This is a genomic window from Pantoea sp. RCC30.1 (assembly GCF_058148845.1).
On record NZ_JBXUHX010000008.1, the window covers coordinates 115,344 to 172,627 of the forward strand.

The 57,284-nt window shown below is 55.6% G+C and carries 53 protein-coding genes and 1 pseudogene (2 of these 54 cut by a window edge); 35 read left to right on the top strand and 19 right to left on the bottom strand.

Annotated features, from left to right (window positions below; translation table 11 throughout):
* The 5 genes from AC2LB6_RS09660 to AC2LB6_RS09680 all read left to right on the top strand — a co-directional run.
* Positions 1 to 321 carry the 3' portion of a YfgM family protein gene (locus AC2LB6_RS09660; protein ID WP_490093328.1) on the top strand. The gene continues 297 nt to the left of window position 1, outside the view, so the window shows 321 of its 618 coding nt (coding positions 298–618); its start codon lies off the left edge, out of view; it ends in the stop codon at positions 319 to 321.
* Between the two features lie 19 nt (positions 322 to 340).
* Positions 341 to 1,522 (top strand): outer membrane protein assembly factor BamB, encoded by a 1,182-nt coding sequence (bamB, locus tag AC2LB6_RS09665; RefSeq protein ID WP_090958677.1) that lies wholly within the window; start codon positions 341 to 343, stop codon positions 1,520 to 1,522.
* 174 nt (positions 1,523 to 1,696) lie between these two features.
* The gene (der, locus tag AC2LB6_RS09670; RefSeq protein ID WP_090958680.1) at positions 1,697 to 3,187 is read left to right on the top strand and encodes a ribosome biogenesis GTPase Der; all 1,491 of its coding nucleotides are present in this window, start codon (positions 1,697 to 1,699) and stop codon (positions 3,185 to 3,187) included.
* 62 nt (positions 3,188 to 3,249) lie between these two features.
* A complete protein-coding gene (locus AC2LB6_RS09675) occupies positions 3,250 to 3,471 on the top strand; it encodes a zinc ribbon domain-containing protein (protein WP_490093329.1) in 222 nt (73 codons plus the stop codon).
* A 312-nt stretch (positions 3,472 to 3,783) separates the two neighbouring features.
* Positions 3,784 to 6,225: a glucose/quinate/shikimate family membrane-bound PQQ-dependent dehydrogenase gene (locus AC2LB6_RS09680; RefSeq protein ID WP_490093330.1), complete on the top strand. Its 2,442-nt coding sequence runs from the start codon at positions 3,784 to 3,786 to the stop codon at positions 6,223 to 6,225.
* Positions 6,226 to 6,269: 44 nt separating this feature from the next.
* On the opposite strand, the gene AC2LB6_RS09685 is transcribed toward AC2LB6_RS09680, so the two are convergent.
* From AC2LB6_RS09685 to xseA, 3 genes are all read right to left on the bottom strand, one after another.
* On the bottom strand, positions 6,270 to 6,602 hold the full coding sequence (locus AC2LB6_RS09685; protein WP_490093331.1) for a protealysin inhibitor emfourin: 333 nt from the start codon (positions 6,600 to 6,602) through the stop codon (positions 6,270 to 6,272).
* The gene (locus AC2LB6_RS09690) at positions 6,599 to 7,612 is read right to left on the bottom strand and encodes a M4 family metallopeptidase (protein WP_490093332.1); all 1,014 of its coding nucleotides are present in this window, start codon (positions 7,610 to 7,612) and stop codon (positions 6,599 to 6,601) included. The genes AC2LB6_RS09685 and AC2LB6_RS09690 overlap by 4 nt, the downstream gene beginning before the upstream one ends.
* Before the next feature lie 118 nt (positions 7,613 to 7,730).
* On the bottom strand, positions 7,731 to 9,104 hold the full coding sequence (gene xseA / locus AC2LB6_RS09695; RefSeq protein WP_490093371.1) for an exodeoxyribonuclease VII large subunit: 1,374 nt from the start codon (positions 9,102 to 9,104) through the stop codon (positions 7,731 to 7,733).
* A gap of 168 nt (positions 9,105 to 9,272) precedes the next feature.
* On the opposite strand from xseA, the gene guaB reads away from it, so the two are divergent.
* From guaB to AC2LB6_RS09725, 6 genes and pseudogenes are all read left to right on the top strand, one after another.
* A complete protein-coding gene (gene guaB, locus AC2LB6_RS09700) occupies positions 9,273 to 10,739 on the top strand; it encodes an IMP dehydrogenase (protein ID WP_003848714.1) in 1,467 nt (488 codons plus the stop codon).
* A gap of 68 nt (positions 10,740 to 10,807) precedes the next feature.
* Entirely contained in the window at positions 10,808 to 12,388 is a 1,581-nt protein-coding gene (guaA, locus tag AC2LB6_RS09705; protein ID WP_090958702.1) for a glutamine-hydrolyzing GMP synthase, read from the top strand.
* Between the two features lie 88 nt (positions 12,389 to 12,476).
* Positions 12,477 to 12,656 (top strand): annotated as a pseudogene (locus AC2LB6_RS09710) (tyrosine-type recombinase/integrase); the annotation flags it as partial.
* A 419-nt stretch (positions 12,657 to 13,075) separates the two neighbouring features.
* The gene (locus AC2LB6_RS09715; RefSeq protein WP_490093372.1) at positions 13,076 to 14,515 is read left to right on the top strand and encodes an MFS transporter; all 1,440 of its coding nucleotides are present in this window, start codon (positions 13,076 to 13,078) and stop codon (positions 14,513 to 14,515) included.
* 59 nt (positions 14,516 to 14,574) lie between these two features.
* Positions 14,575 to 16,254, top strand: a complete 1,680-nt coding sequence (locus AC2LB6_RS09720; protein WP_490093333.1) for a glycoside hydrolase family 43 protein — start codon at positions 14,575 to 14,577, stop codon at positions 16,252 to 16,254.
* Positions 16,255 to 16,800: 546 nt separating this feature from the next.
* Entirely contained in the window at positions 16,801 to 17,574 is a 774-nt protein-coding gene (locus tag AC2LB6_RS09725) for a DUF3750 domain-containing protein (protein WP_490093334.1), read from the top strand.
* 32 nt (positions 17,575 to 17,606) lie between these two features.
* Here the strand turns inward: AC2LB6_RS09725 and AC2LB6_RS09730 are convergent, their stop codons facing one another.
* A complete protein-coding gene (locus AC2LB6_RS09730; RefSeq protein WP_022624131.1) occupies positions 17,607 to 17,786 on the bottom strand; it encodes a hypothetical protein in 180 nt (59 codons plus the stop codon).
* A 193-nt stretch (positions 17,787 to 17,979) separates the two neighbouring features.
* On the opposite strand from AC2LB6_RS09730, the gene AC2LB6_RS09735 reads away from it, so the two are divergent.
* The gene (locus tag AC2LB6_RS09735; protein WP_490093335.1) at positions 17,980 to 18,225 is read left to right on the top strand and encodes a hypothetical protein; all 246 of its coding nucleotides are present in this window, start codon (positions 17,980 to 17,982) and stop codon (positions 18,223 to 18,225) included.
* A 20-nt stretch (positions 18,226 to 18,245) separates the two neighbouring features.
* The gene (locus AC2LB6_RS09740) at positions 18,246 to 18,743 is read left to right on the top strand and encodes a helix-turn-helix transcriptional regulator (RefSeq protein WP_090958719.1); all 498 of its coding nucleotides are present in this window, start codon (positions 18,246 to 18,248) and stop codon (positions 18,741 to 18,743) included.
* A gap of 3 nt (positions 18,744 to 18,746) precedes the next feature.
* Here the strand turns inward: AC2LB6_RS09740 and mgtE are convergent, their stop codons facing one another.
* From mgtE to ppk1, 5 genes are all read right to left on the bottom strand, one after another.
* Positions 18,747 to 20,180, bottom strand: a complete 1,434-nt coding sequence (mgtE, locus tag AC2LB6_RS09745) for a magnesium transporter (RefSeq protein ID WP_490093336.1) — start codon at positions 20,178 to 20,180, stop codon at positions 18,747 to 18,749.
* A 131-nt stretch (positions 20,181 to 20,311) separates the two neighbouring features.
* Positions 20,312 to 20,497 carry a YfgG family protein gene (locus tag AC2LB6_RS09750; protein ID WP_490093337.1) on the bottom strand — a complete coding sequence of 62 codons (186 nt, stop codon included), beginning with the start codon at positions 20,495 to 20,497 and terminating at the stop codon, positions 20,312 to 20,314.
* 101 nt (positions 20,498 to 20,598) lie between these two features.
* Positions 20,599 to 21,213 (bottom strand): tellurite resistance methyltransferase TehB, encoded by a 615-nt coding sequence (tehB, locus tag AC2LB6_RS09755; protein ID WP_490093338.1) that lies wholly within the window; start codon positions 21,211 to 21,213, stop codon positions 20,599 to 20,601.
* A gap of 41 nt (positions 21,214 to 21,254) precedes the next feature.
* A complete protein-coding gene (gene ppx, locus AC2LB6_RS09760) occupies positions 21,255 to 22,781 on the bottom strand; it encodes an exopolyphosphatase (protein WP_490093339.1) in 1,527 nt (508 codons plus the stop codon).
* A 5-nt stretch (positions 22,782 to 22,786) separates the two neighbouring features.
* A complete protein-coding gene (ppk1, locus tag AC2LB6_RS09765) occupies positions 22,787 to 24,847 on the bottom strand; it encodes a polyphosphate kinase 1 (protein WP_490093340.1) in 2,061 nt (686 codons plus the stop codon).
* 150 nt (positions 24,848 to 24,997) lie between these two features.
* On the opposite strand from ppk1, the gene AC2LB6_RS09770 reads away from it, so the two are divergent.
* Genes AC2LB6_RS09770 through pstB form a run of 3 tightly spaced genes read left to right on the top strand, consistent with a single transcriptional unit; the run spans position 24,998 to position 29,496 of the window.
* Complete coding sequence (locus AC2LB6_RS09770; protein ID WP_490093341.1) at positions 24,998 to 27,085, top strand: ABC transporter permease subunit; 2,088 nt, start codon at positions 24,998 to 25,000, stop codon at positions 27,083 to 27,085.
* The gene (pstA, locus tag AC2LB6_RS09775; protein WP_490093342.1) at positions 27,082 to 28,716 is read left to right on the top strand and encodes a phosphate ABC transporter permease PstA; all 1,635 of its coding nucleotides are present in this window, start codon (positions 27,082 to 27,084) and stop codon (positions 28,714 to 28,716) included. The genes AC2LB6_RS09770 and pstA overlap by 4 nt, the downstream gene beginning before the upstream one ends.
* Before the next feature lie 12 nt (positions 28,717 to 28,728).
* Positions 28,729 to 29,496, top strand: coding sequence for a phosphate ABC transporter ATP-binding protein PstB (gene pstB / locus AC2LB6_RS09780; RefSeq protein ID WP_090958737.1), 768 nt, complete (start codon positions 28,729 to 28,731; stop codon positions 29,494 to 29,496).
* 113 nt (positions 29,497 to 29,609) lie between these two features.
* Here the strand turns inward: pstB and purN are convergent, their stop codons facing one another.
* Together purN and purM are read right to left on the bottom strand one after the other, a co-directional pair.
* Positions 29,610 to 30,248 carry a phosphoribosylglycinamide formyltransferase gene (gene purN, locus AC2LB6_RS09785; protein ID WP_490093343.1) on the bottom strand — a complete coding sequence of 213 codons (639 nt, stop codon included), beginning with the start codon at positions 30,246 to 30,248 and terminating at the stop codon, positions 29,610 to 29,612.
* The gene (gene purM, locus AC2LB6_RS09790; RefSeq protein ID WP_490093344.1) at positions 30,245 to 31,285 is read right to left on the bottom strand and encodes a phosphoribosylformylglycinamidine cyclo-ligase; all 1,041 of its coding nucleotides are present in this window, start codon (positions 31,283 to 31,285) and stop codon (positions 30,245 to 30,247) included. The genes purN and purM overlap by 4 nt, the downstream gene beginning before the upstream one ends.
* A gap of 229 nt (positions 31,286 to 31,514) precedes the next feature.
* On the opposite strand from purM, the gene upp reads away from it, so the two are divergent.
* The 3 genes from upp to hda all read left to right on the top strand — a co-directional run bounded on the left by upp (position 31,515) and on the right by hda (position 34,379).
* Positions 31,515 to 32,141, top strand: coding sequence for a uracil phosphoribosyltransferase (upp, locus tag AC2LB6_RS09795; RefSeq protein ID WP_009088774.1), 627 nt, complete (start codon positions 31,515 to 31,517; stop codon positions 32,139 to 32,141).
* A gap of 144 nt (positions 32,142 to 32,285) precedes the next feature.
* Positions 32,286 to 33,569, top strand: coding sequence for a uracil permease (gene uraA, locus AC2LB6_RS09800; protein WP_490093373.1), 1,284 nt, complete (start codon positions 32,286 to 32,288; stop codon positions 33,567 to 33,569).
* Between the two features lie 108 nt (positions 33,570 to 33,677).
* Complete coding sequence (gene hda, locus AC2LB6_RS09805) at positions 33,678 to 34,379, top strand: DnaA inactivator Hda (RefSeq protein ID WP_195719715.1); 702 nt, start codon at positions 33,678 to 33,680, stop codon at positions 34,377 to 34,379.
* On the opposite strand, the gene arsC is transcribed toward hda, so the two are convergent.
* Together arsC and bepA are read right to left on the bottom strand one after the other, a co-directional pair.
* Positions 34,376 to 34,717 (bottom strand): arsenate reductase (glutaredoxin), encoded by a 342-nt coding sequence (arsC, locus tag AC2LB6_RS09810; RefSeq protein ID WP_490093345.1) that lies wholly within the window; start codon positions 34,715 to 34,717, stop codon positions 34,376 to 34,378. The genes hda and arsC overlap by 4 nt on opposite strands.
* A gap of 50 nt (positions 34,718 to 34,767) precedes the next feature.
* Entirely contained in the window at positions 34,768 to 36,231 is a 1,464-nt protein-coding gene (gene bepA / locus AC2LB6_RS09815; RefSeq protein ID WP_490093346.1) for a beta-barrel assembly-enhancing protease, read from the bottom strand.
* Positions 36,232 to 36,986: 755 nt separating this feature from the next.
* Between bepA and AC2LB6_RS09820 the strand changes: the two genes are divergently transcribed.
* The 9 genes from AC2LB6_RS09820 (at position 36,987) to AC2LB6_RS09860 (ending at position 45,620) form a co-directional block, all read left to right on the top strand.
* Positions 36,987 to 37,592: a DsrE family protein gene (locus AC2LB6_RS09820; protein WP_490093347.1), complete on the top strand. Its 606-nt coding sequence runs from the start codon at positions 36,987 to 36,989 to the stop codon at positions 37,590 to 37,592.
* Between the two features lie 31 nt (positions 37,593 to 37,623).
* Positions 37,624 to 38,232, top strand: coding sequence for a DsrE family protein (locus AC2LB6_RS09825; protein ID WP_033733500.1), 609 nt, complete (start codon positions 37,624 to 37,626; stop codon positions 38,230 to 38,232).
* A 125-nt stretch (positions 38,233 to 38,357) separates the two neighbouring features.
* A complete protein-coding gene (locus AC2LB6_RS09830; protein ID WP_490093348.1) occupies positions 38,358 to 39,380 on the top strand; it encodes a LacI family DNA-binding transcriptional regulator in 1,023 nt (340 codons plus the stop codon).
* A complete protein-coding gene (locus tag AC2LB6_RS09835) occupies positions 39,364 to 40,386 on the top strand; it encodes an ABC transporter substrate-binding protein (RefSeq protein WP_490093349.1) in 1,023 nt (340 codons plus the stop codon). Before AC2LB6_RS09830 ends, AC2LB6_RS09835 begins: the two co-directional genes overlap by 17 nt.
* Positions 40,386 to 41,261 carry an ABC transporter permease gene (locus AC2LB6_RS09840; protein ID WP_490093350.1) on the top strand — a complete coding sequence of 292 codons (876 nt, stop codon included), beginning with the start codon at positions 40,386 to 40,388 and terminating at the stop codon, positions 41,259 to 41,261. Before AC2LB6_RS09835 ends, AC2LB6_RS09840 begins: the two co-directional genes overlap by 1 nt.
* Complete coding sequence (locus tag AC2LB6_RS09845; protein WP_490093351.1) at positions 41,258 to 42,073, top strand: ABC transporter permease; 816 nt, start codon at positions 41,258 to 41,260, stop codon at positions 42,071 to 42,073. The genes AC2LB6_RS09840 and AC2LB6_RS09845 overlap by 4 nt, the downstream gene beginning before the upstream one ends.
* Positions 42,070 to 43,053: an ABC transporter ATP-binding protein gene (locus AC2LB6_RS09850; protein ID WP_490093352.1), complete on the top strand. Its 984-nt coding sequence runs from the start codon at positions 42,070 to 42,072 to the stop codon at positions 43,051 to 43,053. Before AC2LB6_RS09845 ends, AC2LB6_RS09850 begins: the two co-directional genes overlap by 4 nt.
* A 10-nt stretch (positions 43,054 to 43,063) precedes the next feature.
* Complete coding sequence (locus tag AC2LB6_RS09855; RefSeq protein WP_490093353.1) at positions 43,064 to 43,894, top strand: phosphodiesterase; 831 nt, start codon at positions 43,064 to 43,066, stop codon at positions 43,892 to 43,894.
* A 160-nt stretch (positions 43,895 to 44,054) separates the two neighbouring features.
* Positions 44,055 to 45,620 (top strand): sensor domain-containing diguanylate cyclase, encoded by a 1,566-nt coding sequence (locus AC2LB6_RS09860; RefSeq protein ID WP_490093354.1) that lies wholly within the window; start codon positions 44,055 to 44,057, stop codon positions 45,618 to 45,620.
* Between the two features lie 98 nt (positions 45,621 to 45,718).
* Here the strand turns inward: AC2LB6_RS09860 and bcp are convergent, their stop codons facing one another.
* Both bcp and AC2LB6_RS09870 read right to left on the bottom strand, forming a co-directional pair.
* Entirely contained in the window at positions 45,719 to 46,186 is a 468-nt protein-coding gene (gene bcp / locus AC2LB6_RS09865; protein ID WP_090958780.1) for a thioredoxin-dependent thiol peroxidase, read from the bottom strand.
* A gap of 150 nt (positions 46,187 to 46,336) precedes the next feature.
* Positions 46,337 to 46,918: a glycine cleavage system transcriptional repressor gene (locus tag AC2LB6_RS09870; RefSeq protein ID WP_490093355.1), complete on the bottom strand. Its 582-nt coding sequence runs from the start codon at positions 46,916 to 46,918 to the stop codon at positions 46,337 to 46,339.
* Between the two features lie 143 nt (positions 46,919 to 47,061).
* Between AC2LB6_RS09870 and dapA the strand changes: the two genes are divergently transcribed.
* From dapA to ypfH, 6 genes are all read left to right on the top strand, one after another.
* A complete protein-coding gene (gene dapA / locus AC2LB6_RS09875; protein WP_490093356.1) occupies positions 47,062 to 47,940 on the top strand; it encodes a 4-hydroxy-tetrahydrodipicolinate synthase in 879 nt (292 codons plus the stop codon).
* A 14-nt stretch (positions 47,941 to 47,954) separates the two neighbouring features.
* Positions 47,955 to 48,986, top strand: a complete 1,032-nt coding sequence (bamC, locus tag AC2LB6_RS09880; RefSeq protein WP_090958786.1) for an outer membrane protein assembly factor BamC — start codon at positions 47,955 to 47,957, stop codon at positions 48,984 to 48,986.
* Positions 48,987 to 49,131: 145 nt separating this feature from the next.
* Positions 49,132 to 49,845, top strand: coding sequence for a phosphoribosylaminoimidazolesuccinocarboxamide synthase (gene purC / locus AC2LB6_RS09885; RefSeq protein ID WP_010260002.1), 714 nt, complete (start codon positions 49,132 to 49,134; stop codon positions 49,843 to 49,845).
* 140 nt (positions 49,846 to 49,985) lie between these two features.
* Entirely contained in the window at positions 49,986 to 50,852 is an 867-nt protein-coding gene (gene ypfJ, locus AC2LB6_RS09890; RefSeq protein ID WP_090958789.1) for a KPN_02809 family neutral zinc metallopeptidase, read from the top strand.
* Positions 50,852 to 52,822 (top strand): tRNA(Met) cytidine acetyltransferase TmcA, encoded by a 1,971-nt coding sequence (locus tag AC2LB6_RS09895; RefSeq protein ID WP_490093374.1) that lies wholly within the window; start codon positions 50,852 to 50,854, stop codon positions 52,820 to 52,822. The genes ypfJ and AC2LB6_RS09895 overlap by 1 nt, the downstream gene beginning before the upstream one ends.
* Positions 52,823 to 52,895: 73 nt before the next feature.
* The gene (gene ypfH, locus AC2LB6_RS09900) at positions 52,896 to 53,576 is read left to right on the top strand and encodes an esterase (protein ID WP_490093357.1); all 681 of its coding nucleotides are present in this window, start codon (positions 52,896 to 52,898) and stop codon (positions 53,574 to 53,576) included.
* Between the two features lie 31 nt (positions 53,577 to 53,607).
* Here the strand turns inward: ypfH and AC2LB6_RS09905 are convergent, their stop codons facing one another.
* The 3 genes from AC2LB6_RS09905 to AC2LB6_RS09915 are packed head-to-tail and all read right to left on the bottom strand — an operon-like array spanning position 53,608 to position 55,316.
* On the bottom strand, positions 53,608 to 53,796 hold the full coding sequence (locus AC2LB6_RS09905) for a YpfN family protein (protein ID WP_003848800.1): 189 nt from the start codon (positions 53,794 to 53,796) through the stop codon (positions 53,608 to 53,610).
* A 22-nt stretch (positions 53,797 to 53,818) separates the two neighbouring features.
* Complete coding sequence (dapE, locus tag AC2LB6_RS09910; RefSeq protein ID WP_490093358.1) at positions 53,819 to 54,946, bottom strand: succinyl-diaminopimelate desuccinylase; 1,128 nt, start codon at positions 54,944 to 54,946, stop codon at positions 53,819 to 53,821.
* A 1-nt stretch (position 54,947) separates the two neighbouring features.
* Entirely contained in the window at positions 54,948 to 55,316 is a 369-nt protein-coding gene (locus AC2LB6_RS09915; protein ID WP_490093359.1) for an ArsC family reductase, read from the bottom strand.
* A gap of 412 nt (positions 55,317 to 55,728) precedes the next feature.
* On the opposite strand from AC2LB6_RS09915, the gene ypfM reads away from it, so the two are divergent.
* Entirely contained in the window at positions 55,729 to 55,791 is a 63-nt protein-coding gene (gene ypfM, locus AC2LB6_RS09920; RefSeq protein ID WP_376747919.1) for a protein YpfM, read from the top strand.
* A gap of 99 nt (positions 55,792 to 55,890) precedes the next feature.
* On the opposite strand, the gene acrD is transcribed toward ypfM, so the two are convergent.
* Positions 55,891 to 57,284, bottom strand: partial view of a multidrug efflux RND transporter permease AcrD gene (acrD, locus tag AC2LB6_RS09925; RefSeq protein ID WP_490093360.1) — the 3' portion only. The gene runs 1,723 nt beyond the window's last position; only the last 1,394 of its 3,117 coding nucleotides appear in the window; its start codon lies off the right edge, out of view — the gene reads right to left on this strand; its stop codon occupies positions 55,891 to 55,893.

Genomic DNA, 57,284 nt, shown 5'->3' on the forward strand with positions numbered 1-57,284 from the left:
GATGCTGGCCAGCTCGATAAGGCTGCGGCGCTGCTGCAAAACGGACTGAAAGATACCAAAGATGCCAATCTGCAGGCGGTCATTAACCTGCGCCTGGCACGCATTCAACTGCAACAGAATCAAGCGGATGCGGCGCTTAATACCCTTGACGGTGTGAAGGGTGATGGCTGGACAGCCATTGTGGCCGATATTCGCGGCGAAGCGCTGCTGACCAAAGGCGACAAGCAGGGCGCGCGCGATGCCTGGAGTAAAGGGGTTGAATCTGACGCCTCACCGGCATTGAAGCAAATGATGCAGATGAAGATGAATAACTTAAGCTAAGCCAGTCAAGAGAGAGCGCATGGAATTACGTAAATACCTGCTGCCGGGACTGATTTCAGTCACTTTGCTCAGCGGTTGTTCGCTGTTTAGCGGCGAAGAAGATGTAGTAAAAATGGCCCCGTTGCCGAAGGTGGAAAATCAGTTCACGCCACAGAAAGTGTGGAGCACCTCAGTTGGCGATGGCGTCGGTGATTTCTACTCAAATCTGCATCCTGCCTGGCAGGATAATACGGTTTACGCTGCCGACCGCTTTGGTATTGTCAAAGCGCTGGATGCCGCAGACGGTAAAGAAAAATGGAAAGTCGATCTCTCTGAGAAAACCGGCTTCTTCTCGAAAAACATCTCAGCCCTGTTATCAGGCGGCCTGACGGCGGATGGCGATCGCATTTATGTTGGCAGCGAACGCGGCCAGGTTTATGCCCTGAACAGCAGTGATGGTAGCCTGGCCTGGCAGACGAAAGTCGCTGGTGAAGCGCTGTCACGGCCGGTGGTCAGCGATGGTCTGGTGCTGATTCATACCAGCAACGGCATGTTGCAGGGACTGGATCAGAGCAGCGGTGCGGTGAAGTGGAGCGTCAACCTGGATATGCCAGCGTTGTCACTGCGCGGTGAATCTGCTCCGGCTGTAGCCTTTGGCGGCGCGATTGTCGGCGGCGATAACGGCCGTGTCAGTGCCGTGGTGATGAACCAGGGACAGCTGATCTGGCAGCAGCGTATTTCTCAGGTCAGCGGTGCCACTGAGATCGATCGTCTTAACGATGTCGATACCACACCGGTTATCGTTAACGGCGTCGTTTACGCACTGGCCTACAACGGCAATCTGTCTGCGCTGGATCTGCGTTCAGGTCAGATTTTGTGGAAGCGCGAAATCGGCGGTGTGAAGGATCTGATTGTTGATGCCGGCCATATCTATCTGGTCGATCAGGACGATCGTGTGATTGCGCTGAACGCTGACGGTGGTGTTGCCATCTGGCGTCAGAGCGATCTGCTGCATCGCAACCTGACGTCACCGGTGCTCTACAACGGCTATCTGGTGGTCGGCGATAGCGAAGGTTATCTGCACTGGCTGAACACCACTGATGGTCGTTTTGTCGCGCAGCAGGAACTGGATAGCTCAGGCTTCCAGACCGAGCCGGTGGTCGCCAGCGATAAGCTGCTGATCCAGTCGAAAGATGGTGAGGTTTATGCGATTACCCGTTAACGGGTAAACGTCTGGCAGGTGAAATCCTCCGTTCCGACGGCTCCTGATTTAATCAGGGGCCGTTTCGTTTTTAGTCAGGCATGGTATTCTTTGCGCCTTAAGCCTGAACTTAACGGCCAGAGCCGTTATAATCACGCCATTCGGGCGATTAATTATTTATTGAGGCATTTTGTTATGGTACCTGTGGTCGCGCTGGTTGGGCGTCCCAATGTGGGAAAATCTACGCTATTCAACCGTTTAACACGCACACGTGATGCGCTGGTAGCGGATTTTCCTGGACTGACTCGCGATCGCAAATATGGTCGCGCCGAAGTGGAAGGGCGCGAATTTATTGTTATTGATACCGGTGGTATCGACGGCTCCGAAGAGGGTGTCGAAACGCGGATGGCCGAGCAGTCACTGCTGGCGATTGAAGAAGCCGATGTTGTGCTGTTTATGGTCGATGCACGTGCAGGCCTGATGGCCGCCGATCTGCAAATCGCTAAGCATCTCCGTTCCCGTCAGAAAGCGACCTTCCTGGTGGCTAACAAAACTGACGGGATGGATCCGGATCAGGCGGTTGTCGACTTCTATTCACTGGGTCTGGGCGAGATCCACGCCATTGCGGCATCGCATGGCCGTGGCGTGAGCAGCCTGATAGAAGAGGCACTGCTGCCGTGGATGGACAAAGTTGAGGCGGTCGAGCTCACTGAAGAAGAAGAGAACCAGGCTTACTGGGCTGCGCTTGAAGCTGACGAGATTGCTGAGCAGGAAGCCGCAGAGGAAGAAGAAAACTTCGACCCGACAGGCTTGCCAATCAAACTGGCGATCGTCGGCCGTCCTAACGTAGGTAAGTCAACGCTTACCAACCGCATTCTCGGTGAAGACCGCGTGGTGGTCTACGATATGCCGGGTACCACCCGCGACAGCATCTATATTCCGATGGAGCGTGATGGACGTGAATACGTTCTGATCGACACCGCCGGTGTGCGTAAGCGTGCCAAAATCTCTGACACCGTTGAGAAATTCTCGGTGATCAAGACACTGCAGGCGATTGAAGATGCCAACGTGGTGATGCTGGTGATTGATGCTCACGCCGGTATTTCCGATCAGGATCTCTCGCTGCTTGGCTTCATTCTCAACAGTGGTCGTTCGCTGGTGATTGTGGTTAACAAGTGGGATGGCCTGTCGCAGGAAGTGCGTGATGAAGTGAAAGAGACACTGGACTACCGTCTGGGCTTTATCGATTTCGCCCGCATCCACTTTATCTCTGCGCTGCACGGCAGCGGCGTCGGTAACCTGTTTGAATCAATCACTGAAGCCTATGACTGTTCGACGAAGCGCGTAAACACTTCGCTGCTGACCCGCATCATGAACATGGCCGCAGACGATCACCAGCCACCGCTGGTGCGCAGTCGTCGCGTTAAACTTAAATACGCGCATGCCGGTGGTTATAACCCACCGATCGTGGTGATCCACGGTAATCAGGTTAAGGATCTGCCCGATTCTTACAAACGCTACCTGATGAACTATTTCCGTAAATCACTCAACGTGATGGGAACGCCAATCCGCATTCAGTTCAAAGAGGGTGATAACCCTTATGAAGGCAAACGTAACCTGCTGACGCCAACGCAGCAGCGTAAACGTAAGCGTCTGCTGGCGCATATGAAAAAGAATAAGCGTTAAGAAAATGAGGGCCATCTGGCCCTCTTTTTTTGCTCTGAATTCATCAGGGCAGGGAGAGAATCATGCGTGTGATGTGTGAAAAATGTCAGCAACCGCTGTCGCTCAGCGACGGTGAATTTATCTGCAGTGCCTGTGGTGCGCATTACCCCGCGCAACACTGCTGCCCCGAGTGTCACCAGCCGCTTGAGGTGCTAAAAGCCTGCGGTGCAGTGGACTATTTTTGCCGGAACGGACACGGCCTGATCTCTCGCAAGCGCGTCCTTTTCCAGCCGCCAGATCACTGACGGCGCTTTCAGCTACGCTTAATCTGTCTGAGAATCCATAGCGACGCCTGGCTCTTTTTGTAGCAAAAATGCTATTGCGCCGTAACAAACCGGTTGGATATGTTCACTCTGTAACGTACCAGGTGGTACAATCCTGCCGCGTCGTGGGAGGGGGCAGCCACATCCATGCTCTTCCGGCCTACAGATTCTCACGGACGCGGGTTTGTTTATATTCGATTTGAAACCGAGCGATGCTCTGCGCGCACCTTTTATCGCGCCGGAGTCCCGATGGCACCTGTCCGGGCGCTCTGTTTATTCAGGAGAGTAAGTGTTATGGCTGAAACATCCTCCCGTTCCGGAAAGGGGCTGGGAATAGCATCCGTGCTGCTCGGACTGGTGCTGCTTGCCACCGGTCTGTTTTTTGCAATTGGCGGCGGTAAACTGGTAGCCTTGGGCGGCAGTTGGTACTTTTTAATTGCGGGTATCGTTACTGTCCTCTCCGCAATTCAGTTCTTCCGTCGCAAATCATCGGCAGTGGTTCTGTTCCTGCTGGTCTTTATCGGCACCCTAATCTGGTCGCTGTTTGACGCGGGTCTGGAGTTCTGGCCACTGGTATCGCGCCTGATGGTGCCAGCCGGACTGACGCTGCTGGCCTTCCTTATCTGGCCTTCACTGCGTAAGCATGAAGGTAAGCACTCACCGGCAAAACCTTCATACGTCTTCTCTGCGCTGCTGGCGGCAGGGATGGTGGTGACGCTGGTGCAGATGTTCCAGCCTCATCCGACTGTTGCAGCGACTGGCGAAGAGTTGCCATTGATCCCGGTTGATAAAGCGAAACAGCAGAAAGACTGGGATAACTACGGTAACACTCCGCAGGGCAGTCGTTTTGTGGCGCTGGATCAGATCACCCGCGACAACGTGAAAGATCTTCAGGTCGCCTGGACCTTCCGCACCGGTGATACGCCTGTCAGCCCGACCGGTAACGGCGCAGAAGATCAGCAGACGCCGTTGCAGATTGGCAACACGCTTTACCTCTGTACGCCGCACAACAATGTCATTGCCGTTGAAGCTAACAGCGGTAAGCAGCTCTGGAAACGTGAAATCAACGCCAAGGCCGAAGTCTGGCCGCGCTGCCGTGGTCTGGCTTACTTCGACGCAACCAAACCGCTGCAACAGCCGGATAAGCCGGGTTCTGTGCCGGTGACGGCGGCTGTGCTGCCAGCCGGTGATAGCTGTCAGCGTCGTATTCTGATGAACACCATCGACGCACGTCTGATTGCAATCAACGCTGACAACGGCGAGTTCTGTGAAGACTTTGGCGATCACGGCATCGTTGATCTTAAAGCGGGCATGGGTCAGGCACCGGATCCACAATATCAGCTGACTTCCGCGCCAACGCTTGCCGGCACCACCGTGGTGGTGGGGGGGCGTGTCGCGGATAACGTGCAGACGGATATGCCTGGTGGGGTGTTGCGTGGCTTTGACGTTATCACCGGTAAGATGCGCTGGGCGTTTGACCCAGGCAATGTTGACCCGAATGCGATTCTGATGCCGGGTAAAGATTATACCCGCAGTACGCCGAACTCCTGGGCACCGATGTCTTACGACCCGTCAATGAACACCGTGTTCATTCCGATGGGCAGTTCGTCAGTTGACCTGTGGGGTGCGAACCGTACCGAACTGGATCACAAATATGGCGCCTCAGTGCTGGCACTGGATGCGACTACAGGTAAAGAGAAGTGGGTCTATCAGACCGTGCATAACGACCTGTGGGACTTTGACCTGCCGATGCAGCCAAGCCTGATCGACTTCCCGCAAAAAGATGGCAGCACCACGCCAGCGGTCGTGATTGGCGGCAAAACTGGCATGATCTTCGTGCTTGACCGTATGACCGGAAAGCCGCTGACCAAAGTCGAAGAACTGCCGATGCCACAGGGTCATATCCCGAACGAGCAGTACACCAAAACGCAGCCTCACTCGACCGGCATGCCGCAGATTGGCAACCAGACACTGAAAGAGTCCGACATGTGGGGTGCCACGCCGTTTGATCAGCTAGCCTGCCGCATTGGCTTCAAATCCATGCGCTATGATGGCCTGTTCACCGTGCCGGACACCGACAAGTCTCTGAGCTTCCCGGGTTCGCTGGGCGGTATGAACTGGGGCAGCATGTCGACCGATCCGAACAACCACCTGCTGTTCGTCAATGATATGCGTCTGGGTCTGTGGGTTCAGATGATCCCGGCTGATACCAGCAATATTGCGCGCGGCAGCAATGGCGGCGAAGCGATCAACACCGGTATGGGTGCCGTTCCGCTGAAAGGCACGCCATATGCAGTCAATAAAAACCGCTTTATGTCACCGCTGGGTATCCCTTGTCAGAAACCGCCATTTGGTACGCTGTCGGCGATTGACATGAAAACGCAGAAAATCGTCTGGCAGGTGCCGGTTGGTACTGTGCAGGATACCGGTCCGTTCGGCATCAAGATGCGCGTGAAAATGCCGGTTGGCATGCCAACGCTGGGCGGTACGCTGGCCACGCAGGGCGGTCTGGTGTTCATCGCGGGTACACAGGATTACTACCTGCGCGCATTTGATTCTTCAACCGGTAAAGAGGTGTGGAAAGCACGTCTGCCGGTGGGCAGTCAGGGTGGCCCGATGAGTTACGTCTCACCGAAGGATGGAAAGCAGTACATCCTGATCTCGGCTGGTGGCGCACGACAGTCACCAGACCGTGGTGACTACGTGATTGCTTACGCGCTGCCAGACAGCAAGTAACAACATTGAATGAAAAGGGCCGACATTGTCGGCCCTTTTTTTGCTTATTTACCGTCGCGCCATAGCGCCTGCAACTCTGGCGGTGCTACCTGTTCCGGAATCAGCAGCACAATGGTGCCTACCTCGCGGCGGGTAGCATACTGAATCTGGATGCGGAAATAACGCTGGTCGCCACTGCCCACCTGCGCGGCCTTCTCCTCGGGTTCGCCCAGCGGCATCGCCTGCTCCAGCGCATGGCAGACGCGCTGTTTTTCCGGCGGTGGCAACTCGCCCAGCATAAAGCGACGTTCGGCGCGTAGCCCGGGAATAAAGGCCATGCCGCCTTCACGCGCAACGATGATAATGGCATCATCGGTGAGTTCAGGCAGTTCACTCATAGCACGCCAACCTCCTTCCACGCCTGTTCAATAGCACTGCTGACCGAGTCACTGAACCGCTTTTTACCATGCTGAACGGTGAAGCGTGCAAAGGTCTTAAAGTCAGCATCCTGCGGCAGTTCGTCGTCACACACGGTGTCGTACCAGGCATACCCTGCCTGTTCCCACGCATGACCGCCCAGCGCGGTGGCCGCCAGATAAAAGGCCCGGTTAGGAATGCCGGAGTTAATATGGACCCCGCCGTTATCTTCGCGGGTCTTCACATAGTGATCCATGTGTGCCGGTTGCGGATCTTTACCCAGCATCGGATCGTCGTAGGCGGTGCCCGGTTCAGACATCGATCGCAGACCCCGTCCGTTAATACCTTTCGCCAGTAGCCCTTCACCGATGAGCCAGTCCGCCTCATCGGCGCGCTGTTTTTTACTGAACTGTTTCACCAGCGAGCCAAAGACATCCGACAGTGACTCATTCAGTGCACCAGCCTGCTCAAAGTAGATCAACCCGGCTTCGTTTTCTGTGACGCCATGCGCCAGTTCGTGCGCCACAACGTCAATCGCAATAGTGAAGCGATTAAAAATTTCGCCGTCACCGTCACCGAATACCATCTGCTGACCGTTCCAGAAGGCGTTCTGGTATTTTTCACCGTAGTGCACGGTTCCCAGTAATTTCAGCCCCTGATTATCGAGCGAGTTACGCTGGTAAGCCTGCCAGAAGAAATCATAGGTTACACCCAGAAAGTCCCATGCTTCTTCAGCCGCCACATCGTCATTACCGGGCTGGCCCTCCTGACGAATCAGCTTACCCGGCAGCGTCTGCTGACTTTGCGCATCATAAATTTCACGATTCACATGGCCGCCTGCCGCCGTTTTAACGCCGGTCGGCTTTTGCCAGTGCTCCGCCATGAGGTGCTGAACATGTGTCAGGGTGCGACGTGCCTGCTCCTGCTGGTGGCCGGAACCGTGTGCGATGATCTTGCGAAGGATATAGGGAGGAATAACGCAGTAAGCCATCTGAAACTCCTTAGCATCAGGAATGTGCCAAAAAAGTATAGACCCGTCAGGCTGGTTAGACCTCATTCATGAGGCCAGCAGTTAGTGGAAAAGTAGAAGCAGAAGGGTTGAGCCAGCGTCAGGAAGGGGTTTTGCGGCGACGCTTTTTCTCAGGCAACAACTGTGTCACCTGGCTTTCAACCCAGCCATCATCAAGGCGGGTGCGCAGCAGATCGCCGCTCTGGAGCTGTGCTGTTTTCTTCACCACTTGTCCAGTGGTGTCAGTGGTCACGCTAAAACCACGCGCCAGCGTCGCCAGCGGACTGACGCCTTCCAACTGCGCCACCAGCTGACCAAAGTCCTGTTTGTTGCTGTTCAGCTGTCTGGTCATGCTCTGCTGCAGGCGATAGTGCCAGCTTTGCAGCTGCTTTTGCGCCTCGAACAGGCGCTGCTGCGGCTGTTGGACGTTGAGCCGATGCGCCAGGCGATCCTGCTGACGTGCAGCCTGACGCAGGCGGGTTTCCATTGCTTCACCCAGACGCTGCTGCAGACGGAACAGAGCGGTCTGCTGACGGGCCAGACGCAGCTGCGGATGCTGCTGCTGTAAACGATGTTCAAGGCGGGTGTAAAGCCGCTGCTGGCGCGCCAGGTAGTAATCCATCGCCATCTCCAGCCGCTGTTGCTGTGACTGCAACTGACGCAACAGTTCCAGCTGGTTACGGCTGACGATTTCCGCTGCGGCGGAAGGGGTAGGGGCGCGTAAATCGGCCACGAAGTCGGCAATGGTGACGTCGGTTTCATGCCCGACGGCGCTGACGATGGGAATGCGGCTGGCAAAAATAGCGCGCGCCACGCGTTCGTCGTTAAAGCTCCACAAGTCTTCCAGCGAACCGCCGCCGCGCCCGACAATTAATACGTCGCACTCATTACGCAGGTTAGCGATTTCAATCGCGCGGACAATCGCCGCTGGCGCATCGACGCCCTGAACCACGGTCGGGTAGATCACGACGGGCAGAGAGGGATCACGGCGATGCAGCACGCGTAACACATCGTGCAGCGCCGCGCCGGTGGAAGAGGTGATGACCCCGACCTGACGCGCCGGTTCCGGCAGCGGTTGCTTATGCTGCGGATCGAACAGTCCTTCGGTCGCCAGTTTTGCTTTCAGCAATTCAAACTGCTGCTGCAGCAAGCCTTCACCCGCCGGATGCATACTTTCGGCAATCAGCTGATAGTCACCGCGTGGCTCATAGAGCGTGATGTTGGCGCGAACCAGCACCTGCTGACCATGCTGTGGTCGGAAGGTGACGCGACGATTGCTGTTGCGGAACATGGCACAGCGAACCTGAGCGCCATCATCTTTCAGCGTGAAATACCAGTGACCGGATGCCGGTTGGGTAAAGTTGGAGATCTCGGCGCTGATCCAGACTAGGCCCATCTCTTTCTCCAGCAGCTGACGCACTGTCGTATTGAGACGGCTGACGGTAAAAATATTGGCGATGGGTGGCAGCGACATGTGACGAAGATCAAATTCCAAATCAGCAGGTTAATTCATCGATACTACATTGCTGCCGGTGTGGATCAAGAGTTTTTATTAAATAATGCTGGAGGCAATCGATTACGGCCTGTATAATGCCGCGGCAATATTTTATCTATTCTCAATCACCCGAGGTGGAGTATTGCCATGTTAAGAATCGCTAAAGAAGCACTCACTTTTGACGACGTTCTGCTCGTCCCTGCACACTCCACCGTCCTGCCTAATACGGCCGATCTCAGCACTCAGCTGACCAAAAATATCCGTTTAAACATTCCTATGCTCTCCGCTGCCATGGACACCGTGACCGAATCGGGTCTGGCGATTGCGCTGGCACAGGAAGGCGGCCTTGGCTTCATCCATAAAAATATGTCGATTGAACGCCAGGCGGACGAAGTGCGCAAGGTGAAGAAACATGAGAGCGGCGTGGTCACTGAACCACAGACCGTCCTGCCAACCACGCCTCTGGCTGACGTTAAAGTGCTGACCGAGCGCAACGGCTTTGCAGGCTACCCGGTCGTGAACCGCGACAATGAACTGGTGGGTATCATCACCGGTCGTGACGTGCGTTTTGTAACCGACCTGTCTCAGCCTGTCTCTGCGGTCATGACCCCGAAAGAGCGTCTGGTGACAGTCAAAGAGGGTGAAGCGCGCGACGTCGTGCTGCATAAAATGCACGAAAAGCGCGTTGAGAAAGCACTGGTGGTGGATGACAGCTTCCATCTGCTGGGCATGATCACCGTTAAAGACTTCCAGAAAGCCGAACGTAAACCTAACGCCTGTAAAGATGCGCAGGGTCGTCTGCGTGTCGGTGCAGCGGTGGGCGCGGGTGCCGGTAACGAAGAGCGTATCGATGCGCTGGTCGCAGCGGGCGTTGATGTGCTGCTGATTGACTCTTCGCACGGCCACTCTGAAGGCGTGCTGTCACGTATCCGTGAAACCCGTGCTAAATACCCGGACCTGGAAATCGTCGGCGGTAACGTCGCCACTGGCGCAGGCGCTCTGGCGCTGGTCGCGGCAGGCGTCAGCGCTGTTAAAGTCGGTATCGGTCCTGGCTCTATCTGTACGACCCGTATTGTTACCGGTGTGGGCGTTCCTCAGATCACTGCCGTCTCTGATGCCGTGACCGCGCTGGAAGGCACCGGTATTCCGGTGATTGCCGATGGCGGTATCCGCTTCTCCGGTGACATCGCTAAAGCGATCGCTGCCGGTGCGTCCTGTGTGATGGTTGGTTCGATGCTGGCGGGGACCGAAGAGTCACCGGGCGAAATCGAACTCTATCAGGGCCGTTCATTCAAATCCTATCGCGGTATGGGCTCACTGGGCGCAATGTCCAAAGGCTCTTCTGACCGTTACTTCCAGACCGATAACGCCGCAGACAAACTGGTTCCGGAAGGGATCGAAGGTCGCGTGGCCTATAAAGGCCGTCTGAAAGAGATCGTTCATCAGCAGATGGGCGGACTGCGCTCGTGCATGGGTCTGACGGGTTGCCCGACCATTGACGACCTGCGCACCAAAGCGGAGTTTGTCCGCATTAGCGGCGCGGGCATCAATGAGAGCCACGTGCATGACGTGACCATCACCAAAGAGTCACCGAACTATCGCATGGGTTCATAATCCCGATTTCCCGCCCGGCTCAAGCCGGGCGCTTTTATTGATCAAGTCACCGTTCTGGAAACCCCTCAATGACGACGGAAAATATCCATAAGCATCGCATTCTGATTCTCGATTTCGGCTCACAATATACTCAGCTGGTTGCACGTCGCGTGCGCGAACTCGGTGTTTACTGTGAACTCTGGGCATGGGATGTCACCGAAGAGCAGATTCGCCAGTTCAACCCAAGCGGCATCATCCTTTCCGGTGGCCCGGAAAGCACCACCGAACTGAACAGCCCGCGAGCACCTGAATATGTCTTCAACGCTGGCGTGCCGGTGCTGGGCGTCTGCTACGGTATGCAGACCATGGCGATGCAGCTGGGCGGCACCGTTGCTGGCTCAAACGAGCGTGAGTTTGGTTATGCGCAGGTCGAAGTCACCACGCCAAGCGCGCTGGTTCGCGATATCGAAGATGCGATCAGCGCCGCCGGTAAACCGCTGCTGGATGTCTGGATGAGCCACGGCGACAAAGTCACGGCGATCCCGGCTGACTTCGTGACTGTTGCCAGCACAGAAACCTGTCCGTTCGCTATCATGGCCAACGAAGAGAAGCGTTTCTACGGCGTGCAGTTCCACCCGGAAGTGACCCATACCCGTCAGGGTCTGCGGATGCTTGAGCGCTTCATCATCGACATCTGTGAATGTGAAGCCCTGTGGACGCCAGCCAAAATCATTGAAGATGCCGTTGAGCGCCTGCGTGAGCAGGTGGGTAACGATAAAGTGATCCTTGGCCTGTCAGGCGGCGTGGACTCCTCTGTGACGGCGATGCTGCTGCACCGCGCCATTGGCGACCGTCTGACCTGCGTATTCGTGGATAACGGCCTGCTGCGCCTGAACGAAGCAGAACAGGTGATGGATATGTTTGGCGACCACTTCGGCCTCAACATCATCCATGTGCCGGCTGAGATGCGCTTCCTGGACGCGCTGGCGGGTATTGATGAACCTGAAGCCAAGCGTAAAACCATCGGCCGCGTCTTTGTCGAAGTGTTTGACGAAGAAGCACTGAAGCTGCAGGACGTTAAGTGGCTGGCGCAGGGCACCATCTATCCTGACGTGATTGAGTCGGCGGCGTCCGCCACCGGTAAAGCGCACGTCATCAAGTCGCACCACAACGTGGGTGGCCTGCCGAAAGAGATGAAGATGGGCCTGGTTGAGCCGCTGAAAGAGCTGTTCAAAGACGAAGTGCGTAAGATTGGTCTGGAGCTGGGCCTGCCATACGACATGCTGTTCCGCCATCCATTCCCGGGCCCAGGTCTGGGCGTGCGCGTGCTGGGTGAAGTGAAGAAAGAGTATTGTGACCTGCTGCGTCGTGCCGATGCCATCTTCATTGAAGAGCTGCATAAAGCGGACCTCTACAATAAAGTCAGCCAGGCGTTCACCGTCTTCCTGCCGGTCCGCTCGGTCGGCGTGATGGGTGATGGACGTAAATATGACTGGGTTGTCTCGCTGCGTGCGGTGGAAACCATCGACTTTATGACTGCACACTGGGCGCACCTGCCATATGATTTCCTTGGCCGCGTCTCTAACCGCATCATCAATGAAGTCGATGGCATCTCCCGTGTGGTGTATGACATCAGCGGCAAGCCACCGGCGACCATTGAGTGGGAATGATTTAACGTCTGGCAACAGCCTGCACGTATAAGCAATAAACACTTCTAAGCCCGCGTAAATGCGGGCTTTTTTTGTCTGGTATTTTTGGTTTTTTTCCAGACTGGCAATGGAAATTATGATTTCTCTCAAAATCTTTGCCGGCAGCTCTGATAATATCCTTCCTTCGCGCTACGATTCCGATGCGCCAATGAGTAGCGCTACTTTAAACCGTTGTTCAACGCTGACGCCTCTCCTGGCACAGAAAGAAGGGGAGCCGTTGCCTGCGTTTGCATAAAAACGCCTTAATTTAAGGTGTGATAAATAAATGACTGTTACATATTCTCTATTTTCATAGCCGGTTGATCAATTACGTTATTTCACTCTTGCATTGAGATATTTCTCAAGTGTGAGCCATCCCGCAAAATTACGCTTATATATTCATTCTTCTTTATCACAGAGAAGAGGCACTCAGCTAAATTAAATGCCTGCTTAGTATGGTAGTTCATTTGCTAAAGATATCTGCCGTACGCGGTCAATCTATGCTTCGCATACGGGTCTTTAAATGACTTTTGTTTCGATGATCACATAAATAAAAAAACATAATTAATTAATTTAAAAACATAATAGATTATCCAGGGTTACTTGTGTCAGAAAGTGTTCCACCTACACAAAAGAACCGGAGATATGATTAAAATGTGTAATAACATAATGCAAAGCCGGTATGATGAATATCATAAATTAACCCGCGGAGAGCGGATTGGTTATGGAATGGGGGACTTTGCGCAAAACCTGGTTTTCGGTACTATTGGCGGTTTTCTGGCGCTTCACATGTTGACTGTAAATACAATAAGTACAGCAACAGCCGGATTTATATTCCTTTTTGTTCGTGTTATTAACGTGTTATGGGACCCGATGGTGGGAACTTATGTTGATAAAAAAAACTCTCTTGCCGGAAAATACCGTCCCTGGCTTTTAAGAGCAGGGGGTCCACTTGTTATCCTTTCCGCTTTACTATTTGCTCCCATCCCAGGTATCCAGGGTTCCGTTCCTTTTGCATTTGTTATTTATTTAGTCCTGGATTTGGTTTATTCAGTAGTGAATATTCCCTATGGTTCTCTTAATGCTTCTCTGACAAGAGATCCTGAATCTATTGATAAACTGACCAGCACACGTATGATGCTGGCTAATAGTGCGAATCTTCTTGTCTATACGCTATTCCCGATGTTCGTACAAATGGCATCACCAAAAGATCGAAGCCTGAAAGATACCGGTTTTTTTGGCCTTGAACTCAATATGGGCAATTATACCGATCCCTCAGCTAACTACGCATGGTTTGGTGTTTACTCAATCTATATGCTAATCGGCGCGGTTGCACTTTTCATCTGTTATAAATTCACTAAAGAACGTGTGGTTGCGACGCCAGAACAAACAGCCAATGTAAAAGCGACAGATCTGTTCCATGAACTCAGACACAACCGACCGCTTGTCATTCTCGGATTGTTTTTCATGCTGGCCTTTACCTTCATGTTTTTCATGAATACCGTGAATGGCTTTTTCAATCAGTACGTTGTTGACCACTCAGAGTGGATGGGCGCTATCGGCCTGGTCGCCTCAATTCCTGGTATCGTTTTCCCTATTTTCTGGCCCAGACTGAAGAAAATTTTTGGCAAAAAAGGCTTCTTCCATCTGTTCCTCGGCATGTTTATTATCGGTGAACTATTGACGTATATTTGGTCACGCGAAGGAATGCATGATGCACTTTGGCTGGCTTATATCTCAACATTCATCAAACAGTGGGGCTTAAGTTCGGCGACCGGATTCATGTGGGCACTTGTCCCTGAAGTGGTCGCTTATGGCGAATTAAAAAGCGGAAAACGAAATACCGCCATTATTAATGCCATTATGGGACTCTTTTTCAAAGTTGGTTTTACCATTGGTGGCGCGATTCCACTTTGGTTACTGGCCGCATATGGCTTTAACGAAAAAGGGGTTCAGCAAAGTGCAAATGCAATCGACGGAATAATTATTACTGCAATTTGGGTTCCAATAATGTTAGCCGCCATGGCGATGATCGTCATTCAGGTCTATCCCATTTCAGACAAACATGTCACAGATATCAATCGTCAGCTTGATGGGGTACGTGTGTAGTTTGAAGAATTAATGATGAAACTAAAAAAACAGCTTAAAAATTAAAAGGTATGATTATTATGTCTATGATTCAAAATCCTATCTTACCTGGATTTAATGCCGATCCGAGCATTATCCGTGTAGAAGATACCTACTATATTGCGAACTCTACATTTGAGTGGTTCCCGGGTGTTCGTTTACATGAGTCTAAAGATCTGAAGCACTGGAATCTTCTCCCAAGTCCCTTATCAACAACTGCGCTTTTAGATATGAAAGGAAATCCTGCGTCTGGGGGGATTTGGGCACCAGCACTGTCTTATGCTGATGATAAGTTCTGGTTAGTTTATACGGATGTGAAAATCACCGAAGGCGCCTTTAAAGATATGACGAATTATCTGACTACAGCCACTGATATACGTGGTCCATGGACAGATCCCATTAAACTTAATGGTGTCGGTTTTGACGCTTCACTTTTTCATGATGACGATGGTCGTAAATATGTCATTCAACAAACCTGGGATCATCGTGAGTATCATCATCCTTTTAATGGCATCACGTTAACTGAGCTTGATACGCAGACACTAAAATTAAAACCAGAAACTGCCCGAACGATTTATCGCGGTACTGTCGTTGCCCTGGTTGAGGGGCCACACCTCTACAAACTGAACGGATATTATTATCTTTTTGCTGCTCAAGGCGGGACCGTTTTTACCCACCAGGAAGTTGTGGCGCGTTCAAAAACATTAGATGCCAACAGCTTCGAAACACAACCTGGGGACGTGTTCTTAACCAATATGGATACGCCAGACAGCTATATTCAAAAACAGGGGCATGGCTCGTTGGTCTCAACCCCCAAAGGGGAATGGTATTACGCTTCGCTTTGCGCGCGTCCGTGGAATCGTGCCGGTGAGTCCGCTTACGACCCTCGTGGTTGGTCTACCCTGGGGAGAGAAACGTCTATACAGAAAGTGTATTGGGATAAAGATGGCTGGCCACGTATTGCAGGAGGTCACGGTGGCCGAACGTTTGTCGAATCGTCAGTGGATGCGATTTATACCGAAAGCGCAAAAGATCATAGCCAGTACGATGAGTTTATAACGGCGACACTTGATCTCAACTGGAATACGCTCCGGGTCCCGTTCACCGAAAAAATGGGAACAACGGGCGATGGAAAGTTAACCTTAACAGGCCAGGGATCGCTAGCGAATACTCATGATCTTTCGCTGATTGCCCGACGCTGGCAAGCCTTTTATTTTGACGCCCAAGTTAAAGTTAAATTTGAGCCATTTAGTTACCAACAAATGGCAGGGTTAACGAATTATTATAACGATCGCCATTGGAGTTTTGTTTTCATTACCTGGAATGAAATTAATGGAGCAGTTATCGAAATTAGTGAGAATAATAGAGGGAAATACACTTCCTGTTTGAAAGATGATGCCATTAAGATCCCAGAGGGTACGGAATACGTCTGGTTTCGCACGAAAGTTCGAAAGGAGACGTATACTTATGAATATAGCTTTGACGGGGTCAATTTTACTGAAATTCCTGTCAAATTAGATTCCGCTATTCTTTCAGATGATTATGTACTGCAAAGTTATGGTGGGTTCTTTACTGGGGCATTTGTTGGTCTCGCAGTCGTTGACTATTCTGGTTATTCTGCCAGTGCCGATTTTTATCATTTCAATTATCATGAGTTGGGTGATTTTCTAATTGAAAATAACACGTTTAGTTGGGATGCCAGTGAATCACGATTTAATTAAATACGAATGTGTGAATTCAGGTAATAAGTGCAACGCCAGCCTTAATGCTAAGGGTGGCGTTGCGCCTGATAAGCATATCATCCTTTGATATTGAATGGGGCTGCGCACAGAATTATCGAATGGAAACCTTACTGTAATTTTAATCAGTGAGAAGGATTACTCACTATTAACAACGATGATGTTTAATCACTTTTAAGGGAGGAGAGACCGGACACAGAACAGACCGGAGCCCGGATACATACCGCGAATCCGTCATCAAGCTGATGGATTCACTTTCATTTCTAAGCTCGCCGCATAGCGGTTTTTTTGTCAGCTGGAGAGGCCATTCTGCCCGCGTTTTTAACCTTTCAGCGCATCTCCGGCCGCCGCTGGCGTTTTATTGTTCACTTCGACGGAAATTGCGCTATTCTGCTCTGCAGTAGAGAGACGCGCGCCACACTTGTCGCCAGCCTTTACCCGCCGCTTTCATTCAATATCCCAAAGCCGTCCCTTGTAAATTCGTCTGTTCAGCAGACGTTGCCATTTATTGTCTTCAGGAATGTTGTCATGCTCTCACTCAAAGTGTTCAGCCTGTTTTTTGTTGCCGTACTGCTGCTGTCGCTGGGTGCCAGCATCGCGCAGGCAACGCGTCATAGCGAAACCGCACAGCCGGGTGGCTGGGCAACCGCCCGGCGCGATTCGGCCGGGATAGCACCTGATCCGCGTGCGCTATCTAACCTGGCTATTGTGCAGGTGTATGCCGCGCCGACTTACGGCTGGAAAGGGGCGGTGGCGGTGCATCCGTGGATTATCTTCAAACGCGCGGGTGAAACGCGTTTCACCCGCTATGAAGTAATTAGCTGGGGCAGTGGCGATAAGGTCCGCCGCAATACCAACCTGCCTGATGGTTACTGGTATGGCGCAAAACCGCGGTTGCTGGTGGAACATCGTGGACCTGAAGCAGAAGCGATGATCCCGCAGATTGAAGCCGCCATTAAATCCTATCCGTGGCCGACAACCTACCGTGCCTGGCCCGGACCAAACAGCAATACCTTCCTGGCGCACATTGGCCGCGAAGTACCCGCTTTAAGACTGGATCTGCCTGCTAACGCGCTGGGCAAAGATTACCGGCCGCTGTGGCGTCCTGTCGGGCTGCCGCCATCCGGGCGCGGTGTGCAGGTGTCCATTCTGGGTGTGGCGGGTGTGACGCTGGGTGCGGAAGAGGGATTTGAAGTGAACCTGCTGGGGCTTAACATGGGTCTCGATTTCACGCCGTTCCGGCTGCGTCTGCCGTTTATCGGTGGCCTGGGCAATGACAACCTTCAGAAGGATAAGCCCTGACCTTCTGGCCCCGCTAGCGGGGCCGTTTCGACTCAGCACACGCCAAAGTCACCCTCTTCATGATAGAGATTGACGCTCTCTGCCTTCACTTCGATCTCTTTCTTGGCCGCATCATCAACGCGTGCGCACCACAGGGTGTCGCCTTCGACGCGCAGCACCTGCATTTTAGGTCCGCCGGTTTTCGACTGAACAAAATCCTCTGCTTTAAACATATTATCTCCGTTGTTTGCTGTTGCTGCTGCCAGACTACTGCTGGCGATGATCATTTTTTGCGTAACGTTTTCCAGTTTATACCCTGACCGTTTTACTGCGAGAAAAAGTCTGCGCATGCTGAGCCGCATTAAGAAATATTCATCAGGTTGTCAATTGACAACTCATTAATTCGGCGTCAGGATAGGGACACACATGGCAAGGAAGCGGCATCCCAATAAAGAGATCGAGACGGCGTTACGTTACGCCGAATCCCATGGCTGGCTGGTCGTCACAGGAGGCCATCACGCCTGGGGCAAGATGTACTGCCCGAAAAATCTGTTGATGTGCCGATGTGGGGAGTTTTGTCTGACCTGCATCTGGAGCACACCTAAAAACGCGCATCAGCATGCCCGTGCGCTGCGGCGCGTGGTTGATCACTGTCACTATCTGAAGTCCTGATGCAGCACAAGGAGAGGCATATGGAATATTGTTTTACACTGCGGTTCAGCCTGCCGGAAGACCATGCGCCGGTGGATGAGATGCTGGAAACGCTGGCAGCAGCAGGCTGTGATGATGCACTGATCGGTCTGGGTATGCCGGGGCGCATTGCACTGGAGTTTACCCGGGAGTCTGACTCTGCAACGGATGTTTTGATGCAGGCGGAACAGGATGTGCTGCGCGCAATACCGGGCGCCGCGCTGGTGGAAGCGGCACCTGATTTTGTGGGGTTGACGGATGTAGCGGAGATCATCGGCATGACGCGTCAGAATATGCGTAAGCTGATGCTCAGCCATCGCCCGCCGTTTCCGCTGCCAGTGCATGACGGTAAAACCGCCATCTGGCACTTAGCGGATGTGCTGGAGTGGCTGAGCCAGCGTGGCAACTATACGCTGCCTGCGGCGACCCGTGAGCTGGCACAGGTGACGCGCCAGCGCAATCTTAACGGGTCGCTACAACGTTACGGCCTGCATGCCTGAAGATCAGTGCGGCAGCAGGAAGATCGTCGCCAGTCCCAGGAAGATAAAGAAGCCGCCGGTATCGGTCAGGGCGGTGATCAATACGCTGGAGCCGACGGCCGGATCGCGCTTCATTTTGGTCATGACCAGCGGGACCAGTACACCCATCAGCGCGGCCAGCAGCAGATTGAGCGCCATGGCCAGCATCATGACCCCGCCGAGCGCCATATTGTCGTACATCAGCCAGGTAATGCCGCCCATTATGCCGCCCCAGAACAGGCCATTGATCAGCGCCACGCCAAGTTCACGGACAATAAGAAACGAGAAGTTACCCGGTTCAACCTGATGTAAGGCCAGTGCCCGCACAATCATGGTGATGGTCTGATTACCGGTATTACCGCCGATACCCGCAACGATGGGCATCAGAGTAGCGAGGGCAACGATTTGTGAAATGGTTCCCTCAAACAGCCCAATGACCCGCGAGGCGACAAAGGCGGTGCAGAGATTAATCGCCAGCCAGGCCCAGCGTTTACGCACTGATTTACGCACTGGCGCGAAGACATCCTCTTCCTGACTGATACCGCCCATTTTACGAATGTTGCTTTCGTTTTCTGCATTCACCAGGTCGATGATGTCTTCAATGGTCACACGGCCAATCAGTTTGCCCTTCGCGTCGGTGACGGCGGCAGAAATGAGGTTATAACGCTCAAAGGCGCTGGCGGCGTCTTCGGCCTTATCGTTGAGCTGGAAGGTGGTAGGGCGCGCGTTCATGACGTCGCTTACCAGGGTTTTGGGTTTATTAAGCAGGATATCCGTCAGCAGCAGTTCGCCCAGCAGCTGATTGTCTTTATTGGTGATAAACAGCTTATCGGTTCCGCCCGGCATGCTTTTTCGCTTGCGCAGAAAACGCTGCACCGTCGCCAGCGTGACATCGTCGCGCACCGTCAGGATATTGAAATCCATTACCCGGCCCACACGGTCACGGTCGAGCTGCACCATATCGAGCATGCGGGCGCGCAGGGCTGGCTCTACGGTCGCCAGCAGGCGTCCGGTCAGGTCACGTGGCAGATAACGCGCCAGCCAGACCTGGTCGTCGATATCGAGCGGCTGAATAGCACGCAGGATATCGCGGTCACTCATCTCTTCGGTGAGGCTGGCCCAGACCGTTTCAGAGGCTTCAACCAGCACATGGCCGCGCCGCTCGTTCGGCACCAGCCGCCACAGCGCCTGACGTTCTTCTTCGGGCAGGGCTTCGAGAATATCGGCGAGGTCAGCGGCATGCAGTTGCAGAATGTCATGTTCCAGCGCATCACGCTGGGCCGCATTTTCACGTTGCTGTTCAGGACTGTGATCGCCGGATTTCTCCAGCAGCGAATCAACCAGATCGTGCTCGCTGAGCAGCAGCGTCAGAATGCGATGACGTATTTCACTTAAACGTTGAGATTGAGAAGCAGACACATTGGATCCCTTAGTCTGAAAGCACCAGCACGCAGTGTAGCGTTTCGCCTGAAAAAGGGATGCAAAAAAGAGTCCAGTTATCTGGATAACATTTACGTTTCAGGTGCGTTTCAGGCGAAAATCACTATTCGTTAGCGCGTATCACTTGTTGTAACGGTGACCGGTTCAGGAATAGCTTTCTGTTGCTGATGATGCTCAAAGGCAGCAGGCAGGATAAATATCAGGCGACTAAAGAGAATGATAAAACTAATCAGCAGCACAATGCGGGTCATGGTGCCGGCTTTTTGACGTCTTCGGGGAGAAATAGCGCTGTTCACGCGGGGTGGTTCCTGTAATGAGCCCATCGGGGGCGACTGCAATATTTAGTCACAGTCGCCTGATGAAATCAATCGCTGTTGAAAAAAACAGCAGATAAAAATCAGTAACTCGCTTTTTGCGCCAGCAGCGTCGCAAAGCGGCAGGTGATGCGGTTGCCATTTTCATCTTTGCGATGCAACTGACCCGGGTGCTCGTTGTACTTCACGATGTGCCAGTTGCGGTAGTAATGGCTCAGCTCGCCCGACTTAAAAGCAAAAGAGAAATCAGCCGGGCAGGGCATATCGTCCGTGTTCATTGCTGCCACGATCAGGTTAAAACCATCCCTGACCGTACAGGCCTGCATGTCGGCAATCAGCTGCGGAATGGTCTGCGGTTGCAGGAACATCATTACCACGGTTGACAGCACAAAGTTAAAGCCGCCATTGAAGCGCGTGTTGTTGAGGTCGCGCTCCCCGGTGTGAATCCCGCTGAGTTTTTCCTGCGCAATAATCTCCTGCAGGCGCGCCAGGCTTTGCGGATTATGATCCCATGCCGTGACGTCGAAACCATGCTGATTCAGAAACAGCGTATTCCGTCCCACGCCACAGCCAAGGTCAAGCGCCTTGCCGACGTTGAGCTGGGGCAGAGCCGCAACCACTTCGGAGTGGGGCGGCGTTAAACCATAGGTGTCGGCAAAATAGTTTTCGCCTGAAAGTGGTGCGGTTGGTTGTGTCATATTCATCAATTCAGTTAAACGGGCGCCAGGCGCCCATATTGTCAGACTTCTTCTTCGAGGATCAGTTTCCATCCCGTGACGTCGTTCCAGTAAATCTGCTCACGTTCAAGATCGAGCTGAACCAGGTTGTTCTGAGCGAAGTAGCCCGCCGGGAAAATCAGCGTCCAGTGGCCATCATCGCATTTCAGGGTTAACGCATCAGGACGCGTGGTAGCCTGGCGCTGATTATTCAGCAGAGTCCCCAGGCGCAGCAGGAAAATCAGCGGCACGAACTGCTTTTTCTTGAACAGCGTAACGCGTGGCAACTCATCAAGCTTCACCGCTTTACGATGGAATCTGACCAGCGCCGCCAGCAGCATCTGCTGATCCTGATTGAAGCCAGGCAGGTTGGTATTTTGCAGGATGTAGGCTGAATGGCGTTGCAGACCGCTGTGATTGATGGTCAGGCCCACTTCATGCAGCATCGCCCCCCATTTCAGCAGTGCAGCCAGCTGCGGATTTGCCAGTTTCGGGTTCTGCTCACTCCACTGCAGATAGAGCTGCTCGGTGGTTTCCAGCACGCGTCGCGCCTGATCGCTGTCGATAGCGTAATGGTTAGCCAGGCTTTGCGCCGTCCGGCTGCGAATATCCTGATGGCGGAAACGGCCCTCCATCTCATAGAGCACGCCTTCACGCAGCGCACCGTCGGAAAGACGCAGCTCGCGAATCGCCAGCGCATCAAAGACGCCACAGAGAATCGCCAGTCCTGGCACAAACACGCCTTTGCGCTCTTCTGACAGGCCCGGCAGGCTCAGCGCAGAGAAGGATTTGTGTTTCATCACTTCGTCATAGAGCTTTTCAAGGCGCTCAGGCGTAATCAGCTTCTCTTTCTCATCCATCGCCTGCAGCACTTCGCAGGCGGCTTTGATGGTACCGGACGCGCCCAGCGCATATTGCCAGCCATGCAGACGATATTGCCACGCCAGCGTTTCCAGCTTCTGCGCAGCCGCTAAGCGGGCGCGACGGAAGTTTTCACGGCTGATTTCGCCTTTCGGGAAATAGAGCTGGGCGAAACTGACGCAACCCATGCGCCGGCTCTCAACCAGTTGTGGTTCAAAATCCTCGCCAATCACCAGCTCAGTGGAGCCGCCGCCGATGTCGATCACCAGCTTGCGGCCTTTCTCCGGCTGCGTGTGTTCAACGCCCATAAAGATCAGACGCGCCTCTTCATGGCCCGAAATCACCTCGATAGGGTAGGGGATCACTTCGGCAGCGCGCTGCAGGAAGGTTTCGGCGTTAATCGCCTCGCGCAGCGTATGGGTGCCGACAATCGTCACGTTGGCAGGGCTGAAGCCCTGCAGACGCTCGGCAAACAGGGTCAGGCAGGCTAAACCCCGCTCCATCGCCTCTTCACTGAGGTTGTGTTGAGCATCCAGCCCGTCAGCCAGATGGACGCGCTGCTTAAGGCGGCCCAGTACCTGCATCGCACCATCGACAACCCGCGCAATCACCATATGGAAACTGTTCGAGCCCAGGTCAATTGCCGCAAACTCCTGGGGTTTTGGCGTACTTTTATGAGAAATTGGCATAGGATTTATTCAGGTTGTTCCAGTTTCTTGATGTAATCATAGATGGCCAGCTGTGAGCGCACTTTACGGCGATTGCCACGCTGGACGTAATGGTTACTCAACTCTTTATCGACGATGCGGGCTTTCACCGTATCACTCAACTGAATAGCAATAATGTCGAGTATGCGCTGCCGGATGTGGGGATCGAGGATCGCCACTGCCACTTCGATGCGGTAATCAATATTACGTGTCATCCAGTCAGCGGAGGAGAGGAACACCTTCTTCTCGCCGCCATTCTCAAAAATATAGACGCGATCGTGTTCCAGATAACGGTCAACAATACTGATGACACGGATATTTTCACTGATCCCGGGCAAGTCAGGGATTAATGAACACATTCCGCGCACCAGAAGATTGACCTTCACCCCTACGCTGGAGGCTGTATAAAGCCGATCAACCAGACCTTTGTCCACCAGATTGTTGATTTTCAGAGTAATGCCGCAGGGCTTATTTTGCTGGGCGTTGGCGATTTCGGTGTCGATCAGTTCATACAGCATCCGGCGCGAGTTCTGCGGCGAGACCATCAGATGATCGAACGTCACAGGCCGGTAAGGATTCTCAATAAAGTTGAATACCCGGCGCACTTCATTGGTGATGCGCGCATCGGCGGTCAGCAACGAGTAGTCGGTATAGAGGCGCGCGGTTTTCTCGTTAAAGTTGCCGGTACCGATATGCGCGTAGCGCACAATCTCTTCGCCTTCGCGGCGTGAGATCAGGAACAGCTTGGCGTGGATCTTCAGGCCAGGTGCAGAGAAAATCACATGCACGCCCGCTTCGGTAAGGCGTTTCGCCCAATAGATGTTGGCTTCTTCATCAAAGCGCGCCTGCAACTCCACCACCACCGTAACTTTTTTACCGTTATAAGCGGCATGGATCATCGCATCCATGATGCGGGAGTGTTTCGCGACGCGGTAGATGTTGATTTTTATCGCCAGTACGCTGGGGTCGAACGACGCCTGACGCAGCAGCTCCAGCACATGCTCAAAGGTGTGGTACGGGTAATAGAGCAGCACGTCACGATTGCGAATCGCATCAAAGCCGTTGCGGAAGCCATCAAAGCCGATGTGGCGAATCTGCGGCAGCGGACGGTTCACCAGGTTGTTTTTGCCGACGTTCGGGAAGCCGATAAAGTCTTTGAAGTTGTGGTAGCGGCCGCCGGGCAGGATGGAGTCCAGGTTAGAGATGGAAAGCTTGTGGCACAGCAGCGACACCATCGTGTCGGGCATATCGCGCTGGTAGACAAAACGCACCGGTTCCGCCGTCAGTCGCTGCTTCAGGCTGGAGGACATCAGCTCCAGCAGACTCGACTCCATCTCCGTGACCAGGTCGTACTCGGCGTCACGCGTCATTTTCATTGAATAGGCGTTGAGCGCGTCGTAGTCGTAGAAGCCTTTAAAAATGTCATCCAGGCAGTAACGCAGAATGTTATCCAGCAGGATCATCGGCTTACGGCGGCGCGGTGGCTCTGCCGGTAAGTTGATGAAACGCGGTACTTTGTCGGACGGAATTTCCAGCAGCGCATATTGAACATTGTCACCGCGAATTATCTCTACCGCCAGATAGGTGTAGTCATCTTTGAGGAATTCGGTCAGATCCGTTTCCTGGGTGATCAGGATCGGCGAGATATGCTGACGCAGCTCATGCTTGAAGTAGTGGCGCAGCCACGCCTGCTGATTGGATGAGAGCTGACGTTCGTTGATCAGGAAGATCTGATTGCGTGCCATCTCCAGCAGCAGATCATTATAAAGCGCATCAAACTCCTGATCGGACTTCATCACGCGCTGCTGAATTTTCTTAAAAAGATGGCGTGGCGTACTGGCGGAACCCTGTTCTTCACCAATCAGAATGCGGCGTTTGAGGTCGGCAAAACGCACTTTATAGAATTCGTCGAGATTGTTGGAATAGATACCCAGAAAGCGCATCCGCTCAATCAGTGGATTGCTTTTGTCTGCTGCTTCCTGCAAAACCCGTTCATTAAAGGATAACCAGCTTAATTCTTTTTCAATATAAAGCTTTACCTGACCCATTCTCACTCCATTTAGCGGTTGCAGGACTGAAGATCCAGTATCCACCAACATTATGGCGAGAGTATGGCAGCGTTGTCCAACGCCAGGAGTTGTCTTATCAATCGGCTACGGGCAACATAGCGGCTTATTTCAGGCTGCCACCGGAACCGCATGAGCGCAAACCACATTCCTGTCCAATTCAGCGATCGCAAGCGTCGTGCCGTTGATCGTCTGACGCGGCGGCTGGTCACCTGCTGTGGCGTGGCGATCCTGCTGTTGATGCTGCTGCTGTTCTGCTGGCTGATTGGCGTGGTCCTGCCGCTGTTTAATGCGCCTGGCCTGCAAATTGCGGCCAGCCAGCAACTCTGGGATCGCGCGCCAGCCTTAGCGATTGGCAATCAGGGTAATGTCGGCTGGCGTATCAGCGCGCGCGGTGCGGCCCGTTTTATTCCGCTGGATGGTCAGCCTGCGGAGCCAGCGCTGGCACTGACGCCCGCTCCCGATGAAGCCGTGCTGAGTGCTGATGGGCAGACGCTGCTGCTGAATATGCAGGGCGCGCTGACGCTGATGCAGCCTGCAACCGACCAGCAGTGGCGTTTCCCGCTGGGCGACAAACCCTTTCATCTGCCCGATGGCGGGGTGACGAAGATGGCGCTGGCGTCGCGCCATGCCGGTCAGTGGCGCATTGCCGCACTGACAGAGGCCGGGCTCCGGGTGCTGACGCTGGGCACCGATCGTCAGGCCTCGATTATCCCGCTTCCACAACGTCAGCTGGATTTGCTGGCGCTATCGCCATCCGGCGATCTGCTCTATACCACGGAAGGCAATCTGCTGCGGGTCTGGCAACTTGACGATGACCGGGCACTGCTGCGCGAAACGCACACTCTGCCGCAGCCTCCGACCAGTCTGCACCTGCTGGTGGGCGGCCGAAGCCTGTTGATTCAGGATCACAGCGGCGTCACGCAGTGGTTCGCAATTGCCAGCGACCAGGGGCCGCGCCTGCAGCGCATCCGGACCTTTGCCCACAGCGATGGCGAGACGATTGTGGTGACGGAATCGCAACGTCGCGTGTTTGCAACGCTCAGTAAACAGGGGATGCTGCGGCTGTTCGCCAGTAAGCAGAGTGGCCCGATACTGCAGCGTCAGCTGGAACCTGGCATAGTCCAGGCGCAGTTTTCTCCCCGTGGCGACAGCCTGCTGATTGAGCGGCCAGGAAGCTGGCAGACGCTGCGGCTGGATAATCCATGGCCGGACGTCACCTGGCGCAATTTCTGGCAAAAAATCTGGTATGAAAACTACCCCGGACCGGACTGGGTCTGGCAATCGACCGCGGCCGGTGACAGCTATCAGGCCAAGTTCAGCCTGATGCCCATGGTGATGGGAACGCTGAAAGCGGCCAGTCTGGCGCTACTGTTTGCGACGCCACTGGCGCTGGCTGCGGCAATGTACACCGCGTGGTTCATGGCGCCAGGCCTGCGACGCTGGGTTAAACCGGCAATCGAAATGATGGGCGCGCTGCCGAGCGTAGTGGTGGGGCTGATTGCCGGAATCTGGCTCGCGCCGCATATTGGCCAGGCGCTGGTGGGCGTACTGCTGCTGCCGCTGACGCTGGCGGGTTCGCTGTTGCTGTGCGGCGTGTTCAGCGCACGTTTTCCGCCGCGCTGGCGTCAGCCGGGCCGTGAGGTTCTGATTCTGCTGCCGCTGTTGCTGCTGGTCACGCTGCTGACGCTGTGGCTGCCCACACTGTTTATACCGGATGCGGGCGACTGGCTGCCACATTATGAGCAGCGCAATCTGCTGGTGGCGGCGCTGGCGATGGGCTTTGCGCTGGTGCCGCTGATTTTCACTCTTTCTGAAGATGCGCTGTTCAGCGTGCCCGCAGCGTTAGGGCAGGGCTCGCTGGCACTGGGCGCGACTCCATGGCAAACCCTGACCCGCGTGGTGCTGCCGGGTGCTTCCGCCGGTATTTTTGCCGCCCTGATGATTGGTCTGGGACGCGCCGTAGGAGAAACCATGATTTTGCTGATGGCGACCGGCAACACGCCGCAAAGTGAAGGTGGCCTGTTCAGCGGGCTGCGCGCACTGTCCGCCAATATCGCCATTGAGATGCCGGAAGCCGCAGCGGGCAGTGCCCACTATCGCGTGCTATTTCTCAGCGCCCTGATGCTGCTGCTGTTTACGCTGGTGATTAACACGGTTGCCGAGCTGATCCGTCAGCGACTGCGTCAGCGCTACAGCCAGCACGAGGAGCAGGCATGAAGGCGATGCGACAGAATGACCGCTGGCGCTGGTTAACCGCCGGTGCCGTCGCCGTCTGCCTGCTGGCTTTTACGCTGCTGATTGGGCTACTGGCGTGGCAGGGCGTTCGCGCTTTCTGGCCGCAGCGCGTTGACCTTTATACGTTCAGTCAGCCGGAAGGTGGCGAAACACGTCTGCTGGGCGAAACCCTGGAACATCAGCGGCGTTTTCCGGCTCCTGCCGATGAGCAGGGCAACAGCGGCGGCCAGGTCCATCGTTATCTGATTAAAACCGGTAACCGTGACTGGGACGCACCCGATTTCCGCGTCGTCTACAGCCGCGCGGCCGCGAAGGTCAGCCAGCCAGCGGATGTCATGGTGCTGCAACGCCGCAGCCACGGCCAGGCCTATGGCTGGTTTGTCGGCCTGCGTGAAGATAATGAAGAGTTAACTGCCCAGGATCCCGATGCGCTGCTGCATCAGCGGCTCGGACAGGTGCAGATGCTGGTACGGCAGGTTAATCAGATTCGCCGGGTTGATATGGCGCGCATCAACAGCCAGCGTGAGCAGCTTGATGAGCAGGCGGCCACAAACCGTGCTGCCGGGCGCTTTGATCTACAGGCAGAATCGGAATATCAGGCCAATCAGGCGGCTTTACAGCGGCGCTTTAATCAGCTGAGTGAGACACTGGCTTCTCTGCAACTGCAGAGTCAGCGCGATCTGTTAATCCTGCGGGATGTGCAGGGCACCGAACATGCGATTCCGCTGACCGAAATTGTCGACAGCTGGAAGCCGAATGCGATGACGCTGACCGGCAAAACCGGACATTTTCTGCATCAGTTGTGGCGCTTCGTCAGTGACACACCCGCCGAGGGTGAAAGTGAATCCGGGGCGTTTCCGGCGATCTTTGGCACCGTGCTGATGGTGCTGCTGATGTCGTTGGTGGTGATGCCGCTGGGCGTTATCGCAGCCATCTGGCTGCACGAATATGCCGGACGCAATGCGCTGACCAGGCTGGTGCGCATCGCGGTGGTCAATCTGGCGGGCGTCCCCTCAATCGTTTATGGCGTGTTTGGTCTGGGCTTCTTTGTCTGGCTGGTGGGTGGCACCATTGACCAGCTCTTCTTCGCCAGCGCACTGCCCAATCCCACCTTTGGTACGCCAGGTTTGCTGTGGGCGTCGCTGACGCTGGCATTACTGACGCTGCCGGTGGTGATTGTGGCGACCGAAGAGGGACTATCCCGTATTCCCAACAGCCTGCGGCAGGGCTCGCTGGCGCTGGGCGCGACCCAGGCGGAAACGCTGTGGAACGTGGTGCTGCCGATGGCGGTGCCAGCCATGCTGACCGGCCTGATCCTGGCGGTGGCGCGTGCCGCGGGTGAAACCGCGCCGCTGATGCTGGTTGGCGTCGTTAAAATGGTGCCGGAACTGCCGGTCGACGCGGTGTTCCCTTATCTGCATCTGGATCGCAAGTTTATGCATCTGGGCTTCCAGATTTACGATCTGGCGTTTCAGAGTCCGAATATTGAAGCTGACCGGCCGCTGGTGTTTGCCACCGCGCTGCTGCTGGTGCTGATCATTCTGTCGCTCAATCTGCTGGCGATGGGCCTGCGTCACCGTCTGCGTGAACGCTATCGCCTTATGACTCAATAACAGGCTATGACTATGACGTCCGACACGGATATCGCGCTGACCATTAACCATCTGTCGCTGTGGTATGGCGAGCGCCAGGCGCTGCAGGATATTTCTCTGCAGGTGCCGAAAAACAGGATTACCGCGCTTATTGGCCCGTCGGGCTGTGGTAAATCGACGCTGCTGCGCTGTTTTAATCGCATGAATGACGTTATTGATCACTGCCGGGTAGAGGGCGACGTGCTGCTGGGTTCGCTGCCGATCCTGCGGCCTGAGCAGGATCTCTCTGCGCTGCGCCGTCGGGTCGGCATGGTGTTTCAGCGGCCCAACCCTTTTCCAAAATCGATCTATGAAAATGTGGTCTACGGGCTGCGTTTGCAGGGTGTACGCGATCGGCGTGTGCTTAATGAAGCCTGCGAGCGTGCGTTGCGCGCGGCCGCGCTGTGGAGCGAGGTCAAAGATCAGCTGTCACAGAATGCGCTGACGCTTTCGACCGGACAGCAGCAGCGGCTGGTTATTGCCCGCGCCATTGCGATAGAGCCGGAAGTGCTGTTGCTGGATGAACCGACCTCCGCGCTGGATCCGATCTCCACGCTGGTGATTGAAGAGTTGATGACCACGCTGAAGCAGCATTTCACGCTGGTGCTGGTGACGCACAACATGCAGCAGGCCTCGCGCGTGTCAGATTACACCGCGTTTATGCATCAGGGCGCGTTAGTGGAGTTTGATGAGACCGACCGGATTTTCACCGCGCCGAAACAGCGACGGACCGAAGATTACATTACGGGACGCTACGGTTAAGGAGGGGGAGAGAGCGGTTTTTCGACAGAAGGCTTATCAACTTAAAGCGATGGGAGCCTATGCCCATAGTAAAGCATCGCGGGCCATGGATGGCCCGCGCTTCTTCTGACGTGTCAGTCGTTAGCATAGCCCTGCGGCGGCAGCGGTTCACCATCCAGCCAGGCTTTACCGTCACGCATCGCCAGCCGGCCCTCGACAAACCAGCCGATCACCAGTGGATAGATAGCGTGTTCCTGGTGCTGCACCCGCTCCGTAATCTCCGCTTCACTGTCGCCAGGAAAGACCGGCACTTTGGCCTGCAGGATCACCGGACCGCCATCCAGTTCGTCCGTCACGAAATGCACGGAAGTGCCATGTTCGCTGTCGCCATTTTCCAGTGCCTGACGATGCGTATGCAGACCCGGATATTTTGGCAGCAGGGAAGGGTGGATATTCAGCAGACGATTGTGGAAATGCGCCACGAAAGCGCTGCTGAGAATGCGCATATAACCTGCCAGCACAATCAGGTCCGGACTGTATGCTTCGATTTCAGCGATGAGCTGACGATCAAAGGCTTCGCGGTCAGCGAAATCGCTGGCGGCAAGCGCGTGGGCGGGAATTCCCGCCTCCTGCGCCCGCGTCAGGCCATAAGCGGCGGCACGGTTACTGAACACGGCAGCGACGCTGCCGTGAATCCGCCCGCTGGCACAGGCGTCAAGGATGGACTGAAGGTTACTTCCGTTGCCGGAAATCAGTACAACCAGCTTCTTCATCCGTTGATGACCACACGCTCTTCGGCCTCAGACGCTTTAATTACGCCGAGCTTCCAGGCTTTCTCGCCTGCGGCCTGCATCAGCGCAATGGCTTTGTCCGCATCTGCCGGGCTCAGGGCAATGATCATGCCGACGCCGCAGTTAAAGGTACGGTACATCTCAAAACGGCTGACGTTGCCCGCCTGCTGTAACCAGCTGAAGACCGCCGGCCACTGCCAGCTCTTCTCGTCGATTACGGCCTGGGTATTGTCAGGCAGCACGCGCGGAATATTCTCCCAGAAGCCGCCGCCGGTCAGGTGTGCGATAGCGTGCACATCGACCTGCTCGATCAGGCTGAGGATATTTTTCACATAGATGCGGGTGGGTTCCAGCAGATGATCAGCCAGCGGTTTGCCTTCCAGCTGTTCAGCCAGCGGATCGGTGTTGCTGACTTCCAGAATCTTGCGCACCAGCGAATAGCCGTTGGAGTGCGGGCCGCTGGAGCCGAGGGCGATCAGTACGTCGCCATCCTGCACCTTGCTACCATCAATAATTTCTGACTTTTCCACCACGCCGACACAGAAACCGGCCACGTCGTAATCTTCGCCGTGATACATGCCTGGCATCTCAGCGGTTTCACCGCCTACCAGCGCACAACCCGACTGCAGACAACCTTCGGCGATGCCGGTGATCACCGCAGAGGCGGTATCCACATCAAGTTTGCCGGTGGCGTAGTAGTCGAGGAAGAAGAGCGGCTCAGCGCCCTGTACCACCAGGTCGTTAACGCACATCGCGACCAGGTCAACACCAATGGCATCGTGGCGTTTAAGATCCATCGCCAGACGCAGCTTGGTGCCAACGCCATCGGTGCCGGAGACCAGCACCGGTTCACGGTATTTCTGCGGCAGCGCGCAAAGCGCACCAAAACCGCCCAGTCCACCCATCACTTCCGGGCGACGCGTCTTTTTCACTACGCCTTTAATACGGTCAACCAGAGCGTTACCAGCATCAATATCAACACCGGCGTCTTTGTAACTGAGAGAGGTTTTGTCGGTCACTGCGAGGTCCCCACGCGAGTTGCGGTTGGTGGTTTAAAATAAAGCGCGGCAATTCTATCAGTGCAGGCAAACGTTTGCGAGTCCGGCATTGCGCATCGGGCGATTTTCATTAATCCTCTATTTGTCCCGGTAAATCCCGCGGCTTTGCGCAAGAGCAGGTGGCGCAGAGCGCAAAAGGCGGTATAATCCCGCGATTTTTTTTAGCTCAACTCATTCCGGGAGAACACCAATGAAGATCGTGGAAGTCAGACACCCGCTGGTCAAACATAAACTGGGCTTGATGCGTGAGCATGATATCAGTACAAAGCGTTTTCGCGAGCTGGCCTCTGAAGTGGGCAGCCTGCTGACCTACGAAGCGACCGCCGATCTGGAAACAGAGCGCGTCACCATTGAGGGCTGGAACGGCCCGGTAGAAATCGATCAGATCAAGGGCAAAAAAATCACGGTGGTCCCGATCCTGCGTGCCGGCCTGGGCATGATGGAAGGGGTGCTGGAGCACGTTCCCAGCGCACGTATCAGCGTGGTAGGTGTTTACCGTGATGAAGAGACGCTGGAGCCGGTTCCCTATTTCCAGAAGCTGGTTTCTAACATCGAAGAGCGCCTGGCGCTGGTGGTCGATCCGATGCTGGCGACCGGAGGTTCCATGATTGCGACTATCGACCTGCTGAAGAAAGCGGGCTGCACCAGCATCAAAGTGCTGGTTCTGGTTGCCGCCCCAGAAGGGATTGCCGCGCTGGAGAAAGCGCATCCTGACGTCGAGCTTTACACCGCGTCAGTGGATCAGGGATTGAATGAAAAGGGTTACATCATTCCCGGGCTCGGCGATGCCGGGGACAAGATTTTCGGAACCAAATAAATCGCACAGCCGACCAGAGAGTCGGCTTTTTTTTGGCAAAAAACTCCCCGAACGGATTCGGTCTGCCGCAAGGCGGCACCGGCATGCCTTCTGCTGTGCCAGAGGCGCGAACCCTCGGGGATAAAAAAACACAGGGGATAAATGATGACTCGTCGCGCCATTGGCGTCAGTGAACGACCGCCGTTACTGCAAACCATTCCACTCAGCCTGCAACACCTGTTCGCCATGTTTGGTGCCACGGTACTGGTTCCGATTCTGTTCCACATCAATCCGGCGACGGTGCTGTTGTTTAACGGCGTCGGCACACTGATTTATCTCTTTATCTGTAAAGGCAAAATTCCCGCCTACCTGGGTTCAAGCTTTGCCTTTATCTCGCCGGTGCTGCTGTTGTTGCCGCTGGGTTATGAGGTTGCGCTGGGCGGATTTATTCTGTGTGGCGTGCTGTTCTGTATCGTGGCGCTGATTGTGAAACGCGCGGGCACCGGCTGGCTCGACGTGATGTTCCCTCCGGCGGCGATGGGCGCCATTGTCGCCGTCATCGGTCTGGAGCTGGCGGGTGTCGCTGCGAATATGGCGGGCCTGCTGCCCGCTGAAGGCAGTGCGCCCGACAGCAAAACCGTGCTGATTTCGATGGTCACGCTCGGCGTAACGGTATTCGGTTCCGTGCTGTTCCGTGGCTTCCTGGCGATCATCCCGATTCTGGTTGGTGTGGTGGCGGGCTATCTGCTCTCTGCGTTTATGGGCATCGTTGACTGGAGTGGCGTGGTTAAAGCCCCGTGGTTTGCACTACCAACTTTTTATACGCCGCGCTTTGAGTGGGTGGCGATGCTGACGATTCTGCCTGCGGCGCTGGTGGTCATTGCTGAGCATATCGGTCATCTGGTGGTCACTGCCAACATCGTGAAAAAAGATCTGATTCGTGACCCTGGCCTGCATCGTTCGATGTTCGCCAACGGCTTATCGACCGTGATCTCCGGCTTCTTTGGCTCCACGCCCAACACCACCTACGGTGAAAACATCGGTGTAATGGCGATTACCCGCGTTTACAGTACCTGGGTAATTGGCGGCGCGGCGATTCTGGCGATTCTGCTCTCCTGCGTCGGTAAACTGGCGGCGGTGATCCAGGCGATTCCGGTTCCGGTCATGGGCGGCGTGTCGCTGCTGCTGTATGGCGTCATTGGGGCATCCGGTATCCGCGTGTTGATCGAATCCAAAGTGGATTACAACAAAGCGCAGAACCTGATCCTCACCTCGGTGATCCTGATCATCGGCGTCAGCGGTGCGAAGGTGCATATCGGCGCGGCGGAACTGAAAGGCATGGCGCTGGCGACGATCGTGGGTGTCGGACTGGCGCTGATCTTCCGTGTGATCTCGTGGCTCAGACCGGAAGAAGTGGTGCTGGAGGCTGAGGAAACGCGCGAGCATTGATTGCAGCGAGCCTGAGAGGATCCGGGGCAGGGACGCCCCATTCATCTCTTTCTGAAAACTGTGTTAGACTTCCCCCGATTTTTTGCTTGTTCTCTTGCTGAGGTGCTTCTGAACACGCCGGCACAATTGTCATTGCCACTCTATTTACCCGACGATGAAACCTTCTCCAGCTTCTGGCCGGGGGAAAACCCGTCGCTGATTGCCGCACTAAAAGGCGCTCTCAATCAACAACATGGCAGCTATCTCTACTTCTGGTCACGCGAAGGCGGTGGACGGAGCCACCTGCTGCACGCCGCGTGCGCCGAAATGTCAGCGCGCAGCGAAGCAGTCGGTTACGTTCCGCTGGATAAACGCACCTGGTTTGTACCGGAAGTGCTGGAAGGGATGGAGCAGCTGTCACTGGTCTGCATCGATAACATCGAATGCATTGCAGGCGAGCCGGAATGGGAAATGGCGATTTTCGATCTCTATAACCGTATTCTGGAAACCGGCAATACGCGCCTGTTTATCACCGGCGATCGTCCGCCACGCCAGCTGAATCTTCAGCTGCCCGATCTCGCCTCGCGGCTGGACTGGGGACAGATCTATCGCCTGCAACCGCTCTCTGACGAAGACAAACTGCAGGCGCTGCAACTGCGTGCCGGATTACGCGGATTTGAGTTGCCGGAAGATGTGGGTCGCTTCCTGCTGAAGCGACTGGATCGTGAAATGCGCACGCTGTTTGATACGCTGGATCGGCTTGATCGCGCCTCGATCAGCGCCCAGCGTAAACTCACCATTCCGTTTGTTAAAGAGACGCTCGGCCTTTAAAGAATGTCGAGCACCGCTTCTGGCGGACGTCCTATCCGCGCCCTGTCGCCATTGATCACTATCGGCCTTTCAATCAGCACCGGATGTTCCACCAGCGCATCCAGCAGCGCACTTTCGCTTTTGTCGCTGAGTGCGAGTTCGATACAGATCGCCTCTTTAGTCCGCATTAACTCTCTTGCGCTCTGCATTCCCAGTTTCTGCAACAGGATTTGCAGCGTCTCGCGATCGGGCGGTATCTGCAGATAGAGCACCACTTCCGGCTCAATGCCGCGGTCGTTCAGCAGCGCCAGCGTCTCGCGGCTCTTGCTGCAGCGCGGGTTGTGATAAATCGTCACCATCTCTGACTCTCCTTTATTCTCAATTCGCGGTGTGCTGGCGGCGTGGGTGCTTAGCCTTTCTGATACTGCTTAAAGCGCTGTTGTAACTGGCGCAGCTGATCGATACGGGCATCGTAGCGCGCCTGTTTAAGGCTGCCGAGCGGTACCTGTGCGCTGGCGCTGCTCAGGGTGGTGATCGCCTGATCAAGCTGGCCATTCAGCGCCAGACTTTCTGCCCGCGCCGATAACTCTTCATCATTCAGTCCCTGTTGCGCAGAGGCCTGTGCCAGTAAATCCCAGCCGTTGGGATCGTCTTTATTATCCCAGGTATAGCGGTTCAGAATACGGCTGGCACTGGCATACTGCTTCGCTTCCACGTAGGCATTCGCCAGGTTGAGCTGCACCACCGGGCTGTTTTTGGCACCGGTTGCGGCGGTGAGCAGGGCGATGGCCTGTTGTGGCTGATTCAGGCCGATATCGATGTCCGACATGATATCCAGGAACCAGACGTTATTGGGCTGTTTCGCCAGCAGCGGCGTGACAATCCGCTTCGCATCGGCATAACTCTTCGCCTGCAAAAACTGTATGGCTTTGCCATATTGTGACGCCAGCTGCTCACGGGAATTGCCGCTGGCATACTGACTCAGCAGTTCGTCGGTGAGCTGATTACGCCCGGTGGAGTACATGCCCAGCGACCGTACTTTTGCGAAATAGAAATCCTGAGTCGATTGCACCACCACCGGTCGCATCTGATTGGCGCGGTTACGGGCATCCGCCAGACGGCTGTCGGGCAGGGGATGCGTCAGCAGAATTTCAGGGGGCTTTGAGGAGAAGCGGCTCTGATCGGCCAGCTTCTGCAGAAAGTTCGGCATCGCCTGTGGGTCGAACCCTGAGCGTTGCAGCACCTGAATACCGATGCGGTCCGCTTCCTGCTCATTGCCCTGGGTAAAGCTGATAATCCCCTGCTGCGTTCCCGCCAGAGTGCCGGTCAGTGCGGCCATGCCGGCCTGCGGACTCGCCATCGCCAGCAGAATAGAGCCCAGCGCGCCGACCCAGGTCAGCGGCGCATTGCGCTTCTGATCTTCCATGGCGCGCGCCAGATGGCGCTGGGTGACGTGCGAGATTTCATGTGCCATAACGGATGCCAGCTGGCTTTCATTATCGGTAAAGCGGAACAGCGCCGAGTGCAGCACCACGTTGCCACCGAAAAAGGCAAAGGCGTTGAGTTCATCGTTCTGGATCAGAAAGAAGTGGAACGGGGTTTTTACTGAGTCAGCGTGCGACACCAGCCGCTGCCCCAGCTGATTAATATACTGATTGAGCAGCGGATCGTTGATCAGCGGCGCACTGGCGCGCAGCTGGCGCACATAGAAGTCGCCCATCTGCAGTTCCTGATTAATCGACAGCGTCGAACCGGCCGTGGTGCCAATATCGGGAAGTGAATCACTGACATCGGCCCTGGCAGGTGTCGATGTAGTGACAATGAGCGTCGGAAGGAGCGCGGCGATCAACGTTTTCTTTAACCGGTTCAACATGCCTTAATCCTGTAGAGAGGCCCTGAAAATGGACAGGTGCGCAGCGGGAATGTTCCATTTTTCGCAGATAACGACGGTTCGTGACTATCTTAACCAGAGCACCAAAAGAAAGAAATGTCGTTTTCTGGCAGATGCCCGGCGCGATTTGTGCAAGATTGCCGATTATGAAGAAAAAAATTGAACATTCTGCCAATCTAAACGGCAGTTAAACGAATAAAAGCGCACGCGGTATGGCCGGGGTCGCAGGCAGTTTATTTGCCGCTTAGCTCTCTTTTCACGTTGCGCTCTGGCGGAGTAAAGCAGAATATTTTGCCAGACACCTGAAGCAGTTCACGTTATTTATATAAAGTTATGTAAATTCACTCAAAAAAACTGAACATGGCACGAGTTTTTCCAGGTCTACTCTGAAAAAAAACCACATGCTAAGCTGCTAAACATCTCTCCGTCATCGATAATATAAATCGTCTCTCCCGCTTTTATCTTCCTGATTCCAGATTAGCCTGGCTGTTATTTTTTTTCGGCTATGTTGATATTCAAAGACAACAACCGAAATAGCCAGGTCCATTCCCGGTAAGACTTTTTCTCGCGCATGATGAAAATTTTCGATTAATTCCCGTCATGGATAATTTCAGCGGTTATCAGCCGCGCGTTGACCAGAATTTACAGAAGCGAGAATTACACCGGCGCTGTGGTATAGATAGCCGACCTGATTCAGTCCTGAATCTGCCAGACATTATTTGCCGGAGAGAAGTGTTATGCGTTCAGTTGTTTCATACGCGTTAATCGCCATTATTGGCGGAGTCGTTGGCGCGGCTGTCACACAGAGTGGCGATATTTACGACAAAGTGACACGCCATTTTGCAACCGAGCCTCAGGAAGCCCCTGGATTCTGGAGCACTCCGGCGATTGAAGGTTACGGAAAAATTCATTACGAGCCTGATGCCGCGTTTAAACCGGTTGCGGGTCTGAGCAACAAAATTGTTTTTCAGATCACCCGAAGTGACGGCGCGATGACCGCACCGAATCTGGGACTGGAGCGTGTGGCGCGCGTAGTGAATTTATATATCGCCGCTGGCGTGCCGGCCGACCAGTTGAAGTTCGTGGTTTCGGTCACCGGTGACGCGACGCCAGCCATGCTGGATAACGCCCATTTCAAAAAGTTTTATGGCATCGAAAATCCAAACCTGAAGCTGATTAATGAGCTCAATCAGGCGGGAGTGAAAGTCTCGGTCTGCGATCAGTCCGTGGCATTCCATCACTATCCGAATAACTGGATTGATAAATCAGTCATCCATGCGCTTTCCAGTCCGACCACCGTATCAACCCTGCAAAATCAGGGATACGCGTGGCTGGCAATGTAATTAATGTTTTAAACGACCGGGAGAAAAATTAATGCGTCCAGCAGCTTTAGTGGTGATGGCAGCCGTAGCAGGATTTATCGGGGGCAATGTTTTACAGTTGCCTGAATTATTCGATAAGGTCAGCGGAAAAATGGCGGATAATAAATCCGAGCCTGCTGATTTCTGGAGTACGCCAGCGATCGAAGGCTACGGCAAAATACATTATGTCGATACGCCTGCATTTAAACCCGGTACGACAGCGGGTCTGAGTAATAAAATTGTTTTCCAGATTAACCACAATGACGGCGATATTCGTAAGCCGAATCTGGGTCTGGAGCGCGTAGCGCGTGTCACCAACCTCTATTATGCGGCGGGTGTGCCTCTCGACCAGCTGAAATTTGTGGTATCGATTAACGGCGACGCCGTTTCATCAGCCCTGAATAATGACCAATTCAGCAAAGCCTATGGCGTCGATAACCCGAACCTGAAGCTGATCAGTGAGCTGAAAAAAGCGGGCGTTCAGGTCACGATCTGCGATCAGTCTGTCGCGTTTCATCAGCTTGATCGCAACTGGATCGACCCAATGGTCACCCACACCATCTCCAGCGGCACCACCGTTGCCACCCTGGAAAACAGCGGTTACGCCTTCCTGATGCTTTAATTCCCCCACAGCGGCGTCACTGCCGCTGTCACCTGCCAGTCATTTTCCCGTGATGCCCCTGTCATATAACGCCGCTAGTTTACGTCGCAATGAGATCGATCTCATTCACGATAAACGAGGCAGTCATGACCGATTTAATCAGCGTAGCCAGACTGGCAGGGGTCTCCCGCGCAACCGCTGCGCGCGCCTTTTCTGATCCTCACCTGCTAAAACCAGGCACGCTGCGGAAGGTGCTTGCCGCCTCCGAACAGATGGGCTTTCGCCCGAATCATATTGCCCGTCAACTCCGTACCCGGCACTCCACCACGCTTGGCGTTCTGCTGCCTTCACTGCTCAATCCGGTTTTTGCCATGCAACTGCAGGCGATGGAGCAGCAGGCCCGGCAGGCCGGCTATGCGCTGCTGGTGGCGACCAGTGATTATCAGGCCGAGCGGGAAGCGGCTATTGTCGAACATATGCTGCATCAGCGTGTCGCCGGTCTGGTTCTGACGGTAGCGGACGCGGACAGCAGTGCGCTACTGCCGACGCTGGCGGCGGCGAAGATGCCCTTTGTGCTGACTCACAACGTCCCGCAACAGCACGAATGGCCCGCGCTGTGCGTCGACAACCGCAAAGCGATGGCTGAAGCGACCGCTCATCTCATCTCGCTCGGCCACCGCCACATTGTGATGGCCGCTGGCCCGATGCAGCAATCTGACCGCGCCCGTCTGCGCTATCTCGGCTATTGCCAGGCCATGCAGCAGGCGGGTCTGACGCCACAGGCGATGATTGAGATGCCCAGCCATATCCACTCCGATTTTAAACCGCTGCTGCCGCTGATGAATGCGCCTTCGCCTCTGACGGCGGTGATTTGCAGTAACGATCTGCTGGCTATTAGCCTGCTGGGCGCCGCTGCGCGCGCTGGCGTCAGCGTACCCCATCAGCTCTCCGTCATCGGCTTCGACGGGATCGAGCTGGGCGAACAGCTTTCACCGTCACTGGCCAGCGTGGTACAGCCGATTGCACTGATGGGTACGCGCGCTATCGATCTGCTTCTGAATCCGGGCGGCAAAACCCACGTGCTGGCCCATCACTTACGGCCTGGGGAGAGTATCGCCCCGGCATTTCATAGTTCTATTTCAGGGAAACATCATGTCACTCACCGTTAATATCAAACAGATCGCCAGCGCTGCACTGCTGGCCGGATGCACGCTCACCAGTTCGTGGGCGCAGGCGGCGGAAAATGCTATCTGCTACAACTGTCCGCCAGAGTGGGCCGACTGGGCCACGCAGCTCCAGGCGATCGAAAAAGCGACCGGCATTCATGTGCCGCAGGACAATAAAAATTCGGGTCAGGCGCTGGCGCAACTGGTCGCTGAGAAAAACAATCCGGTCGCCGACGTGGTCTATTACGGCGTCAGCTTCGGCATTCAGGCCGTCAGCGCCGACGTGGTCAGCGCTTACAAACCGGCTAACTGGGATCAGATCCCGGCAGGCATGAAGGATCCGGCGGGCAAATGGGTGGCGCTGCACTCTGGCACCATGGGCTTTATGGTCAATGTTGATGCGCTGGGTGGCGCGCCGGTTCCGCGCTCCTGGGATGATCTGCTGAAGCCGGAATATAAAGGCATGGTGGGCTATCTCGATCCGGCCAGCGCTTTTGTGGGCTATGTCGCGGCGGTGGCGGTGAATCAGGCCAAAGGCGGCAGCCTGCATGACTTCACCCCAGCGATTAACTGGTTCAAGGCGCTGCAACGCAACCAGCCGATTGTGCCTAAGCAGACCGCCTATGCGAGGCTGATTTCGGGCGAAATCCCGATTCTGATCGACTATGACTTCAACGCCTATCGCGCCCGCTACAAAGATCACGCCAATGTCGAATTTGTGATCCCCAGCGAGGGAACGGTCACGGTGCCTTACGTCATCAGCCTGGTAAAGAACGCGCCGCATCCGGCCAGTGGTAAGAAAGTCATTGATTTCGTACTGTCAGATGCCGGTCAGGCGATCTGGGCCAATGCCTGGCTGCGTCCGGTCCGGGCGGGGGCGATGTCACCCGAAGCGAAGAAATATTTCCTGCCTGACAGTGATTATGCGCGCGCCCATACGGTCGATTATCAGCAGATGGCCGATGCACAGAAGGGCTTCTCGGCGCGCTATCTGAGTGAGATTCGCTGATGACACGCTCAGCAATCAATCCGTTTGCCGCTGGCGGTTCGGCTCGTCACCGGCTCCGCCCGCTGGGGGCAAACTGGCCGTGGATGCTGCTGCCTGCGCTGCTCTTCTTTGCGGCCTTCTGGCTGCTGCCGTTTGCCCGCCTGTTGCAGATGGGTATGACGGAGGATCGCACCACGCACCACAGCGGCTACTGGACGGTGATCAGCCAGCCGCAGTATCTGCAAAGCCTGCTGAATACGGTGCTGCTCTCGGCGGCGGTGACGCTGGTGACGCTGCTGATTGCTGCGGTAGTGGGCTGCTTTCTGGCGCGGCAGCGCTTTCCCGGGCGAGGCACGTTGCTGGCGCTGCTGACCTTTCCGCTGGCCTTTCCGGGGGTGGTAGTGGGATTTCTGATGGTGATGCTGGCGGGGCGTCAGGGTGTGCTGGCGCAACTCAGCCTCAGCCTGTTTCATGAACGCTGGGTCTTCGCCTATTCACTCAGCGGCTTATTTATTGGCTATCTCTACTTTTCGCTGCCGCGCGCCATCGTGACGCTGGTGGCGGCGAGTGAGAAGCTGGATCGATCGCTGGAAGAAGCGGCTCGTTCGCTGGGTGCCAGCCAATGGCGGATCATCATTGACGTCATCATACCGGGGCTAAAACCGGCGCTGTTCTCCTGCGGCGCGCTTTGTTTCGCCACCAGCATGGGCGCGTTTGGCACCGCTTTTACGCTTGGCACTGAGCTCGCTGTGCTGCCGCTGACCATTTATGGGGAGTTCACCAATTACGCTAACTTTGCCACCGCGGCGGCACTCTCTGTGGTGATGGGCGGGGTGGCCTGGCTGGCGCTGATGCTGGCTAATCGGCTTGCGCGCCGTAAAGAGCATGTATCATGAAGCGCCGGGGTCTGTTCTGGCTTCAGGTGGCGATCACCAGTCTCACCGCACTGTTTATGATCGTGCCGGTCGTGCTCTCGATGATGGCGGGCGTTACGCAGAACTACTTCGCTGGTCTGCGCAGCGGCCTGACGCTGAAGTGGGTGGAGCAGGTGTGGCAGATGTATGCCGACACCTTCTGGCTGTCGCTGTTGATTGCCCTGAGTTGTCTGGCGGTAACGGTTATTGCTGGCGTGCCAGCAGCCTGGGGCTTACTGAAGTCACCGTCACGCTGGGCCTCACGCATTGAGGAGTGTCTGATGCTGCCGGTGGCGTTACCTGGCCTCGCTACCGCGCTGGGCATCATTCTGCTTTATGGTCAGTTCAGCGCGTTGCGCGACAGCTGGCTCTTCATCCTGATCGGCCATGTGCTCTTTACGCTGCCGTTTATGATCCGACCGGTGCTGTCGGTGATGCAGGCAATTGATCTGCCGCGCCTTGAAGAGGCCGCTGCCAGCCTGGGAGCGGGCTTCTGGCATCGCTTCTTTACTGTGGTCGTCCCCAACTGCCGCAATGGCATTCTGGCGGGCGCGTTTATGGTGATCACCCTGTCGGTGGGGGAGTTCAACATCACCTGGATGTTGCATACGCCACTGACCAAAACCCTGCCGGTCGGGCTGGCCGACAGCTACACCTCGATGCGGCTGGAAGTCGGATCCGCCTACACCCTGATCTTCATTATGATGATTTTACCGCTGCTGCTGTTGCTCAACGCCTGTAATCACTGGCTGGAACGGCAAACTTTGCGCCAGCAGAGAGAGGAAACCGTATGAAAGAGGCCGTCAATGTGACGCTGCGCCAATGCTCGCGTCGCTTCAATCAGCAGATCGCGCTGCATCCCCTCGATCTGCGGGTCCACGCCGGAGAAACGCTGGTTCTGCTGGGGCCATCGGGCTGCGGCAAAACCACGCTGCTGCGTATCATCAGCGGCCTGGAAAGCAGCGATCCGCCGGGCGAGATCTGGTTTGATCAGCGTAACGTTACCGCGCTGCCGATTGAGAAACGCAATGTCGGCATGGTGTTCCAGAACTACGCCCTGTTCCCGACGCTCAATGTGGCGCAGAACGTCGCCTATGGCCTGAAGGTGCAGGGCGTGCCGCGTGCCGAGCGTGAGGCGCGGGTCGCAGAGATGCTGGCGCTGGTTGATCTGACGCATCTGGCACATCGCGCGATTGATAAGTTGTCCGGCGGGCAGAAGCAGCGTGTGGCGCTGGCACGTGCGCTGGCCGCCCGGCCTAAAGTCCTGCTGTTTGATGAGCCGCTGGCGGCGCTCGATGCCAGGCTGCGCGATCGTCTGCGGCTGGAGATCGGCGCGCTGCTCAAGCGGCTCGCGATCACCGCCGTTTACGTCACTCACGATCAGCAGGAGGCGATGGCGCTGGGCGATCGCATCGCGGTGATGGAGCAGGGCCGTCTGGTTCAGCTCGATACGCCGCAGGGCATCTATCAACGCCCGGCTTCACGTTTTGTGGCTGATTTTGTGGGGGCTATTAACTGCATTGCGCACGATCCCGACGGTCAGCCGCTGCGTTTTTGCCGCCCGGAAGATGTGCTGCTGGCCGACGACACCCGTTATCCCCAGTGCGGCGTGGTGGTGGGCAGCACGTTTCTCGGTGCCTCGCAGCGCTTATTGATCGATATCGGGCTGGATAGTCCCATTCAGGTAGAACGTCATGCCCGCGAAATCTGGCAGGCGGGGCAGCGCATCAGCTGGTCGCTGACAAGCCACGCTGCGCTGGAATTCAGTTGCTAAGGAGTCTGTAGTGTCTGTTCAATCCACAGTGATCGCACAAATCAGCGATCTGCATATCAAGGCCAATGGCCGCCTCTCGTACAAACAGGTCGATACTCATGCGGCGTTACTGCAGGTTATCGACACCCTTAACGCGCTGCAGCCGCGACCCGATGTGGTGGTGATTACTGGCGACCTGGTCGATTTTGGCAGGCCGGAAGAGTATCAGACGCTGCGTGAAACCCTGCAGCGCCTGCAGCTGCCGTTTTATCTGATGGCGGGCAATCACGACGACCGCGAGGCGCTGCGAGCTGCCTTCCCGGATCATGCCTATCTGCAGACAGGGCCGACACTGAACTGGCAGCTCAGCGTGGGAGGCGTCAGGCTGCTGGCGCTGGACTCCAGCGTGCCGCAACAGCCGTGGGGGGAGCTGGACGATCAACAGCTGCAATGGCTGGATAAGGCACTGAGCGCGGCCGCCGATCAGCCCACGCTGGTCATGCTGCATCATCCTCCTTTTGCCTGTGGCATTGCGCATATGGATCGGCAACGGCTACGTCATCCGGAGTCCCTGGAGGCGATTATCGCCCGTCATCCGCAGGTTGAGCGGGTGCTGTGTGGTCATCTGCATCGCAGCCTGCAGACCCGCTTTGCGGGCACCCTGGCCTGCGTCGCGCCGGGGGTGTCGCATCAGGTGGCGCTGGATCTGCATCCCGAGGGACCCGCTCACTTTATTCTGGAGCCGCCCGGCTTTTTGCTGCACTGCTGGCAACCCGGGCAGGGAATGGTCACGCATCAGTGTGCGATTGGTCACTTTTCTGGCCCCTGGCCCTTTTACGACAGCCAGGGATTAATCGATTAGTGCCAGCCTAATCTGTATTAGGCTGGGTGAAATTTGTCTTAGTGCTGCTCAAAAATGCTGACACAGTGTAGACTTAAGCCCGGATATCAGGGCCTCTGGCACACATAAAAATATAATCAGGCATTTACGACATGACATTCATCTCCGGGGCGGCGACGCCATGCTAAAGCTCTTTCGGCCCAAGGCCGATTTGCGTAATCTGATCGCCCTGCTGGTGATTGTCAGCATTGTTATCACGCTCGCGAATACGCTCTACGCCACCTGGCGGGTTCAGCGCCAGGTGCTGATCGATTCCACACTGGAGGCGAACCGGGCCTATGCCGCCAAGCTCGCTTCAACCAGTGAAATTTTCTTCCAGCTGGCGCAGTCGCAACTGCACTACAGCGCCAATCAGCTCAGCCGTGACTTTGGTAATGAGGGACTGCTGGAAAGTGAAGTTAACCGCCTGCGTGAGCAGACCACCAGTTTCAACTCAGTCGCGATAGTGGATGCGCAGGGCGTGATCAAAGCGATCTCGCCCGAGTCACTGACGCTGAAAGGGATGCACCTGACCAGCGACGCCTCGCGGGAGGCGCTGACCCTGCGACAGCCGAGCATCAGTAAGCCCACGCTTTCTGCCGCCAATAATCTGCTGGTGTTTGTCTCCTGGCCAGTCTGGAGCCCCGAGGGTGACTATCTGGGCTACATCGGCGGCACCATCTATCTGAAGAAAAAAAGCATTCTGAATGCGCTGCTGGGTGAGCAGTTCTACCGGGATGGCACCACGGTCTACGTGCTCGACAGTAATAATGAGGTGCTGTATCACCAGAATCGTCAGCTGATTGGCAAAACGCTGCCCGCCATCGTCAGTCCGCGTGATGACCAGACTAATGGCTCGCTGATGATGGCCGGTCCGGGCAATACGGCTCAGCTGGCAGGCTTTGCGGTAGTGCCGACCACCGGCTGGACGGTGGTGGCGCTTAAGCCGATTAACGTCACGCTGGATCCGCTGTCGGGTCTGTTAATGAAAGTCCTGAAAAACTCGGTGCCGTTTGCGCTGCTGACTTTGCTGGTGGCTGTGGTACTGGCGCGGCTGATTGCCCGGCCACTTTTCCAGCTGGCCCGCAAAGCCAGCCGGATGGATGCGCTGGGCGTCTCAAAAGAGATTGGCGGCATCACCGCCTGGTATTTTGAGGCGGCACAGGTTAAGCGTGCGCTACTCACCGGGATTGGTCTGGTGCAGGACAAAATCGGTCGGCTTAACTCGGAAGCGCAGACCGATCCGCTGACCCAGTTGCTGAACCGCCGCGGTCTTAATGCCGTGCTGGAGTATTACCGCACGCTGCGCCAGCCTTTCTCGGTGCTGGCGCTGGATATCGATCACTTCAAAAACGTCAACGACAGCTGGGGCCACGACGTGGGCGACCGGGTGATTCAGCAGGTGGCGAGTACGCTGCGTGCCAGTGCCCGTCAGTCTGATGTAGTCTGTCGCAACGGCGGAGAGGAGTTTCTGATGCTGTTGCCGGGAACGGCACTGGATGAGGCGCAGGTCATCGCGGAGCGCGTGCGGCTGGGCATTGCCGAAGCCTGGCTCACCGACGTGGGGCGAATTACCCTCTCTATCGGCGTGGCGGCCTGGAACGGGTCGCAGGATGCCGGACTGGAAAGCAGCTTAAAACAGGCCGATGCGGCACTCTATGAGGCGAAAAATGCCGGGCGTAACTGCGTTATTGTTGCTGCATCTTAATCGCGTGGAATCTGGGTGTTTCGCAACTGCAGGGTAAAGATGTGCGGGGAAGGGAAGTTAAGCAGGGCGCGGCGATCAGGCTACCGCGCCCCTCAACATCAGGCTGACTTAATGTAATCCAGCACCATGTCGTGGTGATTCGAGGTCTTAAAGTTATCAAACACTTTTTCGATTTTGCCCTCAGCATCTACCAGGAAGCTGATGCGATGAATGCCGTCATAGGTTTTCCCCATAAACGTTTTTTCACCCCAGACGCCAAACGCCTGGCAGACTTCATGATTTTCATCTGACAGCAGCGTAAAGTTCAGCAGCTCTTTTTCGACAAACTTTGACAGCTTTTCTGGTTTGTCGGTGCTGATACCCAGCACTTCCACACCCGCTTTCTTCAACTCATCCATGTTGTCACGCAGACCGCACGCCTGCACGGTGCAGCCTGGTGTCATCGCCTTCGGGTAGAAGTACACCAGAACGCGCTGTCCCTGGAAGTCGGTCAGATTCACGTGTTCGCCGTCCTGGTCAGGCAGGCTAAATGCGGGTGCAGTATCTCCGGCTTTCAGTGGATTCATCACATCTCTCCATTTTCTTATTCAGGCTGTGGGTAATACACCATTCGGCCAGAAACGACCAGAGGCAAGATTACCATCAGGGGTATTTCACCACATAGCCGCGTACGCGTCAGTTATGTGGAGAAATAACTCCGGTTTATCGACCAAAGCTTAGCGTACTGCGCTCACAGATTCGCTACTGTCAGCGTCTGACACACTATAGAGACGCAGCGTCCCCTGCGCATTCAGCTCCTGACACAGCGTATTAAACGCCTGTTCAAACGTCGTACCACTGGTTCGAGTCGGACTGTGTGCGGTCATTTGAATATAGAGCGTTGGCGGCAAATTGTGTTGCGCAGGTGTAATGCGCGATACCAGTTCGGCCACATTCATCTGATGCTTATCGATGAGATCGGTGAAGCGTTCAATAATATGCGGTGAATCGGCGACTTCAACCTGAATAAACGCGGTGTCCGGCATCGGCGGACGGAGCCGTGCGTTGGTGCGCTTCATGACGATCAGCAGTTCCAGCTCTGCCCCTTTCATTGGCAGGGTCGATTCAATCAGTGTAATTGCGTTCCAGCTGCCCGACAGCAGCATAATAAAGGTGAACTCATCCCCGAGCATGGCAAGACGGCTATCTTCAATATTGCAACCGCAACTGCTGACGTGTCGGGTAATGGTGTTGACGATACCCGGACGGTCAACACCGAGCGCGGTGATCACCAGATGATGGGGCTGAGATTGCGGCAAAATGGCTTTTCCTCTGCTCTCGCTAATAACCATAAGGTAAACATAAAAAAAACTGCTGACAAGCGCGGGAATGGCGTGGCTTGCTTGCTTTTCCCTAAGTGTAAAACGTACCATGAAGCACTTGTTTGTCGAGGGGATCGCCAATGTTTACGGGAAGTATTGTTGCACTCGTTACGCCAATGGATGACAACGGTAATGTCTGCCGGTCGAGTCTGAAAAAACTGATTGATTATCACGTCGCCAGCGGCACCGCGGCGATCGTTTCCGTCGGCACCACAGGCGAATCTGCAACCCTGAGCCATGAAGAACATGGTGATGTGGTGATGCTGACACTGGAACTGGCCGATGGCCGAATTCCGGTGATTGCCGGAACCGGTGCAAACGCCACCGCTGAAGGCATCTCTCTGACGAAGCGTTTTGAAAATTCCGGCGTGGTGGGTTGCCTGACCGTGACGCCTTATTACAATCGTCCGACGCAGGAAGGACTGTTCCAGCACTTTAAAGCGATTGCGAATAGCACCAGCCTGCCACAGATGCTGTATAACGTTCCCTCGCGTACCGGTTGTGACATGCTGCCGGAAACCGTTGCCCGCCTGGCCGAAATCAAAAATATTATCGGAATCAAAGAGGCAACCGGGAACTTATCGCGGGTTAGTCAGATCCAAGAGCTGGTTAATGAAGATTTCATTCTGGTGAGTGGCGATGACGCGACTGCACTGGACTTTATGCAACTGGGCGGTAAAGGCGTCATTTCGGTGACCGCAAACGTCGCTGCGCGCGAAATGGTCGAACTGTGTCAACTTGCACAGCAGGGCAATTTCGTCGAGGCACGCCGCCTGAATCAGCGTCTGATGCACCTGCACCAGACGCTTTTCTGTGAACCCAATCCTATCCCGGTGAAATGGGCTGCGAAACAGCTAGGATTAATCGCTAACGACACGCTGCGTCTGCCAATGACGCCACTGACTGCAGCCGGCCAGCCGAAAGTGGAGCAGGCGCTGGTGAAAGCGGGTTTGCGATAATTTAGGGAGTTTGAATGAATTACTCAGTAAAGCGGTCAACAGTAGCCACAGTGGTGGGGCTTTCTACCCTGATGCTGTTGTCGGCCTGTTCAAGCGATCAGCGTTATAAGCGCCAGGTCAGCGGTGACGAATCTTATCTTGAAGCCAGTCAGTTAAGTGAACTGAAAGCGCCTGCCGGAATGATCCTGCCGGTTCAGCGTGGTGATTATGACGTGCCGCGTATCACCAGCCAGGCACCGACCGGCAAGCAGCTCGACATCCGTCCGCCAGCCCAGCCGCTGGCGCTGATGAACGGCACCCGCGCGCAGTTCAGTAACAATACTGGCGCACTGATGATTGATAGCAACCGCGGTTCAGTCTGGCCACGCGTGGTCAACGTCGTGCAGTCCAACAAATTCCCGATTGCTTCACGTAATGACGCCGGCCAGCAGCTGACAACCGACTGGGTGCAGTGGAACCGCGCTGATGAAGATCAGCAGTACCGTGGCCGCTACCAGATCAGCGTGCAGTCGCAGAGCTATCAGCAGCAGCTTACCGTGCGTCTGCTGGAGCTGCAGCAGGATGGTAAAACCATTACTTCCCCTGTGCAGATCCAGCGTTATACCGCGCAGATGCTGAATGAACTCAGCACCGGTCTGGACAAGATTGATACCGCCAGTGAAAACGCGGCGGCGGGTCGGGTGAGTGGTGCCATTGATGTGCAGAGCGGTGCAGATGATACCGGCCTGCCAATGCTGATCCTGCGTACGCCATACAACGTGGCATGGCAGCGTCTGCCAGATGCGATGAAACGCGTCGGGATGGAAGTGACCGATACCACCCGCTCCACCGGCAGCATGAAGGTGACCTACAAGGCACTGAGCAGCAGCGACTGGGATTCAGTTGGTGCGAAAGATCCGGAATTAGAAAACGGTGATTACAAAGTGCAGGTCGGCGATCTCGACAACCGCACCAGTCTGCAATTCATCGACCCGAAAGGGCATGTGCTGACCCAGTCGCAGAATGATGCGCTGGTGGCCGTGTTCCAGGCGGCACTGAACAAATAAAGTTGCCTCAGGCCGGAGATTCTCCGGCCTTTTTATTTTGTTTTTGGCATAATAGCGCGCGGCGAAGTAAACGATTGCGTCAAGGCAATCGCCGCAGCGGCACTGGCCGCTGAACACCCGTTATTTCAAGTCTGGAGTGAACAAGATGCAAAAGCGAGCTGAGTTGTATCGCGGTAAAGCGAAAACCGTATACAGCACCGATAACCCGGATCTGCTGATACTCGAATTCCGCAACGATACGTCAGCAGGTGATGGCGCCCGAATTGAGCAGTTTGATCGCAAAGGAATGGTTAACAACAAGTTTAACCACTTCATCATGACCAAATTGCAGGAAGCGGGTATCCCGACCCAGATGGAAGCGCTGCTGTCCGATACCGAAGCGCTGGTGAAGAAGCTGGAGATGGTGCCGGTAGAGTGCGTGGTTCGTAACCGCGCCGCAGGCTCGCTGGTAAAACGTCTGGGCGTGGAAGAGGGCATTGTGCTCAACCCGCCGCTGTTTGATCTTTTCCTCAAAGATGATGCAAAGCATGACCCGATGGTCAACGAATCGTACTGCGAAACCTTTGGCTGGGTCAGCAAACAGAACCTGGCGCGGATGCAGGAACTGACCTTTAAAGCCAACGAGGTGTTGAGCAAACTGTTCGACGATGCAGGTCTTATTCTGGTCGACTTCAAACTGGAGTTTGGTCTGTTTAATGGCGAAGTCACTCTGGGCGATGAGTTTTCACCAGACGGTGCACGCCTGTGGGACAAAGAGACGCTGGATAAAATGGACAAAGACCGCTTCCGCCAGAGCCTCGGCGGCGTGGTCGAAGCCTATGAAGCAGTAGCACAGAGACTGGGCGTGAAACTCGACTGAGTTTGTCTTTAACGCACAAAGAAAGCACAAAGAAAATGGAGAGCCCCGGCTCTCCTTTTTCATTTTGGTGTAAAGCTGGTGATTGCTCCCTCACACAACTAAAATCATGCCATCTGAAAAAATGACTGAGGGAATACAGCATGCGCTGGCAAGGGCGTCGCGAAAGCGACAATGTAGAGGACCGTCGCGATCAATCGTCCGGTTTAGGCGGCGGAGGCCGTCAGATTCGTCTGCCGCGCGGTAAAGGCGGTATTGTGCTGCTGATCGTGGTAGCTGTCGCAGGTTATTACGGTTACGACCTGACCGCACTGCTGACGGGTGGAGAAGTCGCACCGACCAGCCAGCAGCAACAGCGCAGCGTCAGCGCCAATGATGATGAGGCCGCCAAATTCACTAAGGTGATTCTGGCGACCACGGAAGATACCTGGGGCAAACTGTTCAAACAGATGAACAAACAGTATGTCGCACCGAAGCTGGTGATGTATCGCGGCGCAACCCGCACCGGCTGCGGTACAGGACAGTCTGTGATGGGACCGTTCTACTGTCCTGCTGACCAGACCGTCTACATCGACCTTTCTTTCTATGACGAGATGAAAACCAAACTCGGCGCGGGCGGTGACTTCGCCCAGGGCTACGTCGTCGCGCATGAAGTGGGCCACCATGTTCAGAAACTGCTGGGCATTGAACCGAAAGTGCGTGAAATGCAGCAGGGCGCGAGCCAGACGCAGGTCAATCAGCTTTCCGTGAAAATGGAACTGCAAGCAGACTGTTTTGCCGGTGTCTGGGGACACTATATGCAGCAGGAGAACATCCTTGAAGCGGGCGATCTGCAGGAAGCGCTGAATGCCGCTGAGGCGATTGGCGACGACCGTCTGCAGCAGAAAGGTCAGGGCCGCGTGGTGCCGGACAGCTTTACCCACGGCACGTCTGAGCAGCGCTACACCTGGTTTAAGCGCGGGTTTGATGGTGGCGATCCAGGACAGTGCAACACCTTCGCCAGCAACTGATGATCCCCGAGCAGTTTATGCAACAGGCCGGTGTGCGTCGTCTGGCAGTCATCAGCGGCGACCCGGCCTGGTGCTTAGATCGGGCTGCGGAGTGGCGTGAAGCGCTCATGGGCGACTGGCTCGAACTGAGCCCGGAGCCGCTATTCTCTGCTTCCTCTGAAGAGTCACTTATGCACAAACAGCCAGGCGCGGTTCGCACGCTGCTTGGCCGTGAATTTCGTCATGCGATATTCGATGCCCGTCAGGGTTTTCATGCCGAGGCTTTCGCTGCGCTGGCTGGCACGCTGACCGCCGGTAGCTGGCTGTTACTGCTGGTGCCGCCCTGGGAACAGTGGACGCAGCAGCCTGATAGTGACAGCCTGCGCTGGGCGGACGCCGCTGAACCCATCCCAACACCACACTTTGTTCACCACCTGCAACAGCTGATATTAGCGGATGACCAGGTGCTGCTGGAGCGGCAGCATCTGCCTTGCCGTTTTCCGGCGCAGCCCGACTGGCCACAGTGGCACTGTCAGGCTCCGCAACAGCAGCAGGCGATACTCGATCAACTGATGACGCTGCCATCGGGTGTCGCCGTGCTGACCGCCGCCCGGGGACGCGGTAAATCGGCGCTGGCGGGTATGCTGGCCCGCCAGAATGGCCGTTGTCTGGTCACCGCACCGGCTAAAGCCTCAACGGAGGTACTGGCCACCTTTGCCGCTGAGCATTTCCACTTTATGGCACCCGATGCGCTGCTGGCGCTGGAGACGCCACCGCAGGCGGAATGGCTGATCGTTGATGAAGCGGCGGCGATCCCGGCACCGTTGCTGCAGGCGCTGGTTAGCCGATATCCCCGCGTGTTGCTGACTACCACCGTGCAGGGCTACGAAGGCAGCGGGCGTGGGTTTATCCTTAAATTCTGCGCTGGCCTTACGGATGCACACTATTTCACGCTGGATGAACCGCTGCGTTGGTCGCGTTTTGATCCGCTGGAGAAGTGGCTGAATCAGGCGCTGCTGTTTGACGATGCCTGCACGACTGCACCCGATTCCCCGGTAACCCCGCATCGGGTTGAACGCCAGGATTTCAGCACGCTGGAGGCCGCCTACCGTCTGCTGACCAGCGCGCACTACCGCACTTCGCCGCTTGATCTGCGCCGCCTGCTGGATGCGCCGGGTATGGAGTTGTGGCGGGCGGGCGAGGCACCTGCGTTACAGGGCGCGCTCTGGCTGGTGGAGGAGGGCGGTCTTGAAACTGAGCTGACGCAGGCGGTCTGGGCGGGCACCCGGCGACCGCGCGGAAATCTGGTGGCACAGTCACTGGCAGCCCATGCCGGTCTGGCTGAAGCGGCAATCCTGCGCTCGCGGCGGATCAGCCGTATTGCCGTGGCAGCCGAGCGACGTCGCCGGGGAACCGGCCAGCAGCTGGTTGCGGCGGCCAGTGCGGCTGCCGATCACGACTATCTCTCCGTCAGCTTCGGCTACACTGAATCACTCTGGGCGTTCTGGCGCGCCTGTGGGTTTATCCTGGTGCGGATTGGCAGCCAGCGCGAAGCCAGTAGCGGCTGTTACGCGGCGATGGCGATCCTGCCCTGTTCTGCTGCGGGCAGGGCATTAGCGCGCCGGGCGGCAGCACAGCTGGCGCGTGACTGGCCACTGTTGCGCCAGCACATTGCCCTGGAGCTGCAGTTTGAAGAGGCCACGGATGACGGATTGACTGGGTGGGATATCCACCTGGCAGCGGGGTTTGCCTGGGCACAGCGGCCGCTGGAGGCGAGTCTGCCGGTGTTGCAGCGTCTGGTTGAGGCCAGCGCCGCGCCCGCCCCTTTACTGGCCACCGCGGTTGCCGCACCTCATGCGCTAAGCGAGCTGGCCCGGCAGGCAGGCGTGAACGGACGCAAAGCGCTGATAGCTAAGCTGCGTCAGCAGGCGGCTTCAGCCCTGGAAAGCCTGGGCGTTACCAGGGATTCGCTGCACCGGCCATTGAAATAATTCGACCATCTGCCTCAAATTATCCTCATATCATTTTGTTCCTCGGGGCGTAGAGTGAACACAGGAGGTCAACATGACACTGAAATATGTAATCGTTCAACAGCCTGCCACCACAGCACAGCTGTTTCTGCTCTACCACGGCGTTGGCGATAACCCCGATTCAATGGGTGAGATTGGCAACTGGTTTGCGAAAACCTTTCCCGACGCGCTGGTGGTTTCCGTCGGCTCGCCTGGCACGGGGCGTCAGTGGTTTGGCGAAACCGACCTGCACGATCAGACCGTCCAGCAGCGGGTTGATGCGGCCATGCCGCAGTTTGTTGAGTCTGTGCGTCACTGGCAAAAAAAGAGCGGCGTGCGGCCCGAAGCGACAGCGCTGATCGGCTTTTCGCAGGGCGGCAGTATGGTGCTGGAAGGTGTCAAAGCGCATCCGAATCTGGCGGGCCGCGCAGTGGTGTTTAATGGCCGGTTTATTACCCTGCCTGAGAAGGCCACTACACGCACCACGATTCACCTGATCCACGGTGATTATGATGAGCAGATCCCGATGCACCATGCCCAGCAGGCGGAGCAGCGGCTGACCGCCTGCGGTGGTGACGCCACGCTGGATATTGTTGACGATCTGGCGCACGCTATCGATCACCGCAGCATGGAACTGGCGCTGAATCATCTGCGCTATACGGTGCCAAAACGCTACTTTGATGAGGCGTTAAGCGGCGCAAAACCCGGTGACGATGATGTTATCGTGATGATGTAAAAATGCCCCTGCTGAGCAGGGGCATTTTCTTTTACTTCTTCTTCGGCCAGTTGTCGTCGTCATCCCATTTATCGTTGAAATCACGATGCGGCGGCAGGTCAGGTTTGTTATCCATAAATTTTTTGTGATCGATGCGTTTCAGATCTTTATAAACGTTCATCAGCACGCCAACCATCAGCAGGATCACCAGGATCCACCAGTAATCTTTAATAAATTCCATTTGCTGCTCCTTAAAACCGCCCTCAGGCGATCAGTTGTTCCATGATGCGTTGGTACATCCGGCTCAGCATCTGCAGGTCGGAGGCTTTCACACACTCATTGATTTTATGAATGGTGGCATTCACCGGCCCCAGTTCCACCACCTGCGCTCCCATCCGTGCAATAAAGCGGCCATCGGAGGTTCCGCCCGTAGTCAGCAGCTGCGGCTTAATTTCATTATAGTGCGCTACAGCTTTCACGACGGCATCAACCAGCTTACCGCGCGTGGTCAGGAAGGGCTGACCGGAGAGTTTCCACTCGATGGTGTGACGCAGCTGGTGACGATCCAGCAGTTCTGCGACCCGCTGACGAATCATTTCATCGGTGAGTTCGGTGCTGAAGCGGAAGTTAAACTGCACAAACAGCTCGCCGGGGATCACGTTATTACTGCCGGTGCCCGCCTGGACGTTGGCAATCTGCATGCTGGTGGCCGGGAAGAACTCATTCCCCTGATCCCATTCTGTCGCGACCAGTTCAGTCAGCGCTGGCATCGCCCGGTGAACCGGGTTATCTGCCAGATGCGGATAGGCGACGTGGCCCTGCACACCATGCACAGTCAGATTGGCGGTGATTGAGCCACGGCGGCCATTCTTCACCACATCACCCACCACTTCGGTGCTGGACGGCTCGCCGACCAGGCAATAGTCGAGCCGTTCGCGGCGCGCCATCAGCCGTTCAACGACTTTAACTGTACCGTTGGCCCCGCTGGCCTCTTCATCAGAGGTGATCATAAAGGCGAGTCGCCCTCTGTGATGTGGACGCACCGCCACAAAACGTTCGGCTGCTACCACCATGGCCGCCAGCGAGCCTTTCATGTCAGCCGCACCACGGCCAAACAGCATGCCATCGCGGATCGTCGGTTCAAATGGCGGATTAATCCAGCGACTGGCATCGCCAGGCGGCACCACATCGGTATGACCGGCAAACGCCAGCGTTTCACCTTCGCCACGGGTGGCCCAGAAATTCAGGGTGTCGTCGATGTTCATCGTTTCAATCTTAAAGCCAATGGCTTCAAGACGGGCGATCAGCAGAGCCTGACATCCGGCATCATCGGGGCTGAGAGAGGGGCGACGAATAAGCTGCTGCGTCAGCTCAATGACCGGGCAAAACATATTATGACTTCTCCTGGATAGCATTCTGATAGGTGGCTTCGCTGAAACCGGCGAGCATGGAGCCATCCGGGGCGCGCAACAGCGGACGCTTAATCATGGCGGGATGCGCCAGCATCAGCGCTTTGGCGCTGCTGGCATCGGTCACCGCTTCTCGATCAGCTTCGGGCAGTTTACGCCAGGTGGTGCCGCGGGTGTTAAGCAGGGCTTCATAGCCTAGCGCATCGATAAACGCCTGCAGCAGGGCATCGCTCAGGCCATCGGCACGGTAGTCGTGAAAGTGATACTCAACGCCTGCGTCTGTTAAAAAGCGCCGGGCTTTTTTTATGGTGTCGCAATTTTTAATCCCGAACATCACCCACTGCGTGCTCATTGCCCGATCCTTATTTGTCCTGTGAGAAGAGAAAGCTGAAAATGCAGCTAAAGCGCGAGTTTAACATAGTGTGATCCGTTGCGGCATCTGCCCGGGCGCGGTAACCGGACCAAATATCATGCACGCCTTGCCTTCGTTTCGCCTCGGGTAACCGCTATCAATTTCGCAGGCAATCATTACTCTGCTCATCATTAAGTTATTAAGAATTTCGCTATGATGGTAAAATAGTCTACCGCTGAGCTTAAAAAAATTATTTTCAATCAGGTTAAGGGGTTGCTGAAATGTGCGTCAGCTTCCAGAATCAGCAACATTCATGTTTTCGAGCGGCTTGCCGATAGATATAACAGGTGTAAACGTATTCACCTGATTAAAAAAAGAGCGTACTATTGCCAGCACAATAAGAGAGGGCATTATGATTGACACCGAAATGGGAACCTGGAAAGAATTTATCGAAGCGATGTTACGTAACAAGTAACACGCAAAGAGAAAAGCAGGACTATTCCGCTTGCTGGAATTCTTAACACACACATAAATAAGGCGGCCACTGAAATCAGTGGCCGCTTTTTATTTGGCTCTAGTCGTGCGGCTTCTCTTTGAGCGGGAAGCGACGGCGGACCAGCACAAAGAACAGCGGGACAAAAAAGATCGCCAGCAGCGTGGCGGAGATCATTCCTCCCATTACACCGGTGCCCACCGCGTGCTGACTGCCGGAGCCTGCGCCGCTGCTGATTGCCATCGGCAGCACCCCAAAGATAAAGGCCAGCGAGGTCATCAGAATCGGCCGCAGACGCTGACGCGATGCTTCCAGCGTGGACTCCACCAGCTCGCGTCCACGGCTGTTAATCTCGTTAGCAAATTCCACAATCAGGATGGCGTTTTTGGCGGATAGCCCGACCACCGTCAGCAGGCCAACCTGGAAGTAGACATCATTCTCCAGCCCGCGCATCCAGGTGGCGATCAGCGCCCCCACCACACCCAGCGGCACCACCAGCATCACTGAGAACGGGATCGACCAGCTCTCATACAGCGCGGCCAGGCAGAGGAACACCACCAGCAGCGAAATGGCATAAAGAGCCGGTGCCTGCGAACCGGAGAGCCGCTCCTGATAAGAGGCTCCGGTCCACTGGAATCCGACGCCCAGCGGCAGGGCATTCACCAGCTTTTCCATCTCATCCATCGCCGTGCCGCTGCTGACGCCATTGGCCGCTTCGCCGACAATCTCCAGCGATGAATAGCCGTTGTAGCGTTCAAGACGGGGCGAACCGGTCTCCCAGCGACTGGTGGCAAATGCGGAGAAGGGCACCATTTTGCCGCTGCTGTTGCGCACATACCATTTGTTGACGTCGTCCGGCAACATGCGGAATTCGGCGGCGGCCTGCACATAGACCTTTTTCACCCGGCCACGATCTAGGAAGTCGTTTACATAGGTTGAGCCCCAGGCCGTGGTCAGGGTGTCGTTGATGGTGTCCAGCGACACGCCCAGCGCCTGCGCTTTGCGGGCATCCACATCGATCTGCAGTTGCGGGCTGTCATCCAGTCCATTGTGCCGGACCCGTGATAATGACTTATCGTTACCCGCCATCTCCAGCAGCTTGTCGCGCATTGCCATCATTTGGGTATGACCGATACCTGCGTGATCCTGCAGCTCCATGTCAAAGCCGGAGCTGCTGCCCATGCCGGTGATAGCAGGCGGACTGCTGGCTATTACCCGGCCCTCTTTAATCTTCTGAAATGCTTTAGTTGCGCGATCGATAATCGCGAACGAGGTGCGATCGACACCTGGCCGCGCTTCCCAGTCTTTCAGTCGTACAAACAAACGCGCCACGTTCTGTCCATTGCCGCCCGGACCTGCGCCGATGGTGGAGAAGACCGACAGCACGTTGGCCTTCTCCTCGGTGAGATAATAGTTTTCGACTTTGGCGACTACGCTGGCCGTCTGCTCAAGCGTCGCGCCTGCCGGAAGCTGAA

What these genes read in the sequence shown, in the direction of transcription:
- der (WP_090958680.1), top strand. Translation starts at nt 1,697, where the DNA reads ATGGTACCTGTGGTCGCGCTGGTTGGGCGTCCCAATGTGGGAAAATCT.
- upp (WP_009088774.1), top strand. Translation starts at nt 31,515, where the DNA reads ATGAAGATCGTGGAAGTCAGACACCCGCTGGTCAAACATAAACTGGGC.
- uraA (WP_490093373.1), top strand. Translation starts at nt 32,286, where the DNA reads ATGACTCGTCGCGCCATTGGCGTCAGTGAACGACCGCCGTTACTGCAA.
- ppx (WP_490093339.1), bottom strand. Translation starts at nt 22,781, where the DNA reads ATGCCAATTTCTCATAAAAGTACGCCAAAACCCCAGGAGTTTGCGGCA.
- ypfJ (WP_090958789.1), top strand. Translation starts at nt 49,986, where the DNA reads ATGCGCTGGCAAGGGCGTCGCGAAAGCGACAATGTAGAGGACCGTCGC.
- AC2LB6_RS09735 (WP_490093335.1), top strand. Translation starts at nt 17,980, where the DNA reads ATGGCAAGGAAGCGGCATCCCAATAAAGAGATCGAGACGGCGTTACGT.
- dapA (WP_490093356.1), top strand. Translation starts at nt 47,062, where the DNA reads ATGTTTACGGGAAGTATTGTTGCACTCGTTACGCCAATGGATGACAAC.
- AC2LB6_RS09685 (WP_490093331.1), bottom strand. Translation starts at nt 6,602, where the DNA reads ATGAGTGAACTGCCTGAACTCACCGATGATGCCATTATCATCGTTGCG.
- purC (WP_010260002.1), top strand. Translation starts at nt 49,132, where the DNA reads ATGCAAAAGCGAGCTGAGTTGTATCGCGGTAAAGCGAAAACCGTATAC.
- AC2LB6_RS09895 (WP_490093374.1), top strand. Translation starts at nt 50,852, where the DNA reads ATGATCCCCGAGCAGTTTATGCAACAGGCCGGTGTGCGTCGTCTGGCA.
- bamB (WP_090958677.1), top strand. Translation starts at nt 341, where the DNA reads ATGGAATTACGTAAATACCTGCTGCCGGGACTGATTTCAGTCACTTTG.
- AC2LB6_RS09850 (WP_490093352.1), top strand. Translation starts at nt 42,070, where the DNA reads ATGAAAGAGGCCGTCAATGTGACGCTGCGCCAATGCTCGCGTCGCTTC.
- ypfH (WP_490093357.1), top strand. Translation starts at nt 52,896, where the DNA reads ATGACACTGAAATATGTAATCGTTCAACAGCCTGCCACCACAGCACAG.
- AC2LB6_RS09905 (WP_003848800.1), bottom strand. Translation starts at nt 53,796, where the DNA reads ATGGAATTTATTAAAGATTACTGGTGGATCCTGGTGATCCTGCTGATG.
- pstB (WP_090958737.1), top strand. Translation starts at nt 28,729, where the DNA reads ATGACGTCCGACACGGATATCGCGCTGACCATTAACCATCTGTCGCTG.
- AC2LB6_RS09820 (WP_490093347.1), top strand. Translation starts at nt 36,987, where the DNA reads ATGCGTTCAGTTGTTTCATACGCGTTAATCGCCATTATTGGCGGAGTC.
- AC2LB6_RS09840 (WP_490093350.1), top strand. Translation starts at nt 40,386, where the DNA reads ATGACACGCTCAGCAATCAATCCGTTTGCCGCTGGCGGTTCGGCTCGT.
- AC2LB6_RS09730 (WP_022624131.1), bottom strand. Translation starts at nt 17,786, where the DNA reads ATGTTTAAAGCAGAGGATTTTGTTCAGTCGAAAACCGGCGGACCTAAA.
- bepA (WP_490093346.1), bottom strand. Translation starts at nt 36,231, where the DNA reads ATGTTGAACCGGTTAAAGAAAACGTTGATCGCCGCGCTCCTTCCGACG.
- dapE (WP_490093358.1), bottom strand. Translation starts at nt 54,946, where the DNA reads ATGTTTTGCCCGGTCATTGAGCTGACGCAGCAGCTTATTCGTCGCCCC.
- AC2LB6_RS09770 (WP_490093341.1), top strand. Translation starts at nt 24,998, where the DNA reads ATGAGCGCAAACCACATTCCTGTCCAATTCAGCGATCGCAAGCGTCGT.
- guaB (WP_003848714.1), top strand. Translation starts at nt 9,273, where the DNA reads ATGTTAAGAATCGCTAAAGAAGCACTCACTTTTGACGACGTTCTGCTC.
- AC2LB6_RS09845 (WP_490093351.1), top strand. Translation starts at nt 41,258, where the DNA reads ATGAAGCGCCGGGGTCTGTTCTGGCTTCAGGTGGCGATCACCAGTCTC.
- AC2LB6_RS09740 (WP_090958719.1), top strand. Translation starts at nt 18,246, where the DNA reads ATGGAATATTGTTTTACACTGCGGTTCAGCCTGCCGGAAGACCATGCG.
- xseA (WP_490093371.1), bottom strand. Translation starts at nt 9,104, where the DNA reads ATGTCGCTGCCACCCATCGCCAATATTTTTACCGTCAGCCGTCTCAAT.
- AC2LB6_RS09715 (WP_490093372.1), top strand. Translation starts at nt 13,076, where the DNA reads ATGCAAAGCCGGTATGATGAATATCATAAATTAACCCGCGGAGAGCGG.
- AC2LB6_RS09915 (WP_490093359.1), bottom strand. Translation starts at nt 55,316, where the DNA reads ATGAGCACGCAGTGGGTGATGTTCGGGATTAAAAATTGCGACACCATA.
- arsC (WP_490093345.1), bottom strand. Translation starts at nt 34,717, where the DNA reads ATGGTGACGATTTATCACAACCCGCGCTGCAGCAAGAGCCGCGAGACG.
- AC2LB6_RS09860 (WP_490093354.1), top strand. Translation starts at nt 44,055, where the DNA reads ATGCTAAAGCTCTTTCGGCCCAAGGCCGATTTGCGTAATCTGATCGCC.
- AC2LB6_RS09825 (WP_033733500.1), top strand. Translation starts at nt 37,624, where the DNA reads ATGCGTCCAGCAGCTTTAGTGGTGATGGCAGCCGTAGCAGGATTTATC.
- AC2LB6_RS09835 (WP_490093349.1), top strand. Translation starts at nt 39,364, where the DNA reads ATGTCACTCACCGTTAATATCAAACAGATCGCCAGCGCTGCACTGCTG.
- bamC (WP_090958786.1), top strand. Translation starts at nt 47,955, where the DNA reads ATGAATTACTCAGTAAAGCGGTCAACAGTAGCCACAGTGGTGGGGCTT.
- pstA (WP_490093342.1), top strand. Translation starts at nt 27,082, where the DNA reads ATGAAGGCGATGCGACAGAATGACCGCTGGCGCTGGTTAACCGCCGGT.
- AC2LB6_RS09675 (WP_490093329.1), top strand. Translation starts at nt 3,250, where the DNA reads ATGCGTGTGATGTGTGAAAAATGTCAGCAACCGCTGTCGCTCAGCGAC.
- purN (WP_490093343.1), bottom strand. Translation starts at nt 30,248, where the DNA reads ATGAAGAAGCTGGTTGTACTGATTTCCGGCAACGGAAGTAACCTTCAG.
- guaA (WP_090958702.1), top strand. Translation starts at nt 10,808, where the DNA reads ATGACGACGGAAAATATCCATAAGCATCGCATTCTGATTCTCGATTTC.
- tehB (WP_490093338.1), bottom strand. Translation starts at nt 21,213, where the DNA reads ATGACACAACCAACCGCACCACTTTCAGGCGAAAACTATTTTGCCGAC.
- AC2LB6_RS09830 (WP_490093348.1), top strand. Translation starts at nt 38,358, where the DNA reads ATGACCGATTTAATCAGCGTAGCCAGACTGGCAGGGGTCTCCCGCGCA.
- AC2LB6_RS09720 (WP_490093333.1), top strand. Translation starts at nt 14,575, where the DNA reads ATGTCTATGATTCAAAATCCTATCTTACCTGGATTTAATGCCGATCCG.
- bcp (WP_090958780.1), bottom strand. Translation starts at nt 46,186, where the DNA reads ATGAATCCACTGAAAGCCGGAGATACTGCACCCGCATTTAGCCTGCCT.
- AC2LB6_RS09680 (WP_490093330.1), top strand. Translation starts at nt 3,784, where the DNA reads ATGGCTGAAACATCCTCCCGTTCCGGAAAGGGGCTGGGAATAGCATCC.
- AC2LB6_RS09725 (WP_490093334.1), top strand. Translation starts at nt 16,801, where the DNA reads ATGCTCTCACTCAAAGTGTTCAGCCTGTTTTTTGTTGCCGTACTGCTG.
- AC2LB6_RS09690 (WP_490093332.1), bottom strand. Translation starts at nt 7,612, where the DNA reads ATGGCTTACTGCGTTATTCCTCCCTATATCCTTCGCAAGATCATCGCA.
- ppk1 (WP_490093340.1), bottom strand. Translation starts at nt 24,847, where the DNA reads ATGGGTCAGGTAAAGCTTTATATTGAAAAAGAATTAAGCTGGTTATCC.